This is a genomic window from Stutzerimonas stutzeri, assembly GCF_024448935.1.
GTDB lineage: Bacteria > Pseudomonadota > Gammaproteobacteria > Pseudomonadales > Pseudomonadaceae > Stutzerimonas > Stutzerimonas stutzeri_AO.
The window spans coordinates 1-55,320 of the sequence record NZ_JAMOIE010000004.1; the positions used below are offsets into that span (position 1 = coordinate 1).

General features: G+C 63.1%; 53 protein-coding genes and 2 pseudogenes (1 of these 55 only partly in view). 26 read left to right on the top strand and 29 right to left on the bottom strand.

Going from position 1 to position 55,320, the window contains the following annotated elements; genetic code table 11:
• Nucleotides 1–44 precede the first annotated feature (44 nt).
• The 4 genes from NA637_RS01755 to glyQ are packed head-to-tail and all read right to left on the bottom strand — an operon-like array spanning nt 45 to nt 4,324.
• Nucleotides 45–782, bottom strand: coding sequence for a lysophospholipid acyltransferase family protein (locus NA637_RS01755; RefSeq protein WP_256070712.1), 738 nt, complete (start codon nt 780–782; stop codon nt 45–47).
• Nucleotides 779–1,321 carry a D-glycero-beta-D-manno-heptose 1,7-bisphosphate 7-phosphatase gene (gene gmhB / locus NA637_RS01760; protein WP_256070823.1) on the bottom strand — a complete coding sequence of 181 codons (543 nt, stop codon included), beginning with the start codon at nt 1,319–1,321 and terminating at the stop codon, nt 779–781. Before gmhB ends, NA637_RS01755 begins: the two co-directional genes overlap by 4 nt.
• Before the next feature lie 4 nt (nt 1,322–1,325).
• The gene (gene glyS, locus NA637_RS01765; RefSeq protein WP_256070713.1) at nt 1,326–3,380 is read right to left on the bottom strand and encodes a glycine--tRNA ligase subunit beta; all 2,055 of its coding nucleotides are present in this window, start codon (nt 3,378–3,380) and stop codon (nt 1,326–1,328) included.
• Nucleotides 3,377–4,324, bottom strand: coding sequence for a glycine--tRNA ligase subunit alpha (glyQ, locus tag NA637_RS01770; RefSeq protein WP_256070714.1), 948 nt, complete (start codon nt 4,322–4,324; stop codon nt 3,377–3,379). Before glyQ ends, glyS begins: the two co-directional genes overlap by 4 nt.
• Before the next feature lie 138 nt (nt 4,325–4,462).
• Here glyQ and NA637_RS01775 point away from each other — a divergent pair, with 138 nt between their 5' ends.
• Genes NA637_RS01775 through NA637_RS01785 form a run of 3 tightly spaced genes read left to right on the top strand, consistent with a single transcriptional unit; the run spans nt 4,463 to nt 6,288 of the window.
• Nucleotides 4,463–5,077, top strand: coding sequence for a DNA-3-methyladenine glycosylase I (locus NA637_RS01775; RefSeq protein ID WP_256070715.1), 615 nt, complete (start codon nt 4,463–4,465; stop codon nt 5,075–5,077).
• Between the two features lie 25 nt (nt 5,078–5,102).
• Nucleotides 5,103–5,990, top strand: a complete 888-nt coding sequence (locus tag NA637_RS01780; protein WP_256070716.1) for a lysophospholipid acyltransferase — start codon at nt 5,103–5,105, stop codon at nt 5,988–5,990.
• A gap of 31 nt (nt 5,991–6,021) precedes the next feature.
• On the top strand, nt 6,022–6,288 hold the full coding sequence (locus tag NA637_RS01785; RefSeq protein WP_256070717.1) for a PilZ domain-containing protein: 267 nt from the start codon (nt 6,022–6,024) through the stop codon (nt 6,286–6,288).
• A gap of 70 nt (nt 6,289–6,358) precedes the next feature.
• Here NA637_RS01785 and NA637_RS01790 read toward each other — a convergent pair whose 3' ends face one another.
• From NA637_RS01790 to ehuB, 5 genes are all read right to left on the bottom strand, one after another.
• On the bottom strand, nt 6,359–6,676 hold the full coding sequence (locus NA637_RS01790; RefSeq protein WP_256070719.1) for a tetratricopeptide repeat protein: 318 nt from the start codon (nt 6,674–6,676) through the stop codon (nt 6,359–6,361).
• A 49-nt stretch (nt 6,677–6,725) separates the two neighbouring features.
• Nucleotides 6,726–7,505: an ectoine/hydroxyectoine ABC transporter ATP-binding protein EhuA gene (gene ehuA, locus NA637_RS01795; RefSeq protein ID WP_256070825.1), complete on the bottom strand. Its 780-nt coding sequence runs from the start codon at nt 7,503–7,505 to the stop codon at nt 6,726–6,728.
• Between the two features lie 56 nt (nt 7,506–7,561).
• Nucleotides 7,562–8,221, bottom strand: a complete 660-nt coding sequence (gene ehuD, locus NA637_RS01800) for an ectoine/hydroxyectoine ABC transporter permease subunit EhuD (protein WP_256070720.1) — start codon at nt 8,219–8,221, stop codon at nt 7,562–7,564.
• On the bottom strand, nt 8,218–8,877 hold the full coding sequence (gene ehuC, locus NA637_RS01805; RefSeq protein WP_256070721.1) for an ectoine/hydroxyectoine ABC transporter permease subunit EhuC: 660 nt from the start codon (nt 8,875–8,877) through the stop codon (nt 8,218–8,220). Before ehuC ends, ehuD begins: the two co-directional genes overlap by 4 nt.
• An 84-nt stretch (nt 8,878–8,961) precedes the next feature.
• The gene (gene ehuB, locus NA637_RS01810) at nt 8,962–9,813 is read right to left on the bottom strand and encodes an ectoine/hydroxyectoine ABC transporter substrate-binding protein EhuB (RefSeq protein WP_256070722.1); all 852 of its coding nucleotides are present in this window, start codon (nt 9,811–9,813) and stop codon (nt 8,962–8,964) included.
• Between the two features lie 243 nt (nt 9,814–10,056).
• Here ehuB and NA637_RS01815 point away from each other — a divergent pair, with 243 nt between their 5' ends.
• From NA637_RS01815 to NA637_RS01855, 9 genes are all read left to right on the top strand, one after another.
• Nucleotides 10,057–11,466: a PLP-dependent aminotransferase family protein gene (locus NA637_RS01815; protein ID WP_256070723.1), complete on the top strand. Its 1,410-nt coding sequence runs from the start codon at nt 10,057–10,059 to the stop codon at nt 11,464–11,466.
• A 174-nt stretch (nt 11,467–11,640) separates the two neighbouring features.
• Complete coding sequence (eutB, locus tag NA637_RS01820) at nt 11,641–12,612, top strand: hydroxyectoine utilization dehydratase EutB (RefSeq protein ID WP_256070724.1); 972 nt, start codon at nt 11,641–11,643, stop codon at nt 12,610–12,612.
• A gap of 62 nt (nt 12,613–12,674) precedes the next feature.
• Nucleotides 12,675–13,658: a cyclodeaminase gene (locus NA637_RS01825; protein WP_256070827.1), complete on the top strand. Its 984-nt coding sequence runs from the start codon at nt 12,675–12,677 to the stop codon at nt 13,656–13,658.
• Between the two features lie 101 nt (nt 13,659–13,759).
• Complete coding sequence (doeA, locus tag NA637_RS01830; protein WP_256070725.1) at nt 13,760–14,950, top strand: ectoine hydrolase DoeA; 1,191 nt, start codon at nt 13,760–13,762, stop codon at nt 14,948–14,950.
• Nucleotides 14,951–14,953: 3 nt separating this feature from the next.
• Complete coding sequence (gene doeB / locus NA637_RS01835) at nt 14,954–15,958, top strand: N(2)-acetyl-L-2,4-diaminobutanoate deacetylase DoeB (RefSeq protein WP_256070726.1); 1,005 nt, start codon at nt 14,954–14,956, stop codon at nt 15,956–15,958.
• 46 nt (nt 15,959–16,004) lie between these two features.
• Nucleotides 16,005–16,499: an Lrp/AsnC family transcriptional regulator gene (locus tag NA637_RS01840; RefSeq protein WP_256070727.1), complete on the top strand. Its 495-nt coding sequence runs from the start codon at nt 16,005–16,007 to the stop codon at nt 16,497–16,499.
• 129 nt (nt 16,500–16,628) lie between these two features.
• Entirely contained in the window at nt 16,629–17,282 is a 654-nt protein-coding gene (locus tag NA637_RS01845; RefSeq protein WP_256070728.1) for a 7-cyano-7-deazaguanine/7-aminomethyl-7-deazaguanine transporter, read from the top strand.
• Between the two features lie 269 nt (nt 17,283–17,551).
• The gene (locus tag NA637_RS01850; protein WP_256070729.1) at nt 17,552–19,021 is read left to right on the top strand and encodes an NAD-dependent succinate-semialdehyde dehydrogenase; all 1,470 of its coding nucleotides are present in this window, start codon (nt 17,552–17,554) and stop codon (nt 19,019–19,021) included.
• A gap of 124 nt (nt 19,022–19,145) precedes the next feature.
• Complete coding sequence (locus NA637_RS01855) at nt 19,146–20,525, top strand: aspartate aminotransferase family protein (protein ID WP_256070731.1); 1,380 nt, start codon at nt 19,146–19,148, stop codon at nt 20,523–20,525.
• A 16-nt stretch (nt 20,526–20,541) separates the two neighbouring features.
• Here NA637_RS01855 and trkA read toward each other — a convergent pair whose 3' ends face one another.
• The 5 genes from trkA to NA637_RS01875 all read right to left on the bottom strand — a co-directional run bounded on the left by trkA (nt 20,542) and on the right by NA637_RS01875 (nt 26,265).
• Nucleotides 20,542–21,915 (bottom strand): Trk system potassium transporter TrkA, encoded by a 1,374-nt coding sequence (trkA, locus tag NA637_RS01860; RefSeq protein ID WP_256070732.1) that lies wholly within the window; start codon nt 21,913–21,915, stop codon nt 20,542–20,544.
• A gap of 67 nt (nt 21,916–21,982) precedes the next feature.
• Nucleotides 21,983–23,305, bottom strand: coding sequence for a 16S rRNA (cytosine(967)-C(5))-methyltransferase RsmB (gene rsmB, locus NA637_RS01865; RefSeq protein ID WP_256070828.1), 1,323 nt, complete (start codon nt 23,303–23,305; stop codon nt 21,983–21,985).
• 5 nt (nt 23,306–23,310) lie between these two features.
• Nucleotides 23,311–24,240, bottom strand: a complete 930-nt coding sequence (gene fmt / locus NA637_RS01870; RefSeq protein ID WP_272888889.1) for a methionyl-tRNA formyltransferase — start codon at nt 24,238–24,240, stop codon at nt 23,311–23,313.
• 266 nt (nt 24,241–24,506) lie between these two features.
• Nucleotides 24,507–24,653, bottom strand: coding sequence for a group II intron maturase-specific domain-containing protein (locus NA637_RS25605; RefSeq protein ID WP_423836695.1), 147 nt, complete (start codon nt 24,651–24,653; stop codon nt 24,507–24,509).
• 292 nt (nt 24,654–24,945) lie between these two features.
• Complete coding sequence (locus tag NA637_RS01875) at nt 24,946–26,265, bottom strand: aspartate aminotransferase family protein (RefSeq protein WP_256070734.1); 1,320 nt, start codon at nt 26,263–26,265, stop codon at nt 24,946–24,948.
• Nucleotides 26,266–26,468: 203 nt separating this feature from the next.
• Here NA637_RS01875 and NA637_RS01880 point away from each other — a divergent pair, with 203 nt between their 5' ends.
• Nucleotides 26,469–27,962, top strand: a complete 1,494-nt coding sequence (locus NA637_RS01880; RefSeq protein ID WP_256070735.1) for an aldehyde dehydrogenase — start codon at nt 26,469–26,471, stop codon at nt 27,960–27,962.
• A 191-nt stretch (nt 27,963–28,153) separates the two neighbouring features.
• Here NA637_RS01880 and NA637_RS01885 read toward each other — a convergent pair.
• Nucleotides 28,154–28,549 (bottom strand): annotated as a pseudogene (locus tag NA637_RS01885) (response regulator).
• Between the two features lie 323 nt (nt 28,550–28,872).
• Between NA637_RS01885 and desA the strand changes: the two are divergent.
• Together desA and NA637_RS01895 are read left to right on the top strand one after the other, a co-directional pair.
• Complete coding sequence (desA, locus tag NA637_RS01890; RefSeq protein WP_256070736.1) at nt 28,873–30,063, top strand: delta-9 fatty acid desaturase DesA; 1,191 nt, start codon at nt 28,873–28,875, stop codon at nt 30,061–30,063.
• Nucleotides 30,064–30,205: 142 nt separating this feature from the next.
• The gene (locus NA637_RS01895) at nt 30,206–31,204 is read left to right on the top strand and encodes a GGDEF domain-containing protein (protein WP_256070737.1); all 999 of its coding nucleotides are present in this window, start codon (nt 30,206–30,208) and stop codon (nt 31,202–31,204) included.
• Nucleotides 31,205–31,274: 70 nt separating this feature from the next.
• On the opposite strand, the gene aguA is transcribed toward NA637_RS01895, so the two are convergent.
• The 4 genes from aguA to NA637_RS01915 all read right to left on the bottom strand — a co-directional run bounded on the left by aguA (nt 31,275) and on the right by NA637_RS01915 (nt 35,117).
• Nucleotides 31,275–32,390 (bottom strand): agmatine deiminase, encoded by a 1,116-nt coding sequence (aguA, locus tag NA637_RS01900; protein ID WP_256070738.1) that lies wholly within the window; start codon nt 32,388–32,390, stop codon nt 31,275–31,277.
• Nucleotides 32,391–32,534: 144 nt separating this feature from the next.
• On the bottom strand, nt 32,535–33,413 hold the full coding sequence (aguB, locus tag NA637_RS01905) for an N-carbamoylputrescine amidase (RefSeq protein ID WP_256070739.1): 879 nt from the start codon (nt 33,411–33,413) through the stop codon (nt 32,535–32,537).
• Between the two features lie 135 nt (nt 33,414–33,548).
• Nucleotides 33,549–34,199 (bottom strand): TetR/AcrR family transcriptional regulator, encoded by a 651-nt coding sequence (locus NA637_RS01910; RefSeq protein ID WP_256070740.1) that lies wholly within the window; start codon nt 34,197–34,199, stop codon nt 33,549–33,551.
• Nucleotides 34,200–34,337: 138 nt separating this feature from the next.
• On the bottom strand, nt 34,338–35,117 hold the full coding sequence (locus NA637_RS01915) for an exodeoxyribonuclease III (RefSeq protein WP_256070741.1): 780 nt from the start codon (nt 35,115–35,117) through the stop codon (nt 34,338–34,340).
• Nucleotides 35,118–35,203: 86 nt separating this feature from the next.
• Between NA637_RS01915 and pyrE the strand changes: the two genes are divergently transcribed.
• Both pyrE and NA637_RS01925 read left to right on the top strand, forming a co-directional pair.
• Nucleotides 35,204–35,845 carry an orotate phosphoribosyltransferase gene (pyrE, locus tag NA637_RS01920; protein WP_256070743.1) on the top strand — a complete coding sequence of 214 codons (642 nt, stop codon included), beginning with the start codon at nt 35,204–35,206 and terminating at the stop codon, nt 35,843–35,845.
• Between the two features lie 398 nt (nt 35,846–36,243).
• The gene (locus NA637_RS01925; RefSeq protein ID WP_256070744.1) at nt 36,244–36,828 is read left to right on the top strand and encodes a DUF4124 domain-containing protein; all 585 of its coding nucleotides are present in this window, start codon (nt 36,244–36,246) and stop codon (nt 36,826–36,828) included.
• A gap of 65 nt (nt 36,829–36,893) precedes the next feature.
• Here the strand turns inward: NA637_RS01925 and argB are convergent, their stop codons facing one another.
• The 4 genes from argB to coaBC all read right to left on the bottom strand — a co-directional run bounded on the left by argB (nt 36,894) and on the right by coaBC (nt 42,114).
• Entirely contained in the window at nt 36,894–37,808 is a 915-nt protein-coding gene (gene argB / locus NA637_RS01930; protein WP_256070746.1) for an acetylglutamate kinase, read from the bottom strand.
• 15 nt (nt 37,809–37,823) lie between these two features.
• Nucleotides 37,824–39,215: a phosphomannomutase/phosphoglucomutase gene (gene algC / locus NA637_RS01935; protein ID WP_256070829.1), complete on the bottom strand. Its 1,392-nt coding sequence runs from the start codon at nt 39,213–39,215 to the stop codon at nt 37,824–37,826.
• Between the two features lie 1,232 nt (nt 39,216–40,447).
• Nucleotides 40,448–40,903 (bottom strand): dUTP diphosphatase, encoded by a 456-nt coding sequence (gene dut, locus NA637_RS01940; protein ID WP_256070747.1) that lies wholly within the window; start codon nt 40,901–40,903, stop codon nt 40,448–40,450.
• 2 nt (nt 40,904–40,905) lie between these two features.
• Entirely contained in the window at nt 40,906–42,114 is a 1,209-nt protein-coding gene (gene coaBC / locus NA637_RS01945) for a bifunctional phosphopantothenoylcysteine decarboxylase/phosphopantothenate--cysteine ligase CoaBC (protein WP_256070749.1), read from the bottom strand.
• A gap of 121 nt (nt 42,115–42,235) precedes the next feature.
• Here coaBC and radC point away from each other — a divergent pair, with 121 nt between their 5' ends.
• Complete coding sequence (radC, locus tag NA637_RS01950) at nt 42,236–42,910, top strand: RadC family protein (RefSeq protein ID WP_256070750.1); 675 nt, start codon at nt 42,236–42,238, stop codon at nt 42,908–42,910.
• Between the two features lie 11 nt (nt 42,911–42,921).
• On the opposite strand, the gene NA637_RS01955 is transcribed toward radC, so the two are convergent.
• On the bottom strand, nt 42,922–43,317 hold the full coding sequence (locus tag NA637_RS01955; protein WP_256070751.1) for a hypothetical protein: 396 nt from the start codon (nt 43,315–43,317) through the stop codon (nt 42,922–42,924).
• Between the two features lie 140 nt (nt 43,318–43,457).
• Between NA637_RS01955 and NA637_RS01960 the strand changes: the two genes are divergently transcribed.
• The 3 genes from NA637_RS01960 to NA637_RS25610 all read left to right on the top strand — a co-directional run bounded on the left by NA637_RS01960 (nt 43,458) and on the right by NA637_RS25610 (nt 47,002).
• Nucleotides 43,458–44,975: a 3-hydroxyacyl-CoA dehydrogenase gene (locus NA637_RS01960; RefSeq protein WP_256070752.1), complete on the top strand. Its 1,518-nt coding sequence runs from the start codon at nt 43,458–43,460 to the stop codon at nt 44,973–44,975.
• Between the two features lie 207 nt (nt 44,976–45,182).
• Complete coding sequence (locus tag NA637_RS01965) at nt 45,183–46,751, top strand: methyl-accepting chemotaxis protein (RefSeq protein WP_256070753.1); 1,569 nt, start codon at nt 45,183–45,185, stop codon at nt 46,749–46,751.
• Between the two features lie 26 nt (nt 46,752–46,777).
• Entirely contained in the window at nt 46,778–47,002 is a 225-nt protein-coding gene (locus NA637_RS25610) for a hypothetical protein (RefSeq protein WP_423836696.1), read from the top strand.
• Between the two features lie 245 nt (nt 47,003–47,247).
• Here NA637_RS25610 and NA637_RS01975 read toward each other — a convergent pair whose 3' ends face one another.
• The 3 genes from NA637_RS01975 to NA637_RS01985 form a co-directional block, all read right to left on the bottom strand.
• Nucleotides 47,248–48,798 (bottom strand): phospholipase D family protein, encoded by a 1,551-nt coding sequence (locus tag NA637_RS01975; RefSeq protein ID WP_256070754.1) that lies wholly within the window; start codon nt 48,796–48,798, stop codon nt 47,248–47,250.
• A 60-nt stretch (nt 48,799–48,858) separates the two neighbouring features.
• The gene (locus NA637_RS01980; RefSeq protein WP_256070830.1) at nt 48,859–50,169 is read right to left on the bottom strand and encodes an NAD(P)/FAD-dependent oxidoreductase; all 1,311 of its coding nucleotides are present in this window, start codon (nt 50,167–50,169) and stop codon (nt 48,859–48,861) included.
• 191 nt (nt 50,170–50,360) lie between these two features.
• Nucleotides 50,361–50,849 (bottom strand): Lrp/AsnC ligand binding domain-containing protein, encoded by a 489-nt coding sequence (locus tag NA637_RS01985; RefSeq protein ID WP_256070756.1) that lies wholly within the window; start codon nt 50,847–50,849, stop codon nt 50,361–50,363.
• A gap of 147 nt (nt 50,850–50,996) precedes the next feature.
• On the opposite strand from NA637_RS01985, the gene NA637_RS01990 reads away from it, so the two are divergent.
• The 5 genes and pseudogenes from NA637_RS01990 to NA637_RS02010 all read left to right on the top strand — a co-directional run bounded on the left by NA637_RS01990 (nt 50,997) and on the right by NA637_RS02010 (nt 54,518).
• The gene (locus NA637_RS01990) at nt 50,997–52,295 is read left to right on the top strand and encodes a D-amino acid dehydrogenase (protein WP_256070758.1); all 1,299 of its coding nucleotides are present in this window, start codon (nt 50,997–50,999) and stop codon (nt 52,293–52,295) included.
• Nucleotides 52,270–52,623 (top strand): annotated as a pseudogene (locus NA637_RS01995) (RidA family protein). The gene NA637_RS01990 and the pseudogene NA637_RS01995 overlap by 26 nt, the downstream one beginning before the upstream one ends.
• A gap of 110 nt (nt 52,624–52,733) precedes the next feature.
• Nucleotides 52,734–53,282, top strand: a complete 549-nt coding sequence (locus NA637_RS02000) for a cupin domain-containing protein (protein ID WP_256070760.1) — start codon at nt 52,734–52,736, stop codon at nt 53,280–53,282.
• A 153-nt stretch (nt 53,283–53,435) separates the two neighbouring features.
• The gene (locus tag NA637_RS02005) at nt 53,436–53,858 is read left to right on the top strand and encodes a c-type cytochrome (protein WP_256070761.1); all 423 of its coding nucleotides are present in this window, start codon (nt 53,436–53,438) and stop codon (nt 53,856–53,858) included.
• 141 nt (nt 53,859–53,999) lie between these two features.
• Nucleotides 54,000–54,518: a cupin domain-containing protein gene (locus NA637_RS02010; protein WP_256070762.1), complete on the top strand. Its 519-nt coding sequence runs from the start codon at nt 54,000–54,002 to the stop codon at nt 54,516–54,518.
• Between the two features lie 24 nt (nt 54,519–54,542).
• Here the strand turns inward: NA637_RS02010 and NA637_RS02015 are convergent, their stop codons facing one another.
• Nucleotides 54,543–55,115 (bottom strand): xanthine phosphoribosyltransferase, encoded by a 573-nt coding sequence (locus NA637_RS02015; protein ID WP_256070763.1) that lies wholly within the window; start codon nt 55,113–55,115, stop codon nt 54,543–54,545.
• A 190-nt stretch (nt 55,116–55,305) separates the two neighbouring features.
• On the bottom strand, nt 55,306–55,320 hold the 3' end of the coding sequence (locus tag NA637_RS02020) for a 3-keto-disaccharide hydrolase (RefSeq protein ID WP_256070764.1). The gene runs 576 nt beyond the window's last position; the window shows 15 of its 591 coding nt (coding positions 577–591); the start codon falls outside the window, past its right edge — the gene reads right to left on this strand; it ends in the stop codon at nt 55,306–55,308.

The window sequence follows — 55,320 nt, forward strand, 5'->3', positions numbered from 1 at the left end:
GGCAGGCCAAGGTCTGTTCCCCTTTTTATTTGCACGTGTGTGAATCAGACGTTGCGCTCGAGGTCTGCCACGGTCGTATTGATCCAGTCTTCGGCGCGCTGACTGAGCTCAGCTGCTGCACGAGGACCTTCGCTCTCAGCGTGCATGGCTGGGCCGATGACAACCTGGATGGTTCCTGGTCGTTTACCCCACCCCGACTTCGGCCAGAACGTACCGGCATTGTGTGCTACCGGCAAGATCGGCAGTCTGGCGTTGACTGCCAAGGCAGCACCGCTGCGCGAGAACTTGCCAACCTGCCCGACAGGAACGCGCGTCCCCTCTGGAAAAATCAGCACCCAGGCGCCTTGCTCTAGCCGCTCCAATCCCTGTCTAGCAACCTGGCGCAATGCCTCTTTGGGGTTTTCGCGGTCAATTGCTATCGGCTTGAGCAGCCGAATCGCCCATCCAAAAAACGGGACGTTGAGCAATTCACGTTTGAGCACCTGGCTCAACGGCTCGAAGTAGGCCGAAAGAAAAAACGTTTCCCAGGTGCTCTGGTGTTTGGAAAGAATCACGCAGGGCTTTTGCGGAATGTTCTCCGCGCCGCTCACTTCATAGCGCAACCCGATGATGGTCTTGGCCAACCATACGGCGCTGCGACACCAGGTCTGAACCACGAACCGGTAGCGCGTGCGGAACGACATGAAGGGTGCGAAAACCAGACTGACCAAACACCAGGCGAAGGCCGTGAAGGACAGCAGCAAGTAGAACACCAGGATGCGTATCGGCAGCAAGACGTTCATCGTTTGGCTCCCAACAGATGATCGACCACGGCTGCCAAGTCATCGAACACCTGGGTGCCGGTTGGGAGCGGACCTTTTGCCGTCTTCGAGCCCTTTCCGGTGCGAACCAGGTAAGGAATGCCGCCGAGGCGCATCCCTGCATGCAGATCGCGCTGGCTGTCGCCCACCACCGGGACACCTGCGAGGCTTTCAAGATGAAAGTGCTCGGCGATCTGCTCGAACAACCCCGGCAGTGGCTTGCGGCAATCACAGCCATCGTCGGGGCCATGCGGGCAATGCACGATCAGATCGACGCGACCGCCCTCTTCCATCACCAGCTGCTGCAGTTTGAAATGCATGTCGCCCAGTGTGCTGGCGTCGAACAGGCCGCGGGCCAGGCCGGACTGGTTGGTGGCGACCGCCACCGTCCAGCCAGCCTTGCATAGCCGTGCGATCGCCCTGATCGAGCCCGGGATCGGAATCCATTCTTCCAGGCTCTTCACGTAGGTGTCGGAGTCCTCGTTGATCACGCCGTCGCGATCCAGCACGATCAGCTTCACCGGCTTAGCCAAGGGCGGAAATATCGGCAACGCCAAGGAACAATCCTCTCAACCGGGCAAGCAAGGCATAGCGGTTGGCGCGGACCGAAGCGTCTTCGGCGTTGACCAGTACCGCCTCGAAAAAGGCATCCACCGGACCGCGCAGGTGCGCCAGCCGCTCCAGCGCCTCGCGATACTGACGATCCGCAGCCAGGGGCTGCACGGCGTGTTCGGCCTGTTGCAACGCAGAATACAAAGAGAACTCGGTGGCATTGTCGAAGTAACGAGGCTCGACGGTTTCCGGCAGCGTTGCGTCGAACTTGCTCAGCAGATTGGAGACGCGCTTGTTCGCCGCTGCCAGCGCTTCGGCTTCCGGCAGATCGCGGAACGCCTGTACGGCTTGCACGCGCTGATCGAAGTCCAACGCTGAGCTCGGCTGTACGGCACGAACCGATAGATAGGACGCCACCTCGACACCCTCGTCTTCGTACCGCGCACGCAAGCGATCAAAAATGAAATCGAGGACCTGATCGGCCAGGCCTTCAGTCTTGACCTGACCTCCGAACTGGTTGATGGAGAAGCGCACGGCGGCCACCAGATCCAGATCCAGACGCTTTTCGATCAGGATGCGCAGAATGCCCAGGGCCGCGCGGCGAAGCGCGTAAGGGTCCTTGCTACCGGTGGGAAGCATGCCAATGCCGAAGATGCCCACCAGCGTATCCAGCTTGTCGGCCACCGCCAGGATGGCACCTGTGTGGGTCACCGGCAGCGCTGCGCCCGCACCGCGGGGCATGTACTGCTCATTCAATGCCAGGGCGACGTCGGTGGGTTCACCATCGTTGACGGCGTAGTAATAACCCGCAATCCCCTGCATCTCCGGAAATTCGCCGACCATCTCGGTGGCCAGGTCGCATTTGCTCAGCAGGCCCGCGCGCGCCGCCCACTGGGCATTGCCTTCGGTGCGTTCGGCGATGAATGCGGCCAGCCTGGAGACTCGCACCGCCTTGTCGTACACAGTCCCAAGCTGAGCCTGGAAGACCACGTTCTTCAGGCGCTCATTGAAGCTGTCGAGCTTCTGTTTCTTGTCCTGCTTGAAGAAGAACTCGGCGTCGGTGAGGCGCGGACGCACCACTTTCTCGTTGCCCGCAACGATCTGCGCCGGGTCCTTTGATTCAATGTTGGCAACTGTGATGAAGCGCGGAAGCAGCTTGCCGTTGGCGTCCAGCAGGCAGAAGTACTTCTGGTTGTCCTGCATGGTGGTGATCAACGCTTCCTGTGGTACTTCCAGGAAGCGTTCTTCGAACGAACACACCAGCGGCACAGGCCATTCGACCAGCGCGGTCACTTCGTCCAACAACGCTGGCGGCACGATAGCGCTGCCGTTCTGCTCGCTGGCCAGCTGCTCGACACGCTTGGCGATCAGCTCGCGGCGTTCGGCAAAATCGGCAATGACATGAGCGCCGCGCAGGTCTTCCAGATAGCTTGTCGGCTTGGAAATGCGGACTGGGCTCGGGCTGTGAAAACGATGGCCGCGCGACTCGCGACCGGCGCGTTGAGTCAGGATGGTGCAGTCAACGACCTGATCACCGAACAGCATGACCAGCCATTGGGTGGGTCGGACGAATTCTTCCTTGCGCGCGGCCCAGCGCATGCGCTTGGGAATCGGCAGCTCGTTAAGCGACGTCTCGACAATGCCGGGCAACAGCTCGGCGGTTGGCTGACCGGGAATCGAGCGGCTGTACCGGAGTTTGGGGCCGCTGCGGTCGACTTCGGCAAGGTCCACGCCGCACTTGCGCGCAAAGCCCAGGGCGGCCTGGGTCGGTTCGCCTTCGGCATCGAAGGCCGCCTGCAGCGGCGGGCCGTCGAGGTTGATGCTGCGATCAGGCTGCTCGCTGTCGAGCTGCTCGATCAGCACGGCGAGGCGTCGGGGTGCGGCAAACGCCTGTACCCGACCGTGGCTTAGGCCGGCTTCTTTCAAGCCCTTCTCGATACCCGAACGGAATGCGTCGGACAACTTGCCCAAGGCCTTGGGCGGCAGCTCTTCGGTGCCGAGCTCGACCAGGAAATCCAGTGCACTCATTCTGCAGCCTCCAGCTTGGCCAGTATTTCGTCACGCAGGTCCGGGGTGGCCATGGGGAAGCCGAGTTTGGCGCGTGCCTGCAAATAGCTCTGCGCCACCGAGCGAGCCAGTGCCCGCACGCGCAAGATGTACTGCTGCCGCGCAGTCACCGAGATGGCACGGCGAGCATCCAGCAGGTTGAAGGTATGCGAGGCCTTCAGCACCATTTCATAGGTGGGCAACGGCAGCTCCAGTTCGATCAACCGGTTGGCTTCCGATTCATAGAAGTCGAAGAGTTCGAACAGCTTGTCGACGTTGGCGTGTTCGAAGTTGTAGGTGGACTGTTCCACCTCGTTCTGATGGAACACATCGCCATAGGTGACGGTGCCGAACGGGCCGTCCGTCCAGATCAGGTCGTAGACCGAGTCGACGCCCTGCAGATACATCGCGAGTCGCTCGAGACCGTAGGTGATTTCGCCAGTAACGGGATAGCACTCGATGCCGCCGACCTGCTGGAAGTAGGTGAACTGGGTGACTTCCATACCGTTGAGCCAGACCTCCCAGCCGAGCCCCCAGGCGCCCAGCGTCGGTGATTCCCAGTTGTCTTCGACGAAGCGCACGTCGTGTACCGAGGTGTCGATGCCGATGCGACGCAGCGACTCCAGATACAGGTCCTGGATGTTGTCCGGGTTGGGCTTGAGCACCACCTGAAACTGGTAGTAGTGCTGCAGACGGTTGGGGTTCTCGCCATAACGACCATCGGCCGGGCGACGCGAAGGCTGGACATAGGCCGCGTTCCAGGTTTCAGGACCGACAGCACGAAGGAATGTGGCGGTGTGGAAGGTACCGGCGCCCATTTCCATATCGTAGGGTTGCAAAACGACGCAACCCTGCTCTGCCCAATAGCTTTGCAGGGCGAGGATCAGGTCTTGGAAGGTGCGCACGGCAGGCGTAGGCTGGGTCAAAATTTCACCTGTGCTGGCTTCGACAGAAAGCCTCGGAGTATACCCGATAACGGCTCCGACCCGTGGTGGCCCGTGCCTTGCGCTCGCACGTCACGGTGGCTGCGCAATCGGCTCGTTGCCTCTTTCAAGGACTGGAACATGCCACGTTGCGCCTGGTGCAGTGATGATCCGCTGTACGCCGAGTACCACGACAGCGAATGGGGAGTGCCCACGCGTGATCCGCAGGTGCTTTTCGAGTTCCTCATCCTCGAGACCTTCCAGGCCGGGCTGTCCTGGATCACCGTGCTGCGTAAGCGTGAGCGCTATCGCCAGGTACTGTTCGGTTTCGATCCACGGCGCCTGGCGCAGATGAGTGACGCGGAGATCGACGAGCGCATGCTCGACCCCGGTATCATCCGCAACCGTCGAAAGCTCGAAGCGGCACGGCGCAACGCCCGGCTGTGGCTCGAACGGGAAGACCCGGTCGGTTGGCTGTGGTCATTCGTCGGTGGCCAGCCTAAGATCAATCATTTCGAGTCGATCCGAGAGGTCCCTGCGGTGACCGCCGAAGCCGAGGCCATGAGCCGCGCGCTGAAGAAAGCCGGTTTCAGCTTTGTCGGGCCAACCATCTGCTACGCCTATATGCAGGCCTGCGGCATGGTCATGGACCACACCATTGATTGTGATCGTTACGCGGTATTGAGCGGTGCGTCGACCAGCGCCTGGCCTGAGACCGCTTCGCGGTTAGTCCAGCGCTCGAAGCAGTTACACTAGCGGCTTTGGTTTTCGGGAGAAATCCTTGGACACGTTCAAAGGTGCGCTGCTGGTTGGCTTCCTGCGCCTGTTTGCCCTGCTGCCCTGGCGCGCGGTGCAAGGCATGGGAGCCGTTATCGGCTGGTTGATGTGGAAACTGCCCAATCGCTCCCGCGAGGTCGCCCGGACCAACCTGGGGAAATGCTTTCCCGAACTCGATGCCGCCCAGCGGGAACGGCTGCTGGGGCAGAGCCTGCAGCAGATCGGCAAGACCTTCACCGAAAGCGCCTGTGCCTGGATCTGGCCAGCGGACAAGACGTTGCGTCTGGTCAAGGAAGTCGAGGGGCTGGAAGTGCTGGAGCACGCCCTGGCCTCGGGCAAAGGGGTCGTCGGCATCACCAGCCATCTGGGCAACTGGGAAGTGCTCAATCACTTCTATTGCGCGCAATGCAAACCGATCATTTTCTACCGCCCGCCGAAGCTCAAGGCGGTCGATGATCTGCTGCAGCGTCAGCGCGTGCAGCTGGGCAACAAGGTCGCGCCCTCGACTCGCGAAGGCATCATCAGCGTGATCAAGGAAGTCCGCAAAGGAGGCGCCGTTGGGATTCCGGCCGACCCGGAACCCAGTGAGAGCGCCGGCGTGTTCGTGCCCTTCCTCGGTACCCAGGCACTGACCGGCAAGTTCGTACCCGGCATGCTCGCTGGAGGCAAAGCGGTCGGGGTATTCCTCCACGCGTTGCGTCTGGAAGACGGATCAGGCTACAAGGTCATTCTCGAGGCGGCGCCGCCGGGAATGTATGACCAGGACATCGAGGTCGCGGTTGCAGCCATGAGTGGTGTCATCGAACGCTACGTGCGCACCTGGCCGACCCAGTACATGTGGACCATGAAACGCTTCAAGAAGCGCCCGGCCGGCGAGCCCCGCTGGTACTGAAAACCGCTAAAGAAGACAACAGGAACGTCGAATGGCAAATCAGCGACAGCATCCGCGCGCACCCATGAAGTGCCGTATACGCATCACTCATGAATCGTTTGGTGAAGTATTCGCCCACACCCGCGATCTGTCCGATGGCGGCGTCTACGTCAAGCATCCGCAGCTGACCGAGCTGCAGCCGGGGATGGTTGTCAGTGGCCAGGTTCAGGATCTGCCGATTCCTGCGCCTGTGTTGCAGATGGAGGTGATGCGCGTTGATAGTGAGGGTGTCGGGTTGCGCTTCGTTGAGGATCGTTAAACGGCCATAAGCGGCTTTGAAGCGTCGCGCGTTAAGCTGTGTTGTGTTGTGTTGTGCGGCCTAGCCTAGCCTAGGCGCTGGCCTGCTTGTTCAGCTTGCGCAGAAATATGCTCATTTCCTTCTCGGCCTGCTTGTCGCCGTGCGCTTGCGCCGCGACCAGGCCCTGCTCCCAGGCGCGACGGGCTCCGTCATTATCGCCGCTGGCCTGCAATGCCTTACCGAGTAGCTTCCAGGCCGCCGAATACCTGGGATCCTGTTCGACGCAGCGTTGCAGGTGTGTAGCGGCAAGGGCTGCCTCGCCTGCGTCCAGGTAGCCCTTGCCGAGGCCGAAGCGCAGCATGGGATTGTCCGTGCCCTTGGCCAGCATGATTTCCAGCGATTCGAGCATTGCCCTGCCCTCGTGAGATTTGCCGCCAAATGCGCCCCATTTTGCCCGACTAGCTTGCCTGAGTCACCGCGCTGAGGAATTCCTGCGTGCGCGTCTCCTTGGGGTTGCCGAACAGCTCATCCGGCGTACCCATTTCATGGATGCGCCCCTCATGGAAGAAGCAGACGCGATCGGCGAACTCGCGGGCGAAGCCCATCTGATGGGTGACCATCAGCATGGTCAGGCTGTGCTCCTCTCCCAGGCGCCGGATCACATTGAGCACCTCGCCGCAGAGCTCCGGATCCAGTGCCGAGGTCACCTCGTCGAACAGCATCACTCGGGGCCGCATGGCCATCGCACGGGCGATGGCTACCCGTTGCTGCTGGCCCCCGGAGAGCTGGGCCGGGTAATGCTCGAGCTTGTCCTCCAGCCCGACCATCGCCAGCAGCTCGTCAGCGCGTTCCCGAGCTTCTTTTTTCGACAGTCCCAGCACCTGTACAGGCGCTTCCATCACATTTTGCCGAGCGTCCATATGCGGGAACAGGTTGAAGCTCTGGAACACCATGCCGACCTTGCCGCGCACGTGGCGCTGGTAACGGCCACTGGCCGGGACCAGATGCCCGTCGGATGCGGGCATGTGGGTGAGCGGCTCGCCATCGACCTCGATAATCCCTTCGTCTATGGTTTCCAAGGTCATCAACGCGCGCAGCAGGGTCGATTTACCCGAGCCACTGGGGCCGATGATCGCGACCTTCTCACCCTTGGCGACTTCCAGATCGAGATGGTCGAGGACGGTGAGGCTGCCGTAGCGCTTGGTCACCTGATTGAAGCGCACCAGGGGCTCGGCCATGTCGTTGCCGGTCAGGGAATTGGTATTCGGCGTGGCATCGAGATGCGGGGGTGTATTCATCGGGCGAGCTCCAAGCGATTTTCAAGGCGGCGGACGCACCAGGCCAGGCCCAGGCTGAGAATCAGGAAGAACAAACCGACCAGGGTGATCGGCTCCAGGTAGCGAAAGCTCTCGGAGCCGATGTTCTTGGCCTGCTGCATGATTTCGACCACGGTGATCGCCGAAAGCACCGGCGTGTCCTTCAACATGGCTACGAGATAATTACCAAGTGCGGGCAATATCGGGCGCAGGGCCTGGGGCAGGATGACATCGCGGTAAGCGGTCAGTGGCTTCATGTTCAGCGCCGTCACCGCCTCCCATTGGGCACGCGGAACCGCATCGAGCCCGGCCCGATAGACCTCCGCCGTATAGCAGGCATAGTGGACGGCGATGGCGAGGATGCCGGCCTGCAGGGCGCTTAGGTTGATCCCGTAGTTGGGGAATACGTAAAACAGGAAATAGGCCTGGATCAGCAGTGGCGTACTGCGGATGAATTCGATCAGGCCGGTAGCCGGCCAGGATAACCAGGCGCGCCTGCTGCGGCGGGCGACGGCTAGCAGCAGGCCGAGTACCACGGCGATGGCGAAGCCGCTAACGGTGATGCCGATCGTCTTCAGCGAGGCCTGCAGCAGTTGGGGCAGGATCTCCCAGGCAAACTGCCAATCGAAGAAATTCATGCCAGGCCCCCTTTGATCCGACCGCGGCTGAGACGCCTTTCGACCAGGCGCATGGCGAGATTGATCCCCTGGGCCATGATGAAGTACATCAAGAGCGCCATGCCGAAGATCTCCAGGGTCATGAAGGTCGCCTGGTCCAGCTGTCGGGCGCGGAAGGCGAGGTCCGAAATGGTGATCAGCGACACCAGCGACGTGTTCTTCAGCAGCTCAATCAGTAGATTGGTCCCGGGTGGTATTGCAGCCAGCAGCGCCTGCGGCAGGATGATCCGAGTGAACCGCTTAAACGGCGACATGTTCAGCGCCACGCAGGCCTCGTGCTGCCCACGCGCCACCGAGCGAATGGTGCCGCGCATGACTTCCGCTCCGTAGGCCCCGATGTGCAGGCCCAGGCCGAGCACGGCGACGGCGAACGCGGAGAGCTCCACGTAGAACGGTGGCATTGGCAATACGAAATACAGCCAGAACAACTGAACCAGCAGGGAGGTGCCACGAAACACCTCGATATAAGCGATCGAAAACCAGCGCAGCGGGGCGAACGGCGACAAACGACCGAGGGCACCGAGCACGGCACAGGCGATTGCCAGTAGCGAGGCCCAGAAGGTGATCTGGAGTGTCACCCAGGCACCCTGAAACATGAGGGGAAGGAGTTCGCCCATAGGTTCGATACCTCTATCGCAGGAACGAAACCACACGAACGGATAACGCCGCGTCGATGAAGGCCGCGGCGCTCCGCTCGTGGATTACTGGGCGCAGAGCTGCGCGGCGGTCTTGTCAGTGATGTTGGACTCGTCGAAACCGAACGGCTCGACGGTCTTCAGATGCTCTTCGCTACCGAGCCACTGTTTCAGTTCGGCATTCACTGCATCGCGCAAGGCGGTATCTTCGGGGCGGAACGCCAGGGCGCCGTAGCCGGTATGTGCCGGATCGTCCTTGAATTCGCTGATCGCCTCGAGGGAATCACCCCCCTTCTCGGCCAGGCCCTTCATGGTCAGCTGGGTGCCTACTGCGGCGTCTGCGCGGCCGCTGCGCACCGCCTGCCACTGGGCAGTGGTGTCGGGTACCTGCAGGATCTGGTCGTCGCTGATACCGCCGTCGCGGGCATAAGCCAGGTTCACCGTGCCGGACATGATCGCCAGTTTGGCACCGCTCTTGGCGATGTCCTCGTAGCTGTGCAGGTTCTTCGGGTTACCCGCTTTGACCAACAGGGTGTCGGGTAGCTGATATTGCGGGTCGGTGAAAATCACCTGCTTGCAGCGCTCGGGCGTGATGTACATGCCGGCCGCGATCAGATCGAAGCGCCCGGCCCGTAATCCGGGAATCAGCGAACCCCACTCGGTAAGGACCGGTTTGATGGTTTCGATACCCATCCGCTGGAAAATCTTTTCGACGATCTCGGGCGATTCGCCTGTGACGCTGCCATCGGTGGCGGTGTAGGCGAAAGGCGTTTCGTTGGCATAGCCGATGCGGACGCTGTTGCTTTCCTTGATCTCATCGAGGGTGTCGGCCTGGGCCAGGCTTCCAAGCGAGAGGCCGGCCAGTGCGGCGGAGGCGAGCAGCAGCTTGCCGAAACGGAAAGGACGTGCGCGATTCATCGTGATTCTCCTGTGCTTTTATGGTTCGCAGGCGGACCTGCTATGTAGGAGGGCAGTTTCAAGAGCATCAGGTCAGGGCATTCCCAGCCTCAGCGCGGCGTTGGACTTCTTTTTGTGGAGACGTGCGCCGCGTTTCGCCAGGCGAGGATAACAAAAGCCGTTTTGAACAATGGATTGTACTAGGACAATTGCATGACACTGCGCTTCGGCCGATCCTGTCGGCTCGACTGAAGGTGGATCGTCATGCGCAACTGGAAACAGGCGTTGCTCGCTGCCCGTAGCGGCGCGTCGAAATACAAGCTGCTGGTTACCGCCATCGCAACCGACATCGAGCAGGGCAACCTGCAGGATGGCCAACGCCTGCCGCCGCAGCGGCTGCTGGCCGAACAGCTCGAAATCAGCGTGCAGACGGTGACCAATGCTTATAAGGAGCTGGAACGCCAGGGCTGGGTGCGCTGCGAAGTCGGGCGTGGCAGCTTTGTCAGCCGGCGTATCAGCGAGCGCGTCGCCAGCTCGATGCTTGACCGGGGTGAACATTCGCTGCTGGACTTCTCTACGGCACGCATCATCCGTACCGATACCCACGACCGTTACTGGAGACAGACCTGCGAGGAATTGGCCGCCGAGCATGAACAGCCGTGGATTCATGCCTGCCGTCCGATCGCCGGCTTCGAGCACCACCGCGAGGTCGGCGTGCAATGGCTCGCCGGGCTGGGATTGACGGTAGAGCTGCAGGATCTGCTGTTGACCAATGGTACCTCCCACTCGATCTTTCTCGCCCTCGCCTCGCTGGCGGGACCGGACGATCTGGTTCTCTGCGAAAACTGTACCGACCACGGGGTGATCGGCACTGCCCAGGTCCTTGGCTTCACGCTCCAGGGCGTGGAGACCGATCGCTATGGCCTCGATCCGGAGCATTTCGAGGATATCTGTGGCAATGAACGGGTCACCGCGCTGGTCTGTACGCCGAACCTGAACAACCCCACCAACACCATAATGCCGGACATGCGCCGCCGCGAGATCGCCGAGATCGCGCGCCGCTACGGTGTCTATGTGGTCGAGGACGACGTTTACGGCCCGCTGCTCGGCGAGCAGCGCGACGCCTTGCCGATCAGCCACTACCTGCCAGAGTTGTCCTTCTACTGCACCAGCCTGACCAAGTCGGTACTCACCGGCCTGCGCATCGGCTATCTGGCCATGCCGCGGCGGCTGGCGCTGCGCACCGAAAGCATCCTGCGAGTGAACAGCTGGATGGCCGCGCCCCTGCTCGGCGAAATTGCCACGCGCTGGATCGAGCGCGGCCAGGCTGATGAACTGGTGCATCTGCAGCGCGAGCTGATCGCTGGGCGTCAGGCTGCGGTGACTGCCGAACTGGGCGATTATCTGCGCGGCAGTCACCCGTTTTCCCTCAGCGCCTGGCTGAACGTGCCCGACCACTGGGATCTGGAGGCGCTGCAGCACGAACTGCGCCGGCGCGGGATCGCGCTGACCCTGCCCGACCCTTTCCTGCCACCGGGGACCCGGCGTCCCAGGGCGATGCGCCTGTGCGTCGGCGCCGAATGCGATGAGGAGCGCTTGCATGAAGGGTTGTCCAGCATCCGTGAGGTCTTTGAACAGTTTCCGGAAATCCATGAGTTTCGTGGCGCGCGCTAAAACGGGTCAATGTGCACCAAGTGGTATCGAGCGAATAGCTGCAGGCCCCGAAACAGGGCGTATTGGGTCTGCCGAGCGGCACAATTACGGGGCGAAAATAAAGAGTCCTAGTACATTGTGCTGCTGAAATCGGCGCTCCTACACTCGGCGCCATTCACCAGCGGAATGTTCGCCATGCAGCCGATTCTTCTTGACCAGCTCTTCGAGGCACGTGAGCGCATCCGCGGTCTCGTTCGGCACACGCCGCTGGAGCGTTCGGCGTCGCTCAGTCGACTGCTCGGGGTGCCGGTTTGGTTGAAGCTGGAATCGCAGCAGGCCACCGGCAGCTTCAAGCTGCGCGGGGCGAGCCACGCAGTAGCGCAGTTGTCGGATGCGCAGAAACGCCTCGGCGTGGTTACTGCCTCCACCGGCAATCACGGCCGTGCGCTCGCCTTCGCTGCGCGGCAGCAAGGGGTCAGGGCCATCGTCTGCCTGTCGCAGTTGGTGCCGTCGAACAAGGTGCAGGCGATCCGCGACCTCGGCGCCGAGGTGGTCATCGTCGGCCACAGCCAGGATGCCGCGCAGATCGAGGCCGAACGTATCGCCCGCGAGCAGGGCGCTGCCTTCATTCCGCCTTTTGACCATCCCCACATCATCGCCGGCCAGGGCACGCTCGGTCTGGAGCTTCTCGATCAGTGCCCGGACGTCGCCGAGGTTTTGCTGCCGCTGTCCGGTGGCGGCCTGTTCGCGGGTGTCGCGCTGGCGCTCAAGCATCAGCGCCCAACGATCCGCGTTCATGGCATCAGCATGCGTCGTGGTGCGGCGATGCACGCCAGTCTCGAGGCTGGCCATCCGGTCGAAGTGCAAGAGTGCGCCAGCCTGGCCGATTCACTCGGCGGCGGCATCGGCCTGAACAATCGCTACACCTTCGCTCTTGTCCGCGAGCTGGCCGACAGCGTCCAGCTGCTTGACGAGCCGGCGATCGCCGCCGGCATGCGTCATGCCTACCACCAGGAGCGACTGGTGCTCGAAGGGGCCGCCGCGGTGGGCATCGCCGCCCTGCTGGAGCGATCGATCGAACCGCGTGGGCCGGTGGTCGTGGTGATCAGCGGCCGTAACGTGGATACCGGTCAGCATCTGCGCGTACTCAACGGCGCCAACGAATAACTCAACCCAACCCAATCAACCTTGCTACCGGTCCGTCCGGAGCATCCTCGATGGAGATCAACATGGCCGAGACCATCCTGCTCAGCGAAACCGATCTCCGCGCCTGCCTGGCCCTCGATCCGGCCAGCCTCGACGCGGTCGAACAGGCATTCCGCCTGCTCGCCACCGCGGCGGTGGCGATGCCGCCGATCCTGCGCCTGGACATTCCCGAGCACAACGGCGAGGTCGACGTGAAGACCGCCTACCTGCCCGGTCTGCCGCGTTTTGCCATCAAGGTCAGCCCCGGGTTCTTCGACAACCCGACGCTCGGCCTGCCCAGCCTCAACGGGCTGATGATGCTGTTCTCGGCGCGCACCGGGCTGCTCGATGCCCTGCTGCTGGACAATGGCTATCTCACCGCGGTGCGCACGGCCGCCGCCGGGGCGGTGGCGGCGAAATGGCTGAGCCGGGCGGATGCCAGCCGCGTCGCCATTCTCGGCGCCGGCGAGCAGGCGCGTCTGCAGCTGGCGGCCTTGCGGCTGGTGCGCGACATTCGCCAGGTGCGCATCTGGGCCCGCGACCCGGCGAAGGCGGCGGTATTCGCCGGCGAGTTGGAGGGGCTCGACGTTCGGGCCATGGATAGCCTGGACGCCACTCTGGACGGCGTCGACATCGCCGTGACCGCTACCCCCAGCCGTACGCCCTTGATCCAGACGCACCATTTGCAGACAGGCCTGCACATCACCGCCATGGGCTCGGATGCCGGGCACAAGAACGAGATCGCTGCCGCCGCGCTGGCTGCATGTGATCTCTATGTCGCCGACCGGCTCAGCCAGACCCGGGTGCTCGGTGAACTGCACCACGCGCTAGAAGCGGGCGTGGTGGACGACTCATCGTCCTTTGCCGAACTCGGCCAGGTGATCGCCGGGCAACACCCCGGACGCACCTCGGCCGGCCAGGTCACCCTGTGCGACCTGACCGGTACCGGCGCGCAAGACACTGCCATCGCCAGCTTCGCCTTCGACCGGGCGCGCGCAGCGGGCAGGGGTTTCATCTTCAACCCCTGATCTTCAGACGCGAGCCTACTCGCGCTCGGGCCACACGCCCCGGCTCGCGAGCCAGCTCGCCCCTGCAGAGCAAGCGCGGTCCACCCACGAGGGCAAAGAAGATGTCCGAAATCGTCGTCAATCTCCCGTTCAGCCGGGAGGAATATGCGTTGCGTATCGCCAAGGTTCGCCAGGCCATGGCCGCCCGTGGTATCGAGTTGCTGATCGTTACCGACCCGTCGAACATGGCCTGGCTGACCGGCTATGACGGCTGGTCGTTCTACGTGCATCAGTGCGTGCTACTGACGCTCGAGGGCGATCCGCTGTGGTTCGGCCGTGACCAGGACGCCAATGGCGCACGCCGCACGGTGTTCATGGGCGACGACGATATCGTCGGCTACCCGGACCACTACGTGCAGTCCAGCGTGCGTCATCCGATGGACTACCTGTCCCGCGAGGTGATCGCCGCGCGCGGCTGGGAGCACCTGGCCATTGGCGTGGAGATGGACAACTACTACTTCAGCGCGGCGGCCTTCCGCTCGCTGCAGCAGCACCTGCCGCATACGCGCTTTCTCGATGCCACCGCGCTGGTCAACTGGCGGCGGGCGGTGAAATCGCCACAGGAGATCGAGTACATGCGCGTCGCCGCGCGCATCGTCCAACGCATGCACGAGGCGATCTTTGAGCGCATCGAGCCGGGGCTGCGCAAGAACGAACTGGTTGCGGACATCTACCGCGCCGGCATTCTCGGCGTTGACGGGCACGGTGGCGACTACCCGGCCATCGTGCCGTTGCTGCCGACCGGCGCCGACGCCAGCGCGCCGCATCTGACCTGGAACGACAGCCCGTTCCGGCTGGGCACCGGCACCTACTTCGAGGTTGCTGGCTGCTACAAGCGTTACCACTGCCCGCTGTCGCGCACCATCTACCTGGGCAAGCCGCCGGCACACTTTCTCGAAGCCGAGCAGGCCGTGGTCGAGGGCATCTCCGCGGGTCTTGCGGTGGCGCGCCCGGGCAACACCACCGGCGACATCGCCCGCGCCTTCCTCAGGGTGCTCGACAAGTTCGACCTGCAGAAGGACAGCCGCTGTGGCTACCCCATCGGCATCAGCTACCCGCCGGACTGGGGCGAGCGGACCATGAGTCTGCGCCCGAGCGATGAAAGCGTGCTCGAGCCGGGCATGACCTTCCATTTCATCCCCGGGTTGTGGATGGATGATTGGGGCCTGGAAATCACCGAAAGCATCCTGATCACCGAGACCGGGATGGAAACCTTCTGCGACTTGCCACGCAAGCTTTACGTCAAGGACTGAGCCATGACCGACACTCCGCAGCGCAATCCCATCAGCCCCACCGTCGAGTTCGAGCAAGACGGGGTGCAGCACGGCTATCTGCGCCTGCCCTATTCGCGCGACGATTCGGCCTGGGGCGCGGTGATGATTCCGATCAGCGTGGTGAGGAACGGCGCGGGGCCCACCGCGCTGTTCACCGGCGGCAACCACGGTGACGAATACGAGGGCCCGCTGGCGCTGAGCAAGTTGGCCTGCAGCCTCGATCCGGCGCGCGTGCATGGGCGGGTGATCATCGTCCCGTTCATGAACGCCCCGGCGGTGTGGTCCGGCACCCGAACCTCGCCGATCGACCGGGGCAACCTGAACCGCAGCTTCCCTGGTCGCCCCGATGGCAGCGTGACGCAGAAGATCGCCGACTACTTCCAGCGCAGCCTGCTGCCGCTGGCGGACCTGGTGCTGGATATCCATTCCGGCGGCAAAACCCTCGACTTCCTGCCGTTCGCCGCCTGCCACGTATTACCCGACAAGGCCCAGCAGGCGCGCTGCGAGGCCGGCATGCGAGCGTTCGCGGCGCCTTACTGCATGCGCATGCTGGAGCAGGACGCGCTGGGCATGTACGACACCGCGGCAGAAGCGCAGGGCAAGGTGTTCGTCACCACCGAGCTCGGCGGTGGCGGCTCCATCAGCGCCAGGACGTTGGCCATCGCCGAGCGTGGCGTGCGCAATCTGCTGATTCATTTCGACATGCTCGACGGCGAAATCGAACCGGCCGATTCGGTGTTGCTGGACATGCCGGATGCCGATTGCTACGTATGCAGCGAGAGCGATGGCCTGCTCGAGCTGTGCAAGGAGCTGGGCGAGGCCGTTCAGGCCGGCGAACTGGTGGCGCGGGTACATGACGCGCGTCGTACCGGTGTGGCGCCGGTGGAGTACCGGGCTCGGCGGGGCGGCCTGCTCAGCGCTCGGCACTTTCCGGGGCGGGTGCAGAGTGGCGACACGCTGGCGGTGATTGCCGAGGTGGTGCGGTGACCAGGCTGACTGCGCGCCGGAGCGTGCCGGCTCGCGGGGAGGAATCATGCACAAGCTCGATCGCTATGACCTGAAGATCCTGCGCATCCTCTCCGAGGACGGGCGGATCACCAAGTCGGCGCTGGCCGAGGCGATCAACCTGTCGGTGACCCCGGCCTGGGAGCGGGTACGCAAGCTCGAGGCTGCTGGGTTGGTGCGCGGATATCATGCGCTGATCGATTGGGGCGCGCTGTTTCGCACCCAGCAGGTGCTGGTGGAGATCAGCCTGGCGCGGCACACCGCGCAGAACATGCGCCGTTTCGAACAGCGTCTGGCCGAGGCCCCGGAGGTCGCCTTCTGTTATGCCACGGGCGGCGGCGTCGACTACATCGCGATGATCCGCGCGCGCGACATCGATCACTACCAGCGCTTCATCGACACGTTGCTGTTGGAAGATCTGGGCATCGAGCGCTACTACACTTATATCGTCACCAAGAACGTCAAGCGCGACGAGAGCGGTGTCCCGGCGGGGCTTGATGATGAGCGCCTTTCGGCCTCGTGAAGCGAGGCGTTCTGACCGGCGCGGCTGTACCCTGGCCCGGTTTATCACTAGAATGCGCGCCGCCTTGGCCCTGTCGGCCCGGCAAATGGGTTCCCTCACCCCATCACTTCCAAAAAAGGACAAGGCAACATGCTGCAGATTTCGTCGTCGGTCCGTCGTGCCACCCTGGCCGGCCTGATCGCTTTTCACATCCTGATCATCATCGCCAGCAATTATCTCGTGCAACTGCCGATCACCCTGTTCGGCTGGCACACCACCTGGGGGGCGTTCAGCTTTCCGTTCATCTTCCTGGCTACCGACCTGACCGTGCGCCTGCTCGGCAAGGGCCCGGCGCGGCGTGTAATCGCCCAGGTCATGGTGCCTGCGCTGGTGGCGTCCTACGTGGTCTCTGTGCTGTTCCATCAGGGCGCGTTCAGTGGTTTCGCGGCGTTGGGCGAGTTCAACCTGTTCGTGTTCCGCATTGCCATTGCCAGCTTCCTCGCCTACGTCTTGGGTCAGATTCTCGACATCCAGGTGTTCGACCGGCTGCGGCGGCTGCGCCAGTGGTGGGTCGCGCCGACGACCTCCACGATATTCGGCAATCTGCTGGATACCTTCGTATTCTTCTCCATCGCCTTCTGGCACAGCGACGACGCCTTCATGGCGGCCAACTGGGTGGAGATCGCCAGCGTCGATTACGTGATCAAGCTGGCCATCAGCCTGGCGCTGTTCGTGCCGCTCTACGGCATGCTGCTCAACGCCATCGTGCGCATGTTGCCGCAGCAGAAGAGCGTCACGGTGTAAGCGGGAAATCCGGTAAGAGCCGATAAGAGCCGATAAGAGCGCTGGAGGCTGGAAGGCTGGACGAAGGGCGCCCACCATCCCGTTTCTTCTCCGGGTGGAAAACGGCGCAGCCTTTTCCACGCTGCCTGTAGCCTTCCAGCCTTCCAGCCTTTTCCCGTTTCACCCCCGGCAAACAGAAAGAACCCCCAGCGCCCCGCCGCGCTACGGAAAAAACACCAAGCCGCCTTTCCCTAGCATGTCTCCCATGCCACTCGGCCGGAGACGTTGCCATGTCGCTCAAGCATCCTCTGCTGTTCAAATCCCTTTGCTACATAGATGGGCAGTGGGTTCACAGTCGCAGCGGCGCCAGCATCGCCGTGCAGAATCCCGCCAACCAGGCCGAGATTGCTCACGTGCCGATGCTCGAACGCGAGCAGATCGTCGCCACGGTGGACGCTGCCGAGCGTGCCTTCGCGAACTGGCGCAGGCAAAGCCTGGGCGAACGCGCGGTGCTGTTGCAGCGCTGGGCCGAGCTGATCCTGCAGCATCAGCAGGACCTGGCGGTCATCCTCAGCGAAGAACAGGGCAAGCCCCTGGCGGAAGCGCGTGGCGAGATTCGCTATGCCGCCAGTTTCATCCCCTGGTTCGCCGAGGAGGCCCGGCGCCTCTATGGCCGGACCATCCCAAGCCATATCGTCGATGCCGAGTTGAGCACCTTGAGGGAGCCGGTCGGCGTTTGCGCCCTGCTCACCCCGTGGAATTTCCCCAGCGCGATGATCACCCGCAAGGCTGCGGCAGCGCTTGCGGCCGGCTGCACCGTGGTGGTCAAGCCGGCGCACGAGACCCCCTATTCCGCCTTCGCCCTGGCCCAGCTCGCCGAAGAAGCCGGCCTGCCGCCTGGGGTCTTCAATGTGGTGCTGGGCGAGCCGCAGATGGTCATGGAGACCCTGATGGCGGATCCGCGCGTGCGTTCGGTGAGCTTCACCGGCTCGACCCGGGTCGGTCGCCTGATACTGGCCGCTGCTGCGCCCGGGGTGAAGAAGGTGGCGCTGGAGCTGGGCGGCAATGCACCGGTGATCGTCTGCGAAGACGCCGACCTCGATCATGCGGTGCAGGTGGCCATGGCCGCCAAGTTCCAGACCTCCGGCCAGGATTGCTGCGCGGCCAACCGCATCCTCGTCCAGCGCCCGCTCTACGAAGCCTTCCTGACGCGCTTCGCCCTTGCAGTGCGTGCGTTGCGCGTCGGCCCCGGCCTCGATGAGCGCAGTCAGATCGGTCCGCTGATGCACCAGGCGGCGTTCGACGCCACCGCTGCGCGGGTCGCCGATGCGCTGGAAAAAGGCGCTCGGCTGCTGGCCGGCGGCGAGCCCCACGCGCTCGGCGGCTGGTTCTGGCAGCCGACGCTACTGGCCGACGTCAGGCCCGACATGCGCATCTATCGCGAGGAGAACTTTGCACCGATCGCCGGCGTGCTGCCGTTCGACAGCCTGGACGAGGCAGTCACCCTGGCCAACGACACCGAATACGGGCTGGCGGCCTATATCTGCTCGAATCGGCTGGACGTGGTCCACCCGCTCATCCGTGGGCTCGATCACGCAATGGTCGCGGTCAACGGCACCCGGTTCACCGGCCACCCGATCCCCTTCGGCGGCATGAAAGCCTCCGGCCTCGGCCGTGAAGGCGGCAGCGAAGGCTTCGAGCCCTTCGTCGAGACCAAGTACGTCTGCATCCATCACCAGGGCCAGCGATACGAACGCTGAACCTCGCTACGAGCATGCCGGCTGAGCGCAGCCTGCATGGCCAAACCGGATCATCCCTTTCCCGCCGGGACAGGGTCGGGATGGGGCCACACGGCCCCTCTCAACACCGCAAAAGGAGAAGCCCATGAGCCACGACTACGACGCGCTGTTCGCCCAGGACCGGGCCCACTTCATGCACCCGTCCACCCATGCCCATGACCATGCCAGCGGGGCGCTCAAAGGCCGCATCGTCACCGGCGCGTCGGGTATCCGCATCCGTGACCACGAAGGTCGCGAGTTCATCGACGCCTTCGCCGGCCTGTATTGCGTGAACATCGGCTACGGCCGCACCGAAGTCGCCGAGGCCATCTACCAGCAGGCCAAGGAGCTGGCCTACTACCACACCTACGTCGGCCACTCGACCGAGGCCATCATCGAGTTGTCGCGGCGCATCATCGACTGGGCGCCCGAGGGCATGAAGAAGGTCTACTACGGGCTGTCCGGCTCGGATGCCAACGAGACCCAGATCAAGCTGGTGCGCTATTACAACAACGTGCTGGGCCGCCCGCAGAAGAAAAAGATCATTTCCCGCCAGCGTGGTTATCACGGCTCGGGAATCATGACCGGCAGCCTGACCGGCCTGGCCAGCTTTCATCAGCATTTCGATCTGCCGCATGCGGACATCAAGCACGCCGCCTGCCCGCACTTCTACAAGGCGCCGGCGGGCATGGACGAAGCCGCTTTCGTGCGTCATTGCGTCGAGGACCTGGAGCAACTGATCCAGCGCGAAGGGCCGGACACCGTCGCTGCCTTCATCGGCGAACCGGTGATGGGCACCGGCGGCATCATCGTCCCGCCCAAGGGTTACTGGGCGGCGATCCAGGCGGTGCTGGCGAAATACGACATCCTCCTGATCGCCGATGAGGTGGTCTGCGCCTTCGGCCGTCTGGGCACCCCGATGGGCAGCCAACTGTTCGGCATCAAGCCGGACCTGATCACCACCGCCAAGGGGCTGACCAGCGCCTACGCGCCGCTATCGGCGGTGATCGTCGGGGAACAGGTTTGGGATGTCATCGAGGAAGCCTCCACTCGCGACGGTGCCATGGGGCATGGCTGGACCTATTCCGGGCATCCGATCTGCGCCGCCGCGGCGCTGGCGAATCTGGATATTCTCGAACGTGAGAACATCCCCGGCAACGCCGCCGAGGTGGGCGCCTACCTCAATGCGCAGCTGCGCCAGACGTTCGACGATCATCCGCTGGTCGGCGAGGTACGCGGCATCGGCATGCTCGCAGCGCTCGAGTTCATGGCTGACCGCAAGGCCCGTACGCCCTTCGATGCCGCATTGAAGGTGGGCCCGCGCGTTTCGGCTGCCTGTCTGGAGCGCGGGATGATTGCCCGTGCGATGCCGCATGGCGACATCCTCGGCTTCGCCCCGCCACTGGTATTGACTCAGGCGGAGGCGGATCAGGTCATCGAGATCGCCAAGAGCGCGGTGGACGCGGTGGCGGCCGAGGTGCTCTGAGCACACCTGGTCGCCCTCAGAAGAAGGTCAGGCCGGCCTGGAACAGCCGTTCCACGTCGCGGATATGCTTCTTGTCGACCAGGAACAGGATCACGTGATCGCCCGATTCGATGACCGTGTTGTCGTGGGCGATCAGCACCTCCTCGTCGCGAATCACCGCGCCGATGCTGGTGCCGGGCGGCAGGGCGATCTTGCCGATGGCGCGGCCGACCACCTTGCTCGAGCGCGAATCGCCGTGGGCGATCACTTCGATGGCTTCCGCCGCGCCCCGGCGCAGCGAGTGGGCGCTGACGATGTCGCCACGGCGCACGTGGGTCAGCAGCGTGCCGATGGTGGCCAGCTGCGGGCTGATGGCGATATCGATCTCGCCGCCCTGGACCAGATCGACATAGGCCGGGTTGTTGATGATGCACATCACCTTGCGCGCGCCGAGGCGCTTGGCCAGCAACGACGACATGATGTTGGCCTCGTCGTCGTTGGTCAGCGCGAGGAAGACGTCGGCGTCGTTGATGTTCTCTTCCACCAGCAGGTCGCGATCCGAGGCGCTGCCCTGCAGGATGATGGTGCTGTCGAGGGTATCCGAGAGGTAGCGGCAGCGTGCCGGGTTCATCTCGATGATCTTCACCTGGTAGCGACTTTCGATGGCTTCGGCCAGACGCTCGCCGATGTGCCCGCCACCGGCAATGACGATCCGCCGGTAGGAATCGTCGAGGCGGCGCATCTCGCTCATCACCGCGCGAATATGCCCGCGGGCGGCGATGAAGAACACCTCGTCGTCGGCCTCGATCAGCGTATCGCCCTGGGGCAGGATCGCCTGGTTGCGACGGAAGATCGCTGCCACACGGGTGTCCACATTGGGCATGTGCTTGCGCAGCTGGCGCAACTCCTGGCCCACCAGCGGCCCACCGTAGTAAGCCCGCACCGCCACCAATTGCGCCTTGCCTTCGGCGAAGTCGATCACCTGCAGCGAGCCGGGATACTCGATCAGGCGCTTGATGTAGTTGGTCACCACCTGCTCCGGGCTGATCAGTACGTCGACCGGAATCGCCTCGTTGCTGAACAGGCCTGAGCGGGTCAGGTACGCCGACTCGCGCACCCGCGCAATCTTGGTCGGGGTGTGGAACAGGGTATAGGCCACCTGACAGGCGACCATGTTGGTCTCGTCGCTGTTGGTCACCGCCACCAGCATGTCGGCGTCGTCCGCACCGGCTTGGCGCAGCACGGTGGGAAACGAGCCGCGGCCGACCACGGTGCGGATGTCCAGGCGATCACCGAGATCGCGCAGGCGATCGGCATCGGTGTCGACCACGGTGATGTCGTTGGCTTCGCTGGCGAGGTTTTCGGCAAGCGTGCCGCCTACCTGCCCTGCACCGAGAATGATGATCTTCACGCGATCACTCCTGAAAGGCGGCAGGCCGCCGCGTCCATGATTGGCCGAAGCGTTCCGCCTGGCTCATTTACCGATTCTGGCCGCTGGGTTGGGCCGCGATTTTGATCAGTTTGGCGTAATAGAAACCGTCGTGGCCGTTTTCCTGTGGCAGTAACTGGCGCCCATGGGATTGTCCGATACCGAAACTGCTCGGCAAATCCAGCTCACGGGCGCCGGGCATGCGCGCCAGGAAGGCTTCGATCACCTCGCGGTTTTCGGTCGGCAGCACCGAGCAGGTGGCGTACAGCAGCACGCCACCGACCGCCAGCGTCGGCCAGAGCGCATCGAGCATTTCGCCTTGCAGGGCCGCCAGCGGTGCGATGTCGTCGGCCTGACGGGCCAGCTTGATGTCCGGATGACGACGGATGACGCCGGTCGCCGAACAGGGTGCATCGAGCAGGATCCGCTGGAACGGTTGGCCATCCCACCAGACCGCGGTCGCGCGGGCATCGGCCGCGACCAATTTGGCCTGCAACTGCAGGCGGTCGAGATTTTCCTGAACGCGCTGCAGGCGCTTCGGCTCCAGATCCAGCGCGACGACCTCCGCCAGCCCCGGCTCGCGCTCGAGGATGTGGCAGGTCTTGCCGCCGGGCGCGCAACAGGCGTCCAGCACGCGCTGCCCCGGGGCGAGATCGAGCAGCCCGGCCGCCAGCTGCGCGGCTTCGTCCTGCACACTGACGCGCCCTTCGGCAAAACCCGGCAATTGGGTGACGTCGCAGGCCGTGGCCAGGCGGATGCCGTCCTCGCTGTGGGCGCAGGGAAAGGCTTCGAGGTTGGCGGCCTGCAGTTCGCCGAGATAGGCGTCGCGATCGACTTGGCGACGGTTGACCCGCAGCATCATCGGCGGATGGATGTTGTTCGCCGTGCAGATCGCCTGCCAGTGCTCGGGCCAGTGCGCCTTCAAGGATTTCTGCAACCAGCGCGGATGGGCGAAGCGAATCACCGGGTCGCGCTCCAGTTCTGCGAACAGCGCCTCGCCGTCACGCTGGGCATTGCGCAGCACCGCGTTGAGCAGGCCCTTGGCCCACGGCTTCCTCAGCTTTTCCACGCAGCCGACGGTTTCGCCGATGGCGGCATGCGGCGGGATGCGGGTGTAGAACAACTGGTAGAGACCGACCAGCAGCAGGGCTTCGACATCGCGGTCGGCGGACTTGAATGGCTTTTGCAGCAGACGTTCGGCGAGGCCGGCCAGGCGCGGTTGCCAGCGTGCGGCGCCGAACGCCAGTTCCTGGGTCAGGCCGCGGTCACGCGCGTCGACCTTACCCAATACATCCGGCAGGCTGCTGTTCAGCGAGGCCTTGCCGGACAGCACGACGGCTAGCGCGCGTGCTGCGGCGAGACGCGGATTCATCGACATTATTCGAACGCCTTGCCAACGGCAAACTGTTCGCGGCGGCTATTGAACAGGTCGCTGACGGCCAGTGCCTTGCCGCCAGGGAGCTGCAGACGAGTGAGCGTCAGCGAACCCTCGCCACAGGCAACCTCCAGGCCGTCCTTGCTTGCTTCGATGATCCGGCCTGGCGCGCCCTGACCGGTGGATAGATGCGCGGCGTGAATTTTCACCGGGGCGCCGTCGAGGCTGCTATGGCAAATCGGCCAGGGATTGAACGCCCGCACCAGGCGCTCAAGCTCAACTGCGGGGCGCTGCCAGTCGAGGCGAGCTTCGTCCTTGTTCAGCTTGTGCGCATAGGTAGCCAGGCTGTCGTCCTGGACTTCGCCTCTCAGTGTGCCGGCTTCCAGCGCCGCTGCCGCCTCGATCACGGCGCGCGAGCCGAGTTCGGCCAGGCGATCATGCAGGGTGCCGCCCGTATCCTCACGGGTAATCGGCGTGCTGACCTTGAGCAGCATCGGCCCGGTATCCAGCCCTGCTTCCATTTGCATGACGGTGACACCTGATTCGGTATCGCCTGCTTCAATGGCACGCTGAATCGGCGCTGCGCCACGCCAACGTGGCAACAACGAGGCATGGCTGTTGATACAGCCCAGGCGCGGCATGTCCAGAACGGCCTGCGGCAGGATCAAGCCATAGGCGACCACGACCATCAGGTCCGCCTGCAAACCATCCAGCTCTGCCTGGGCAGCCGGGTCGCGCAGGGTCTGGGGTTGATACACAGGTATGGCGTGCTGCAGCGCCAACTGCTTGACCGGGCTGGGCATCAGTTTCTGGCCACGACCTGCCGGGCGATCCGGCTGCGTATACACCGCCACGACCTGACGCTTGGCGGCGAGCAGGGCTCGCAAATGCTGAGCGGCGAATTCCGGCGTGCCGGCGAAAACGATGCGCATAGGCATAGATAGAAGGACTCATATGGGGTAGGGGACGGGGTCACCCCCGTCACCCTCTCACACCACCGGACATGCGGTTGCGCATCCGGCGGTTCATTGCACACACTGGAGTCGTCGCAGCGTATCGAGCAGCGACACCAGACCTGATCGATCAAGGAAGGACTTCGGGAACGCGTGGTTCAGGTGGCTTGCGCCACGGTTCCACCACGGCCCGTGTTGGTTGCAGGCCGAGGGAAATGCCCGCTCCTCCGTCAGTCCTGCCTTCATCACGTTCTCGGCGCGAGTATAGGGGTGTTTCCACTGCCGCCACAGGATGCAGCGCAGTTTGCGCCTGATCCAGTCTCCAACTCTTCCAGCGCCTGCTTGGTTTCGGCCAGCTTGAAATACGCTATCCAGCCACGCAAGACCGGCACGCAAGACCGGGTTGAGTTCGGCGATGACTTTTTTCAGGCTGCGCCCTAGCGCCCTTGGGCACCTTGGCGCACTTCCCGGATCTTGTCGTCCAGCCGTTCCAGGCTGGCCGGCGCAACCTTCAGCTTCGGGGCCTTGTGCCACGTCAGGCTGTAGCCCAGACGTCCTCTTCCACGGTTCGGCGACCGCGCTCCTGGCCGCATTGACCCTAAGCTTGAGCGCGTCCGCCCGAAACCGGGTAATGCTCGCCATCGGCCGCTCACCGGCACGGTCGCCCCTGCGGTCAGCGCTCTGTCAGGCTGCCTTGCGGATGGCGTCGGCCAGGCGCTCGATCATCGCGTCGATATGCTCACGCTCGACGATCAGCGCCGGTGACAAGGCAATGGTGTCGCCGCTGGCGCGCGCCAGCAGACCGTCCTCGAAGCATTGACGGAACACCTCGTAGCCACGCTTGCCGACGCCGTCCGCATGGGCTGCGAACTGGATGCCGGCCACCAGCCCAACCGTACGGATATCGGTCACGTTGGGCAGTCCCTGGAGGCTGAACAGGGCATCCTGCCAGTAATCTTCGATCTCGATGGCTTTCTGGAACAGGTTCTCCCGCTGATAGATCTCCTGGGTCGCGAGGGCCGCTGCGCAGGCCACCGGGTGGCCGGAATAGGTGTAGCCGTGGAAGAACTCGATGGTGGCTTCCGGGCCTTGCATGAAGGCCTGGTGAATCTGCTCGTCGACCAGCACCGCGCCCATGGGAATCGCACCGTTGGTCAGCCCCTTGGCGCAGGTGAGAATATCCGGCGTGACGCCCCAGCGCTGGGCGGCGAAGGCCTCGCCGACCCGCCCGAAGCCGGTAATCACTTCATCGAAGATCAGCAGGATGCCATGCTTGCGGGTGATCTCGCGCAAGCGCTGCAGATAACCCTGCGGCGGCAGAATGACCCCAGCGGAGCCGGACATCGGCTCGACGATCACGGCGGCAATATTTTCCGCCCCATGCAAGGTGACCAGTCGTTCCAGTTCGTCGGCTCTTTCCGCGCCGTGCTCAGGCAGGCCGCGGCTGAATGCGTTGCGTTGCAGGTCGAGCGTGTGCGGCAGGTGGTCGACGCCTGGTAATAGCGCGCCAAAGGCCCTGCGGTTGTTGGCCATGCCGCCGACCGAAATGCCGCCAAAGCCGACGCCGTGATAGGCCAGTTCGCGGCCGATCAGGCGGGTTCGGCTGCCTTGGCCGATCGCCCGCTGATAGGCCAGGGCGATCTTCAATGCGGTGTCGACCGACTCCGACCCGGAGTTGGTGAAGAATACCCGGTTCAGCCCGGCCGGGCTGATCTGCGCCAGCCGCTCGGCCAGTTCGAAGGGCAGCGGGTGTCCCATCTGGAAGGTCGGTGCGAAATCCAGCTGGGCGATCTGCCGACTCACCGCAGCGGTGATCTCGCGGCGGCCGTGGCCGGCGTTGCAGCACCAGAGCCCGGCGGTGCCATCGATCACCTGACGGCCATCGGTGTCTGTGTAATACATGCCCTCGGCGCGCTCCAGCAGGCGCGGACTGCCCTTGAACTGACGGTTGGCGGTGAAGGGCATCCAGAAATGTTCGGCAGATGTGGCGTGATCGAGGGCCATGACTAGCTCCGGCAGGGCGACGGGTTCGACGGCTATGCTGGAGCGCGACATCACCCGAGCGCCCAGCGGTTTTGCCGAGTCTATGTTTAATAAAACGAACAAAACAAGGTAGAAAGCCGCTGCTGCGTAAAAAATATTGATAGGCCTGGTGCCGCTGGTTTAGGCTGCCTTTGTGATATTCGACAGACTAGCGAGGACACCCCATGCCCCCCCTGACTCTAGCCGATTGGCAGCAGCGTGCCCGCGACCTGCGCATCGAAGGCCGCGCCTTCATCCAGGGCGAATACACCGAGCCCACCGCCGGCGCCCGCTTCGACTGCATCAGCCCGGTCGATGGGCGGGTGCTGGCGCAGGTGGCGAGCTGTGACGAGGCCGATGCGGATCGCGCCGTGATCAGTGCCCGTATGGCTTTCGAATCTGGCGTCTGGTCCCGCCTGGCGCCAGCCAAGCGCAAGGCGACCATGATTCGCTTCGCCAATCTGATCCAGGCCAACGCCGAGGAGTTGGCCTTGTTGGAAACCCTGGACATGGGCAAGCCGATCAGCGATTCGCTGAATGTCGACATGCCCGGCTCGGCCAATGCGCTGCGCTGGTCGGGCGAGGCGATCGACAAGATTTACGACGAAGTGGCCGCGACGCCGCACGATCAGTTGGGCCTGGTGACTCGCGGGCCGGTGGGTGTGGTGGCAGCGATCGTGCCGTGGAATTTCCCGCTGATGATGGCCTGCTGGAAGCTCGGCCCGGCGCTGGCCACAGGTAACTCGGTGGTCCTCAAGCCGTCGGAAAAATCCCCGCTCACCGCCATCCGCGTGGCGCAACTGGCGATCGAGGCGGGCATTGCGCCGGGCGTGCTCAACGTGCTGCCGGGCTACGGCCACACCGTGGGCAAGGCGCTGGCGCTGCACATGGACGTCGACACGCTGGTCTTCACCGGCTCCACACGGGTTGCCAAGCAGCTGATGATCTACGCGGGCGAGTCGAACATGAAGCGCGTCTGGCTGGAGGCGGGCGGCAAGAGCCCGAACATCGTCTTTGCCGACGCCCCGGACCTGGAGGCCGCAGCGAAGTCTGCGGCGAGCGCCATCGCCTTCAACCAGGGCGAAGTCTGCACCGCTGGCTCGCGGCTGTTGGTCGAAAGTTCGGTCAAGGAGCGCTTCCTGCCGATGGTGGTCGAGGCGCTCAAGGGCTGGAAGCCCGGTAACCCGTTGGATCCGGCCACCAATGTCGGCGCGCTGGTCGATAACCAGCAGCTCGACACCGTGCTCGGCTACATCGAAGCCGGTCGCAACGACGGTGCGAAGGTGCTGATCGGCGGGCAACGGACGATGCAGGACACTGGCGGGCTGTACGTCGAGCCGACTATTTTCGACGGCGTCAGCAATGCCATGAAGATCGCCCGCGAAGAAATCTTCGGACCGGTACTGTCGGTGATCACCTTCGACACCGCAACCGAGGCGGTGAGCATTGCCAACGACACACCGTACGGCCTCGCCGCGGCAGTGTGGACGGCTGATCTGTCCAAGGCGCACCTGACCGCCAAGGCGTTACGGGCTGGCAGTGTCTGGGTCAACCAGTACGATGGCGGCGACATGACTGCACCGTTCGGCGGCTTCAAGCAGTCCGGCAACGGTCGCGACAAGTCGCTGCATGCCTTCGACAAGTACACCGAGCTGAAGGCCACCTGGATCAAGCTCTGACGACATCCGCAGGGTGGATGTCGCTTCTTGCATCCACCTCGTTGCGCAGCCAGGGTGGATCGATAAAGCGTGATCCACCGTTTTCAGCGTTCAGCTAGCGTTGCCCCACCGCCCACCGCCCACTGCGGCGCATCGCACCCCATTGATGCTGGCGACGCGAGAACCGCTGTTGCAGCGCTTCGTTAGCGCCCTCATCCATGCTCGGCATTCCCTATTTCGTTCAGTCGTGTTGCCAGTTGGAGGGGGTCGAAGGGTTTGGTCAGCAGTTTACGCAGGCCCAGACGCTGCAGTTCTCCGGGGTCCGCCGGGTCTCCGGCTGGCCGGTCAGGAGCACCACGGGGGTTTGCCGCAGATCGATCCGCTCGCTGAGCCTGGTGAGGGTCTCGGGGCCGCCCATTCCGGGCATCATCACATCCAGCAGGACGAACAGGGCGACGGCTTGCACCTCTTCGAGCGCCTGGTGGCGCCTGGTGGCCGGACGAGCAGGGCTGCACCTGATAGCCGCCGATCGCCTCCAGCGAGACCTTGACGACAGCCTGGATGGACCGATCGTCCTCGACATGCAGAATCCGTTTCAGCTCGCTCATGGGGAACCTCCAGCGAAGCGTGCCTGGAGCGCTTGGAAATGAACAGCTTGCCAGCTTGCCCGTCGGCTGACTCGGCAGGCTAGAAACATCGCCGAGTTCGGTCAGATCCGGAACGACGTCGAACCCCACCTCAGGGCGCCGATCACTTCGCTTTCGAGGCTGCTGGCGCGTATCGGTATGAGTGAAGGCTGTTGCTGTCAGACCCTGAAACGAAAAAGACCCACCGAACGGACAGGCGGCGGCTCAGCCAACCGGGCTGGGTGGATAATGCAACCAGGTCCGCGCCCGCGGATCGGCTTTCTACACCGCGAGGCAGCGACACTATGTGGTACACCGGTATTCTCGACCTTTCCGCCTGGCAGGTGGTTGCGGCAATCCTGATTCTGACCCATGTCACCATCGTTGCGGTCACCGTCTATCTGCACCGCTATTCGGCTCACCGCTCGCTCGAGCTGAATGCGGTGCTCAAGCATTTCTTCCGCTTCTGGTTGTGGCTGACCACGGCGATGAACACCCGAGAATGGACAGCGATCCATCGCAAGCATCACGCCAAGTGTGAAACCCCGGATGATCCGCACAGTCCTGTGCAGAAGGGCCTGGGCACCGTGTTGCGTCGCGGCGCCGAGTTGTACATGGACGAGGCGAAGAATGAGGAAACCTTGCGGGTCTACGGCAAAAACTGCCCGGACGACCGGGTCGAGCGCAACCTGTATTCCCGCTTCCCCAACCTCGGCATCGTCGTGATGCTAGGCCTCGATCTGGCGCTGTTCGGTGTGATCGGCCTGACCGTCTGGGCGGTGCAGATGATCTGGATACCGGTGTGGGCCGCCGGTGTGGTCAATGGTTTGGGCCATGCGGTGGGTTACCGCAACTTCGAATGCCGGGATGCCGCCACCAATCTGGTGCCCTGGGGCATCCTCATCGGCGGCGAGGAGCTGCATAACAATCATCACACCTACCCGAACTCGGCCAAACTCTCGGTGCGCAGGTGGGAGTTCGACATGGGCTGGGCCTGGATCAAGCTGTTCGGCCTGTTTGGCCTGGCCAGGGTGAACCGCACCGCGCCCATCGCGCATCGCGTCAAGGCCAAGCATCAGCTGGACATGGACAGCGCCATGGCCATCCTCAACAACCGTTTCCAGATCATGGCGCAGTACCGCAAGCTGGTGATCAAGCCGCTGGTACAGCTGGAACTGCAGTGCGCCGATGCCTCTGTGCGCCATCAGTTCCGCCGCGCCAAGCGGTTGCTGTCGCGCGAGCCGAGCCTGCTGCAGCGCGATCAGCAGGCGCACGTCGAGGTGATCCTGGAGCAGAGCCAGTCGTTGCGGGTGATCTACGAACAGCGCCTGGCACTGCAGCAGATCTGGATCCGCACCAGTGCCAACGGGCACGATATGCTGGCTGCGATCAAGCAGTGGGTGCAGGACGCCGAAGCCAGCGGGATCCAGTCATTGCGTGAGTTTGCCGAGCACCTGAGAACCTATTCGCTGAGGCCGGCTGTCGCCCATGCCTGACCTCTGATCGGCGCGACCTGCGGCACGCGCGGCGGCCCGGAACTTTGCTTGCTCGCCGCTCTCTGAACTGCATTCTGGTGCTCTTGCGACAGTTATCCAGCGGGTCTCCGCCGGTGCCTGACGCGATGTTATGGAAGCAGGTATGAATCTGGTGAAGCAGCGAAGCGAAACGGGTGTCGGGATTCTTCCGCCGACCGAGGCGCAAACCCTATTGGCATTGATGCATGCGCGTGCCGAAGTCGAGCGCCTGAGTGAGCGCGAGCATGTGTTCAGCACCCTGATGGGCGCGGTCAATGCGGTGCTCTGGGCGTTCGATTGGCAGGCCCAGCAGATGATCTACGTCAGCCCGGCCTACGAGCAGATTTTCGGCCGCTCCGCCGCCTTGCTGCTCTCTGACTTCGGCGAGTGGCGCAACAGCATCTACCCGGACGATCTGGAGTACGCCCAGCAGAGCATGCTCGATGTGCTCGAAAAAGGCGCAGTGGAAGAGCGTGAGTACCGCATCATCCGCACGGATGGGCAGCTGCGCTGGCTCAGCGACAAATGCTTCATTGCGCGCAGTGCGGACAGCCTGCACGGGCCGATCATCGTCGGGATCGCAGAAGACATCACCGAAAAGAAGCAGCTCGAGGGCGAGCTGCAGCGTCTGGCCACGATCGACGTCCTGACCCAGAGCAGCAACCGGCGTTACTTTTTCGAATGTGCCCAGCGCGAGTTCGATCTCGCTCGGCAATATGCCACGCCGATGGCCTTCCAGCTGCTGGACATCGATGATTTCAAGCGCATCAACGATACCCACGGGCACCAGATGGGCGATCAGGTGCTGCAGCGCGTGGCTCAGTGCGGATCGTCGGTACTGCGCCGTGGTGATCTGTTCGGCCGAATCGGCGGCGAGGAATTCGCCTTGCTACTGCCAGGTTGCCAACCCGATCTGGCCAAGCAGATCGCCGAGCGCCTGCAGCGCGAGATCCAGCGGCTGGTGTTCACCAGCCCGGACGGACAGCGCTTTGGCGTCACCATCAGCCTGGGCGTGACCTGTCTGACTGCCAGCGATCCGGACCTCAGCGCGATGTTCGCCCGTGCCGATGCCGCCATGTATACCGCCAAGCGTCTGGGCAAGAATCAGGTGATCGTCGCCTGAGGCCAGTCGTGACACAAAAAACCGCTGCCAGCCCTCGGCTACGCCGCGGTTTTTTTGTTTCCCCCGGACCTCAGCCTTTATGCGTCAACGTCGCGATCGGCTGTTGCTGGGTGATGCAGTGAATGTTGCCGCCGCCCAGCAGGATTTCGCGGCCGGGCACCATGACCACCTGATGCTGCGGGAACAGTCGGGTCAGGATCGCTTCGGCTTCGGCGTCCAGCGGATCGTCAAAGGAGGGCGCGATGATTGCGCCATTGACGATCAGGAAGTTCACATAGCTGCCGGCCAGGCGAATCGACGGATCGCGCGGCTGGCTGCCAAGCAGCGGGACTACGCCGGCACACTCCTCTTCGGTGGCATGCAGGGGCCCCGGTATCGGCATCTTGTGCACGATCAGCTGACGATCCCAGGCGTCCGTCGCCGCCTCCAGCACCTGCATCGCGGCTTGGCAGCGTTCGTAGTTGGGGTTGTCGCGGTCGTCCGTCCAGGCCAGTAGCACCTCGCCTGGACGGACGAAGCAGCAGACGTTATCCACGTGTCCGTCGGTTTCATCGTTGCACAGGCCGTGCGGCAGCCAGATGACCTTGTCGATCGCCAGAGAGTCGGCCAGCACCGCTGCGATGTCTTCGCGTGACAGGTGCGGGTTGCGGTTGCGATTGAGCAGGCATTCCTCGGTGGTGATCAGCGTGCCTTCACCATCGACGTGGATCGAGCCCCCTTCCAGCACAAAGCCTTCGGTGCGGTAGCGATCGCAGCGCTCGATCTCGAGGATCTTCTGCGCCACCTCATCGTCGCGCTGCCATTCGCTGTACAGCCCGCCGTCGAGGCCGCCCCAGGCGTTGAAGGTCCAGTCGACGCCGCGCAGCCCACCTTTGCCATTGATCAGAAAGGTCGGCCCGGTGTCGCGCACCCAGGCGTCGTCCGTGCTCATCTCCACCAGCCGGATGCGCGGGTCGTCCAGCTGCTCCCGCGCGGCCACGTACTGCGCGGCAGTGGCGCAGACGGTGACGGGCTCGAAACGCGCGATGGCCTTGGCCACCGCGGTAAAGGCCGCTTGCGCCGGTGTGCCCTGGTCGCGCCAGTTGTCCGGGCGCTGCGGCCAGACCATCCAGGTCTGGCTGTGCGGCGCCCACTCGGCAGGCATGTGGAAATCGTCGGCACGCGGTGTGGTGGTCAGAGTGGTCATCGGTCTACCTGAAGCTGAAGGGCGGCAGTCTGTGTGGCCGGATGTGAATGGCCGTTCATTGGAGGCGATAGATCTGACCACGGCGCAGGGCATTCAGCCGCAACGAGTCGCGCAACTGGAACCTTTACCGATCAGCCGCCAGGCTCAGGACGCCAGCGAACCGTCCAGCGTCTTGATCGGGCTGTACAGGTCCGGCCGGCGATCGCGGAACACGCCCCAGGCGCTGCGGATGTGTTCGAGCTGATCGAGATCGAACTGGTGCACCAGCACGCCTTCGCTGGTTTCGTCCATTTCCTCGACCTTGGCGCCGAACTGGTCGGCAATGAACGAGGAGCCGTAGAAGGTGATGTCGTAGCCGTCCTGCTCCTCGCGGCCGATGCGGTTGCTGGCGATCAGCGGCATCAGGTTGGCACCGGCATGGCCCTGTTGTACGCGCTGCCAGTGGTCGCGCGAGGTGATGCTTGCATCGTGCGGCTCGCTGCCGATAGCGGTCGGGTAGAGCAGCAGTTCGGCACCCATCAGCGCCATGCTGCGCGCGGTTTCGGGGAACCACTGGTCCCAGCAGATGGCCACGCCGATCCTGGCGTAGCGGGTGTTCCAGACCTTGAAACCGGTATCGCCCGGGTTGAAGTAATACTTCTCGTGGTAGCCGGGGCCGTCCGGGATATGACTCTTGCGGTAGACGCCGAGCAGCTTGCCGTCAGCATCGATGATGGCGATCGAGTTGAAGCGCGCCCGCCCCGACAGCTCGAAGAAGCTCACCGGCAGGACCACCTGCAGCTCGGCGGCGACCTTCTGGAAATGCTGGATGGCCGGGTTGTCTTCCACCGAAGTGGCCAGTTGCAGATATTCCGGGTTCGGCTTCTGGCAGAAATACGGGGTCTCGAACAGCTCCTGAATGAGGATGACGTGTGCGCCCTTGGCGGCTGCCTCGCGGACCAGCTTCTCGGCATTGGCAATGTTCGCCTGGCGGTCCCAGGAGCAGGCCATCTGGGTGGCGGCGACGGAAACGATACGGGACATGGAAAACCTCGCGGATGCTGGCGTAAGGGCAGCCTTGTGGAGCGCCGCGCAATTTAGTCGATAATTATCGGGATTGAAAGCGAATTCGGTCAGCTTCTGCCGTTGTTGCTTGGAGTAAAAACCGATATCTATCGGCTAGGTCAGGGTGCGCTTTGGCAGATAGGGTGGCAGATAAAGGGCCAGATAGGCATCGAACACCCGCATCCCTTCCTCTGCCATGCGCGGCGTGATGCTGCCGTGCAGATGCACCGAGCGCGCGTAGACCCGGTCGCCCAGCTCCAGTGCCAAGGCAAACACATCGACATCACCGGGCAATCTCGGGAGTTCGAAATGCCTTTCAAAAAGGACCTGCATCAACCCGGCGAGTTCGATGTCGTGCTGGTGGTCGGCTTGGGTCACTTCGCTTAGCCCGTGCTGCGCGAGAATCAGCTGCCGGGCGGCTGCGTCGTGCCGATAGATGGCCAGCATGCGCTGTTCGACCAGCCGGGACAGGTCGCGCCAACAGCCCAGGCGTTGGTGATCCACCGGCTCGGCGAGGCTTGCCCGGAAGGCGGCATGCACCTCAGCGGTCAAGGCATTGAGCAGTGCCGGCACGCTGGCGAAAAAGTGATAGACGGAGGAAGGGGGAATCCCGGCGTGTTCCGCCACGCTGTAGATTGAAAGGCCGGCCACCCCCTGTCCGGCCAGCAGTTCGCGTGCGGCGGCAAGAATCTCGGCGATGCGCGCCTGGCTGCTGGCGCGTGCTCGCCGTCCGGGGACAGGCTTGGGATCATCGGGCTTGGTCATGGCCGGCATTGGAAACCATGACAGGGTATGAAGCAATCGTCAGTTTCGCTTCGTCGGCTGGCACGATGCACAGGTGGCTCGCCAAGCCAGGTTAACGCAGCAAGAACGCACCCGTATTGGGCGTGTTCTTCTGGGTTGTTAGAGGCTCAGCGTCCAGTCGTAATCCACGACCAGAGGGGCGTGCTGGGAGAAGCGCGGCTGGCGTGGCAGGCGCGCGTTGCGGACAAAGCGGCGCATGCCGGACGTGAGGATCTGATAGTCGAATCGCCAGCCCAGATTGAGCATCTGGGCCTGTTCGGTATCGGGCCACCAGCTGTACAAATCGCCCTCGCGGGTGACTTCGCGCAGGGCATCGATGTAACCCATGTTGCCGAAGATCTCATCGAGCCAAGCGCGCTCCGGGGCCAGAAAGCCGGTCGCCTGCTGGCAATCGCGCCAGTTCTTGACGTCCAGTTTCTGATGAGCCACGTACAGCGAGCCGCAGTAGATGTACTCGCGACGCTTGCGGCGCTGCTTGTCGAGGTAATGGGCGAAATCGTCCATGAACTTGAATTTCTGGTTCAGGTCTTCGTCCCCGCCGCGACCGCTTGGCAGCAGCAGCGTGGCGATGCTGACCTTGTCGAAATCGGCTTGAAGATAACGGCCGTAGCGGTCGGCGGTTTCGAAGCCAAGGCCCATGATGACAGCCTTTGGCTGCAGCCTGGAGTACAGGGCAACACCGCCTTGTTCGGGTAGTTCGGCATCAACACTGTAGAGAAAGTAGCCGTCTAGCTGGTAGGCCGGATCGTCCAGTTCTGCTACTGAGGCGCGCGTATCCTGCAGGCAGATGGCATCGGCATTCTGCGCCTGCAGCCAGCTGAGCAAACCCCGCTGCGCCGCCGCTTGAATGCCATTCACGTTGACGCTGATGATCCGCATAAATGGCCCCTGAAAACACGTGCGTGTATGATAACCCAAGCTCTCCGCAATTAGCCAAGTCAGTGTCTTCCGGGAATATATCCTTCATGCAGGCGTACCAGCGCGAGTTCATTCGCTTCGCCATCGAGCGCGGGGTTTTGCGCTTCGGTGAGTTCACTCTGAAGTCCGGGCGCACCAGCCCCTATTTCTTCAACGCCGGGTTGTTCAATACCGGTTCGGCGCTGGCTCAACTGGGTCGCTTTTACGCGGCCGCCGTGGCCGATAGCGGCATCGATTTCGACGTGATCTTCGGGCCCGCCTACAAGGGCATTCCGCTCGCTGCTGCGACGGCGATCGCGCTGGCCGAACACCATCAGCGTGACCTGCCCTGGTGCTTCAACCGCAAGGAAGCGAAGGACCATGGCGAAGGCGGTACCTTGGTCGGTGCGCCGCTCGGCGGTCGCGTGCTGATTGTCGATGACGTGATCACTGCCGGCACTGCGATCCGCGAAGTCATGCAGATCATCCGGGCACAGGGCGCGCAAGCTGCCGGTGTGCTGATTGCGCTGAACAGGCAGGAGCGGGGTCAGGGGCAGCTGTCCGCCATTCAAGAAGTGGAACAGGACTACGGCATGCCCGTGGTGAGTATCGTTTCCCTGGCTCAGGTAGTGGCGTTCCTTGGCCAGGATGAGCAGCTCAAGCGCCACTTGCCCGCGGTCGAGGCCTACCGGGATCAGTATGGCATCTGAGACCATGCTGGCCTGGCGAGTCGTCGCCGGTGCAGCTCTCGGGATAATTCACCGCTGATTATGGCTGCACCAGCTGTTGTGCGTTTCGTCAGCAACTGACGAATTGTGACGGTTTCAGCGTTAGGTGGGGCGTCGGCGGCCTGCTGCTGCCGGCAGCCGTGCGGTTCTTCTGAACGCCGCGATCCGGGTTGTTTCGCTCGGGCACTGCCAATCTAAATCCTTGCGAGTCGCGGCGTGTCGCTTGATTCCGTCATGTCACGCGGCTCATTCGCGCAGTTGGTGTGCTTGTTGCTGCACAACTGTGATGGGGTTTGTATAAGCTGAAGCCCCTTCGGCAAGAACGATCAGGCATTTCGATGGGCAGTGCCGCAAGCACCGAATACGGAAGAGGCTGAAGTATGCGAATAGGGAGCAGCCTGCTGTTGCTGTTGGGTTTACAGGGCGCGACGGTAGCGCAAGCTGAGCTGTATCGCTATGTCGATGACCAGGGTGTAGTGGTTCTCGATCGGCACGGTGTGCCGCCGCAATTCATTGGCCGCGGTTATGAGGTCCTCAACGACCAGGGCCGTGTGACGCAAGTAGTGCCGCCTGCGCCAACTGCCCAAGAGCGCCAACTTCTGCTGGAAGCCAAGGCCCGAGCTGAGAGCGATGCTCAACTGCTGCGACTGTATGCCAGTGTTGCTGATGTCGAACGCGCCAAGGCACGCAGGCTGTCAGAGCTCGACAGTCTCATCGGTATCACTCGCGGCAACCTGCAATCGTTGCGGACACAGCAGGCGAACCTTCAGAGTCAGGCGGCAAGCCATGAGCGCGCCGGACGGGAGGTGCCTGAGCAGCTGCTGGTACAGATCGACAATCTGGTCCAGGAGCAGGCCAGCCTGAAACGGGACGTCGAGCGCTACAGGCAGACCCGCAAGCAGGCCGAAGTCAGCTATGGCCGAGAGCGTGAGCGAGTGGCCGAGTTGCTTGGTCAGTCCGAATAGCGCTTTGAACAAGGCGAAAAAAAGCCCGGCTCTCATAAAAGAGGCCGGGCTTTTTCATGACCGTATCAGTGAGGAACCGACGTTTTGCGATTGGTGATCAGGGTGCCGACGCCGATGTCGGTAAAGATTTCCAGCAACACGGCATTCGGCACACGACCGTCAATGATATGCGCGCTGTGCACGCCGCCCTGGACGGCTTCGAGGGCGCAGCGGATCTTCGGCAGCATGCCGCCGTAGATGGTGCCATCGGCAATCAGTTCGTTGACCTGTGAGGTGGTCAGCCCGGTCAGTACCTGGCCCTGCTTGTCCATGAGGCCGGCGATGTTGGTCAGCAGCATCAACTTTTCCGACTTCAGCGCCTCGGCGACCTTGCCAGCGACCAGGTCGGCATTGATGTTGAAGGACTCGCCGTCCGGGCCTACGCCGATTGGCGCGATGACCGGAATGAAGTTGCCGCGAACGAGCATTTCCAGCAGCTCGGTGTTGACGCCGGTGACCTCGCCAACCTGGCCGATGTCGATGATTTCAGGGGATGTCATCTCTGGCGTCTGGCGTGTGGCCTTGAGCTTTTTCGCACGGATCAGACTGGCGTCTTTGCCGGTCAGGCCAATGGCCGCGCCGCCGTGCTGGTTGATCAGGCTCACGATGCTTTTGTTGACCTGGCCGCCCAGGACCATTTCCACCACGTCCATTGTCTGGCTGTCGGTGACCCGCATGCCATCGATGAATCGGCTTTCGATGTTCAGGCGCTTGAGCAGATCGCCAATCTGCGGGCCGCCACCGTGGACCACCACCGGATTGATGCCCACTGCCTTCATCAGCACGATGTCGCGCGCGAAGCCGGTTTTCAGCTCCTCGCTTTCCATCGCATTACCGCCGTATTTGATGACCAGCGTCTTGCCGACGAACCGGCGGATATAGGGCAGTGCCTCGGACAGGACCTGGGCGAATTGGGTGGCAGCTTCACGGCTGAGGGTCATGCAGGGCTCCGCAAGTCAGAACGGCAGGGTGAGATCAGGCGCGACAGTATAAAGCTGCGCGCGGAATACTTCCTGTATGCGCATGAGCTCTTCCTCGGTTTCGGCCTCGAAACGCAGCACCAGCACCGGTGTGGTATTCGAGGCGCGTACCAGGCCCCAGCCTTTCGGGTAATCGACCCGCACACCATCGAGGGTGGTGATGTTGGCGACGCCCCAATGGGCGTCGCGATGCAGCGACTCGATGATGGTGAACTTGCTTTCCTCGGTGACCTGAATATTGATTTCGGGTGTCGAGATGTCGTTAGGGAAAGCCGAGAAGACCTGTTCCGCGTTGCGCTTGTCCTGGCTGAGAATTTCCAGCAGGCGCACGGCGCTGTAGATGCCGTCGTCGAAGCCGTACCAGCGCTCCTTGAAAAAGATGTGGCCACTCATCTCGCCTGCGAGCAGCGCCCCGGTCTCTTTCATTTTTTTCTTGATCAGTGAATGGCCGGTCTTCCACATCACCGGACGGCCACCGTAGCCACTGATCAACGGCGTCAGGCGTCGGGTACATTTGACGTCGAAAATGATGTCGGCGCCCGGGTTGCGCGAAACTACGTCCTTCGCGAACAGCATGAGCAGACGGTCTGGATAGACCACTGTTCCCGCATTGGTCACCACCCCGACGCGGTCGCCGTCGCCGTCGAACGCCAGGCCCAGGTCGGCATTTTCGGATTTGACCTTGGCAATCAGATCCTCGAGATTTTCCAGCTTGCCCGGGTCGGGGTGATGGTTGGGGAAGTTCCCATCAACCTCGCAGAACAACGGTATGACCTGGCAGCCCAGTGCTTCGATCAGTTGCGGCGCGATCACGCCAGCGACGCCGTTGCCGCAGTCCACCACCACCTTCATCGGCCTGGCCACGGCGATATCGTCACGGATGCGCTTGAAGTAACTCTCCAGCACGTCGACCTGCTCCGCTTGGCCAACGCCTTCGCTGAGATTGCCGGTTTCGATGCGCTGGCGTAGCGCCTGGATCTGCTCGTTGGCGAGGGTGTCGCCCGCGATCACGATCTTGAAACCGTTGTAGTCCGGCGGGTTGTGGCTGCCGGTGAGCATCACCCCGGATGTGCCTGCCAGGACGTTGGCGGCGTAGTAGAGCACCGGGGTCGGCACCATGCCGACGTCGCTGACGCTGCAACCGCTGTCCACCAATCCCTGGATCAGATGCTGGACCAGTTCAGGTCCGGACAGTCGGCCATCGCGGCCGACCGACACGTTCGGCTCACCTTGGGCCAGGCTTTCGGAGCCTACTGCTCGGCCTATCCAGTAAGCGGTTTCGGTGGTCAGGCTGTCGCCGACAACGCCGCGGATGTCATAGGCGCGGAAGATGCTCGCGGGCAGTTGCGGGGCTTTAGGGGCGCTCATTGCGGTTTTTCGCTCCTTGCTATCGAGGCCAAGCCAATCCTGGTCCTCGTCGAGAATGTCGATGTCGAGAATGTCGGTGTCCTGGAAAAGAAGGTCGACATAGTCGGTAGATGGGGCTTGCCGAACCGCGGGCTGCTCTGCAGTCGGGGTTTGGGTCGCTGCCATCCCGGCGGTGCGGAGCGGCAGTCGAGCCAGACTCTTGGCCAGTGCGTCGAGCGCCGGCAGGCTCAAGGTCGGTGTTTTGATGGTCTTGCCGTTGCAGAGTTCCTGAACCATCTGGCCCAGATTCAAGACGTCTTCACGGAGCCTCCTTTGCTGTGCGCCGAGCACTGCCTGCAGGCCGAGCAGCAGCCCGCAGAGGGCCGCCAGGGCCGCCCCCAGTATCGGTATTGGCGAGTGGCCCGCAGTGCCAAGCGCCGATGCAGGCAAGAAACTGATCTGCCAGTTCGGGTTGTTGCTTGGCAGTTCTATTGCGGCCGCGTCCAGCCCCGCTCCGCCACGCTGGGCCAGCAACTGTGCCGGCGCGCCGCTGAATTGTTGCACCAGTCGCAATTGACCGGCCTGGCGCGGCAGCTGCGGCAGGGGGGCCAGGAAGCGCTCCAGGCTGGTTACCAACAGCAAGGTGCCCTGAATCGGCTGCTCGGGACTCGGGCGCAACGGCGCCGCGCTGTAGAGCAACCAGCGGTCGCCGACCTTGAACGCTTCGGTTGCAGGCGTTTGCCCGTTCTCGGCGCGCTGCAGCATATCCAGTGCGGAAAAATTCAGCGGTCCGGGCCGGTTGGCGTCCGTTCGTGCCTGGCCACGCAGGCTGAGGTGCGCATCGATGACGCCGTCCCGGTAGCCGAGCGCACGTTCGACCGCACGTATCTGCTGCGGCCGCTCGCTACGCAGTGCTTCAAGCAGTTGCGGATCGCTGGCGGCGGCGCGCGTGTCTTCGGCCAGTTGGCGGAGCGCCTGATTGATCGCCGAAGCCTGGCTCTGGCCCCAGGCCTGGGCGAGTGCGCTGGCTTGCTGCTGTCGACTGCTCTGCTGGGCGGTCCAGAGCAGCGCAGCAGCGACCAAAAGCCCCAGCAGCCCGGGGATCAATCCGGGGCCGAGTGTTTTCAGGCCGACGCTACGGCGGGGGCGGGAGGGGGCGGTATCGGCGGGGTTGAGAGCGCCGTCGTCCTTGGCGGTGCGCTTGAAGAGTTTCATGGAGCTCCCCGGTTCGTCCTGAAAAGGATCAGAAATGCTCAGTGCCTGCCAGAATGGCCGAAGCCGCCGGCGCCACGCTCACTGCTGTCGAACTCGTTCACCAGTTCGAACTGCGCTTGGATCACCGGGACCAGCATCAGCTGGGCGATGCGCTCCCCTATGGCGATGTTGAAGCGGGTCTGGCCGCGGTTCCAGCAGGACACCATCAGCTCGCCCTGATAATCCGAATCGATCAGCCCGACCAGGTTGCCCAGCACGATGCCGTGCTTGTGCCCCAAGCCAGAGCGCGGCAGGACTAGCGCCGCCAGGTTCGGGTCGGCGATATGGATGGACAGGCCGGTGGGGATCAACAGGGTCTGTCCCGGTTCCAGCGTCGTATCGGTGTGCAGCATGGCGCGCAGGTCGAACCCGGCGGAGCCGCTGGTGGCGTACGCGGGCAGCGGGAAATCCGAGCCAAGACGGGGGTCGAGAATTTTTGCTTGTAGCTTGTGCATGGTCAGGCCTGATGAAAGCGGTCGGCGATGAAGGCGATCAGCTGGCGGGCAATGTGCCCCTTGCTGGCCTGGCTGAAACGGGTTTCGTGCTGCTGTCGGTCGATCACCGTGACGGCATTTTCTTCGCTGTTGAAACCGATGCTGGGGTTGGCCACGTCATTGGCCACGATCAGGTCGAGGTTCTTGTCACGCAGTTTGCGCGTCGCGTATTCCAGCAGGTTCTCGGTTTCGGCGGCGAAGCCGACGCTGAACGGCCGATCCGGCCGTCCGGCCAGCGTGGCGAGGATGTCGGGGTTGCGAACCATCTGCAGCAACAGGCCGTCGCCCTTGGCGGGGTCTTTCTTCAGTTTATGCGGCGCTACGACTTCCGGGCGATAGTCGGCAACCGCCGCGGCAGCAATGAACAGGTCGCAAGGCATCGCTGCTTCACACGCAGCGAGCATGTCGCGGGCGCTGACCACGTCGATGCGCTGAAGGCGGTCGGGCGTAGGCAGGAACACCGGCCCGGCGACCAGGGTCACGCGCGCACCGGCCTCGGCGGCGGCTTCGGCAAGGGCAAATCCCATCTTCCCGGAACTGTGGTTGGTGATGTACCGCACCGGATCGATGTTTTCCTGGGTCGGCCCCGCGGTGATCAACAGGTGCTTTCCGGTTAGCAGGCTGCGTTCGAAACAGTCGGCAGCGGCCTGAGCCAGGTCATCCGCTTCGAGCATACGGCCAAGACCCACATCGCCGCAGGCCTGGCTACCGGAAGCCGGGCCGAACAGGCGGATCCCTCGTTGCTCCAGTAGCGCGCGGTTGGCTTGGGTGGCAGGATCTGCCCACATGGCCTGATTCATGGCTGGAGCCAGGGCAACCGGTGCGTTGGTCGCCAGTACGAGCGTGGTCAACAGGTCGTTGGCGACGCCCTGGGCCAGGCGTGCCATCAAATCGGCCGTAGCTGGCGCGACCAGTACCAAGTCGGCCCAGCGTGCCAGCTCGATATGGCCCATCGCGGCTTCTGCCGCAGGGTCCAGCAGGTCGAGGTGAACCGGATGGCCGGACAGGGCCTGGAGGGTTAACGGCGTGATGAATTCACGGCCGCCGCTGGTCATCACGACGCGCACTTCGGCGCCCTGATCGCGTAGCCGGCGCACCAGCTCCGCGCTCTTGTAAGCGGCGATGCCGCCGCCGACGCCCAGGACGATGCGTTTACGATAAAGCCGCTGCATAGGCCTGCCTTGTTACAGGGTGAGAACTGGTTCCGATGAAAACCGGTTGCCATGGATAAAAGGCCGCTAAGATAGCACAGCGCCCTCAGAGGACGAGGGGCACGCTCGACATGGAGGTGGCATGAGCATTCGTGACTGGCCAGCGGCGGAACGGCCGCGGGAAAAGCTGTTGGAGCAGGGCGCATCGGCGCTGTCCGATGCGGAGCTGCTGGCGATTTTCTTGCGCACCGGCGTGGCCGGGAAAAGCGCGGTGGATCTGGCGCGACACCTGCTCAACGAGTTCGGCAGCCTGCGTGCGCTGCTGGAAAGCGACCGCGAACAATTCAGCGCACACCTGGGGCTAGGGCCGGCCAAGTTCGCGCAACTGCAGGCCGTGTTGGAAATGGCAAGACGGCATCTGGCAGAGCGCATCCGTCGTGATTCGGCGCTGGAAAGCCCGCAGGCAGTGCGTGACTATCTCAAGGCGCGTCTGCGGCACGAGCCGCACGAACTCTTTGCCTGCCTCTTCCTTGACTCCAAACACCGGGTGTTGGCGTTCGAGGTGCTGTTCCACGGCACCATCGACGGAGCCAGCGTCTACCCTCGCCAGGTGGTCAAGCGCGCACTGGCGCAGAATGCCGCAGCCGTCATCCTGACCCACAACCATCCATCCGGTGTCGCCGAGCCGAGTCAGGCAGACCGCCAGCTGACCCGCAAGCTCAGCGATGCACTGGCGCTGATCGATGTGCGGGTGCTCGATCATTTCATCGTCGGGGATGGCGAACCATTGTCGATGGCTGAATACGGCTGGATGTGAGCCAAGGTTGCTCATGCCAGCAGGGGCATCAGCAGCAGTGGAAACAATACGCTGAGGACGAAACGGCCATTCCAGCCGACAGCGATGCGCCAGGGTGACCGCTGGGCGTGGTCCGCTGCCAGAGCAGGGTCACGATCACGGCGGTCGGCACCATCAGCATCGCGGCCTGGGTGGCGGATAGCCAGGTCAGGGCGGCCGGCAGGGCCCATCGCAACAACCCTCAAGGTCGCCATGACGCCGCCGTGCATGGTGCTAACATTGTTCAGATGGCGCGGCAGCAGGGTCAGGGCGAGCGTGGCGTGCGGCGGACCGTAGGCGAGCAACGCGCAGCCGATGTCTGGAAAGAAACCGGTAGCGCAGGCGCGGGCGTGCTGGCGTTGGGCGGGCGAATAGTCGCAAGCGGACATGGCGCTCGATCACGGATGGCTTGCCAAGGAGTCTGGCAGTCTTTAGGCTCGGGCTCACATCGATGGAACAGGGTTCCGCACTGCGGAATATCAGTGGGTCAACATTTAGCATCGCTACGCCATCCACACAGGAGGTTCCCATGTTTTCCCGTATCGGCATTATCGGCGCCGGCGCCATGGGGCGCGGCATCGCGCAGCTATTTGCCAGCGCCGGCCAGCAGGTCTGGTTATATGACGCTCGGCCCGACACCATCGATCAAGCCCTGCAGTTCAACCGTGAGCTACTTGAGCGCAGTGTGGCCAAGGGCCGGTTGGCCGCCGATGAGCTGCCGGCGATTCTGCAGCGCATGCAGCCAGCCCATCAGCTGGCCGAGCTGTCCGGCTGCGATCTGCTGATCGAAGCCATCGTTGAAAACCTGGAAGCCAAGCAGAGCCTGTTTGTCGAGCTTGAAGGTCTGGTTGCGGCCGACGCCGTCCTGGCGACCAATACCTCCTCGTTGTCCGTGACCCGCATTGCCAGTGCCTGCGAGCGGCCCGAGCGGGTGGCTGGGTATCACTTCTTCAATCCCGTGACGCTGATGAAACTTGTCGAAGTGGTGCGCGGCGAGCGCACCGACCCGAGGGTCATTGAGCGGCTGGTGCAACTGGCCGAGCATGCCGGGCATTTCCCTGCGATTACGCCGGATACTCCCGGATTCCTGGTCAATCACGCCGGTCGTGCCTATGGCACCGAGGCGCTGCGCATCCTTAGCGAGGGCATCGCCACGCCGGAACAGATCGACCGTATTTTGCGGGACGGCCCCGGGTTTCGAATGGGCCCGTTCGAATTGTTCGATCTGACCGGGTTGGATATTTCCCACGCGGTGATGGAGTCGCTGCATGACCAGTTCTACTATGACCCGCGCTACACACCGTCTTACCTCGCCGCGCAGCGGGTGGCGGCCGGATTGCTCGGTCGCAAAACCGGCCAGGGCTTCTATCGCTACGAAGACGGCCAGCAGATCCGCACGCCTGAGCCCCGCTTCGAGCCGGTAGGCATCGATCAGCCGTTCTGGCTCGACAGTATCGAACCCGACCTGCGCAGCTACATCGGATCGGTATTGCAGCAGGCCGGGGCGATCCTCGAAGAGGGGGCCGAGCCTTCGGCCCAGGCGATCTGTCTGATCACGCCGCTGGGAGAAGATGCGAGTAGCTGTATCGAGCGCCTGGCGCTGCCCGGCGTGCGTACCATGGCGCTGGACCTCTTCAGTGACCTTGAAAAACGCCGCGTGCTGATGCGTCAACCTGCGCTCGACCCGGCATTGGAGGCTCAGGCACGCCAGGCGTTGGGCGCCGACGGCGTGCCGGTCGAGGTGATCAACGACTCGCCGGGGTTCGTCAGCCAGCGCATCGTGGCCAGCATCGTCAACCTTGGCTGTGAGATCGCCCAGAAGGGCATCGCTTCTCCAGAGACGCTCGACCGCGCGGTGATGGCGGCCCTTGGCTATCCAACGGGACCGCTGGGGTTCGCCGCGCATTACAACCCGGCCCGAATCCTGACTATCCTGGAGGGCATGCAGCGCTGCTATGGTCACGAACCACGCTATCGTCCGAGCCCTTGGCTACGCCGCCGGGTACAGCTCGGTCTGCCGCTGACGGCTCCGGATCAGGCTCGCTAAAAAGCGCAGGCCTGACCTGCGTTCAGGTTCGAGGCTGCTCAAGGTTGGCCGCATCCAGCCGTTAACCCGGTAACTCGGCCGTGCTGGCTGACAACGGTTGTGTAATCGTTGCCAGCCAGGCAAGGCCATGTGCCACCAAGGAATAATGTTCTTTGCTGGCAGAGGTGGTACAACGCTTTTTTACCGGATGAAAACAAGAGGCCACCGATGCGCCCTACCTTTCGCCTTCACCCCAAGGCCTGTCTGTTTCACGCGGCGGCCCTGCTGGGGCTGCTGTTGTTCCAGGGCTGGATGGAATTGCCGTTCTATCTGACCTCTATCACCATCTTGTTGTTTGCCCTGTGGCCCTGGTTCGGCCCCTGGCGCAGCGAGACGGGCATCCCGGTTGCAGCGGACGCCGGCGAGCCGAGTTCCGCTGCGCTGAGCAAGAGCCTCTCCCGGCATACCTGTCATAACGCCCTGTCGGCTGCTCAGGTGTCGTTCAGCGCGGAGCAACTGGCGGCACGGTTGCAGTCACAGCTGGTTGCGGTCAGCGAGATCGCCAATGGCGCCGAGGCGATGACGGCGACCGAACAGGACAGCGCTGCCCGAGCACGGCAGGCGTTGGAAGCGGCCGAAGCCGTGCGGCGTAGCAGTGATAGTGGGCGTGTCGAACTGCAACACGCCATCGAACGCATGCAGCAGCTCAGCGCACAGACCCAGGCCAGCCGCGAACTGCTCGACGGACTCTCGGCGCGCACCGAAGAAATCCGCCAGATCACCGATGTGATTCAGTCCATTGCCAGCCAGACCAACCTGCTCGCACTCAACGCGGCGATCGAGGCGGCGCGCGCCGGTGAGGCCGGGCGTGGCTTTGCCGTGGTGGCTGATGAGGTGCGAAACCTGGCCGGTCGCACCAGCAGTGCTACCGGAGAGGTGGGTCGGATGGTTAGCGATATCCGTGAGCAAAGTGGCGCGGTGGTCAGCCATATCCAGAAGCAGGCCAGCGAGCTGGACGAAGCCGCCGCACAGATCGCCGGGACGGGAGCTCAGCTCAGTGGAATTGCCGAGTTGGCTGGCAATGTCGAAACCCAGGTGGCGCAAATCGCTGCCGGCACGGCGAGCAATCACGAGCGACTCGCGCAGTTGTTCGTCGCGGTAGAGCAGTTGCGTGGAGACGCTCTGGAGAGCGAGACCCAGACCCGCCAATTGGAGCAGGCCGCAGACAAGCTGGTAGGCCAGGCGGAAACCGTCAGCGAACAGCTCGCCGAGGTACAACTCGATGCCTACCACCAGGATGTTTACGATCTCGCGCGCGAAGCGGCGGCTGCCATCGGAGCGCGTTTCGAGGCGGACGTGCAAGCCGGGCGCCTGAGTGTCGACGATCTGTTTGATCGCGATTACCGGGCGCAGCCGGGGACTGATCCGATCCGCTATAACACCCGTTTCGACCGTTACGCCGACGAGGTGCTGCCGGCGATCCAGGAACCCCTGCTCGCGCGCAACGATGCGTTGATCTATGCCATCGCGACTACGCCGGACGGCTACGTACCGACCCACAACCGTGCCTTCAGCCAGCCCCCGGTCGGCGACCCGGAGATCGACAAGGTCAACAGCCGCAGCAAGCGTTTGTTCAATGACCGCACCGGCGCGCGCTGTGGCAGCCACGAACGCAAGGTGCTGTTGCAGACCTACAGCCGCGATACCGGCGAGCTGATGCATGACCTGTCGGTGCCGATCATGGTCAACGGCCGTCACTGGGGTGGCCTGCGATTGGGCTACCGTCCGGAGCCCTAGCTGAGCCGCGGATTGGCGCAAGCGCCATGACCTTTGGCGCTCAACCATCACTCGACACCGCGTGGCACCTTGCCGAGCTGGCTAAGCTTGCCAGCCAGGCTATTCGGAGCTCGTCCCGATGCAAACACTGGCCGATCACCTCGGCCAATACGCGGCCATCACCGGGACCGCGCAATCTGCTCAGCCATTTCATCGGCATTCCGATGATCGTGCTGGCTGTCGCAGCGCTGCTGTCGCGTCCAGGTGTTTGAGGTGTTCGGGCTATGGCTGAGTCCGGTTGCGCTGGTCGCCTTGATCTCGACGCTGCTCCGGTTGTTCGCGGGGCGGTTTCGAATGAGCCTACATGGGCGAGGTTGAGGTACTGCACAGCGAGTATTCCACCTTGGCCGCTCGGTGCGAACGTTGGCGCCTTGCTGGCCCATCTTGGATGGGCGGCCCGTTTGCACGGCAAGATTGGCCGAAGTGGCACGAACCCCCTTGCGCGCGTTGAAGCCGCTCAGAGCATCCGCTCGAGCCCAATCACCCGGCTGAACCAGGCATTGAACCGTCGCCAAGCACCGCCCGGTTCGTGCAGCAATACCGTTCGCCGCCCGTCATTCTCAGCGATCCAGATCAGCCGTCGCTCGCCGTTGCGCTCGATCAGTCGCACTTCATAGCTGACGGCGGGCGATGTGCCCTCTTGCGAGAGTGTGTGCACCTGGCGAGCCAATGTCGGACTGTCGACAAGGATGCCGACTTCGGTGTTCCACAGGACTGAGCGAGGGTCGAAGTTCAGCGAGCCGAGAAAGACCCGCTCCTGGTCGAACACCGCTGCCTTGCTGTGCAGGCTGGATTCGGAATCGCCACTGATGCTGAAGCGGGTCTCCTGGTCCGGTTGCCGACGCAACTCGAACAACCGCACTCCCGCTTTCAGCAGATCGGCCCGATAGGGCACATAGCCGCCATGCACGGCGGGCACGTCGGTGGCCTCCAGAGAATTGGTCAAAATCTGTACCGCAACGCCGTTTCTGGCCTGTCCGGCGAGGTATTCAACACCTTGTTCGGTTGGCACGAAGTAAGCGGAGATCAGCGTCAGAGATCGCCGCACGCCGTCCATGCTCGGCTGCAGCTGGGTGGACAGCAGCAGACTGTCATTGGGGATGCCGGGCGCTTCGATCTTGTCGGGGTGATCCCAAAGCGCTTCGCCAGGCGCCCAGATCAGGTCGGTCAGCCAGTCGTGCGGAGAAGGCTCCTGCAGCCCGCCCATCAACTGCTGATAGCGGCGCTCGTCCTTTTGCCGTTCGGCCTGCAGATGTCGGGTGATCTCGCGACGCGCCAGTTCAAGCGCGTCCCTGCTGGGCGGATGGCGCAGAAACTGCTGGATCGGCACGCTCAGCGTGTGGTTCCAGTACTGGTCGAAGCTGACCGCCAATTGCCCGGCGACCGGGCCGGCGGCGAGCAGATCGATGTCGGTGAAGTTGAAACTCTGATCGGCATCGAAGTATTCATCGCCCAGGTTGCGCCCGCCGACGATGGCCAGGCTGCTGTCAGCCAGCATCAGCTTGTTGTGCATGCGGCGGTGTTGTTGGGATAGGTTGAGCAACCGCCCGAGCGAACGGGTAATTACAGTGCTGCGGCCGCTATGCAGGGGGTTGAAGACGCGGATCAGGATGTTCGGGTGCGCCGCCAGCGTGGCGATCTGGTAGTCGCTACCGTCACTCGTGGTGTCATCAAGCAGCAGCCGTACCCTGACGCCGCGGTCAGCGGCACGCACCACCTCTTCTATGAGCGCGCGGGTACTCAAGCCATCGTGGACGATGTAGTACTGCACGTCGAGGCTCGTCCTGGCCTGGCGAATCATCTGCATGCGCGCCGAAAAGGCTTCGGCACTGTCGGACAGCAGGCGAAACCCGGAGCTGCCCGCAGGCTGCTGTGCCGCCAGCGCCTCGACTTGCTGGGTCAGCGCCGAGTTCCGGTTGGGCAGCGCGTAGGACGTTGGGGTGGGTGTAATCTGGTCGACACAGCCAACCAGAAAGAGCACTGCCACAAGGAGCAGGTGCAGGCGCAAGGTCACTCCTGTCTATTGTTATGTTCCTCGACGGTTTGGACGCCAGCGCAACGGCGAAATTCAGAGCTGGTCTTTAAGCCGGTGCCAGAGCATGCCCAGGGCCAGCAGCGGTGAGCGCAGACGCTGACCGCCAGGGAAGGTCGGGTGTGGCACGCGGGAGAACAGGTCGAAGCGTCCCTCGAGCTGCCCACTGATGGCTTCGCCGAGCAGGCGCCCAGCCAGGTGCGTAGCGTTCAGGCCGTGCCCGGCATAGGCCTGGGCGTAATAGACGTTGGGCTGGTCTGGCAGTCGCCCGATTTGTGGCAGCCGGTTGGCGCCAATGCCAATCATGCCGCCCCATTGGTAATCGATTCGGGTGTTGCGTAGCTGGGGGAACACTTCCAGCATCTTCGGTTGCATGTAGGCGGCGATGTCCTTCGGGTCGCGCCCGGAATAGTGGCAGGCGCCGCCAAACAGCAGCCGGCCATCGGCCGACAGGCGGAAGTAGTCCAGCGCTACCCGCTGATCGCAGACCGCCATGTTCTGCGGCAGCAATTGCTGTCTGACGCCTTCGGGAAGCGGCTCGGTGGCAATGATGTAACTGCCGGCCGGTAGCACCTTGCCCGCCAGTGATTTGTTCAGGGAACCCAGGTAGGCATTGCCGGCCAGCACGAGCTGACGGGCGCGCACGCTGCCCTGCGCCGTGTGAACCCGAACCTGCTGACCGTAATCGATCCGTTCGACAGCGGATCGCTGGTACAGCCGCACGCCTAGGGATAGGGCTGCGGCTGCTTCGCCCAACGCCAGGTTGAGTGGGTGAAGATGGCCCGAGCCCCAGTCGATCAGACCGCCCACATAGCGATCGGAACCGATGACTTCGCCCATCGCGTTTCTTGGCAGGAGCCTCAATGGATGCGGATAGCCCAGACGCTGGAGATCGGCGTAGTCCGCTTCGAAGCCTTCGACGTGCCGTTGTTTCGTTGCCAGATCGCAGTAGCCCCAGGTCAGGTCGCAATCGATGGCGTAGCGCTCGATGCGCTCGCGCACGATGTCCACCGCTTCGAAACCCATACGTTTGAGGCTGTCCACGCCCTCGTCACCCAGCACCGGCTGAAACTGCTCGACGTCATGCCCCACTCCACGGATCAGCTGTCCGCCGTTGCGCCCGCTCGCACCCCAACCGATCAGGTGGGCTTCCAGCAGCACTACGGACAGGCCGCGCTCGGCCAGTTCGATCGCCGTGTTGAGACCGCTGAAGCCGCCCCCGACGATGCAGACGTCCGCCTCCAGCTCGCCTTGCAAGTGCGTGAGATCAAGGGTGCGATTGGTGGTGGCCGCATAGTAGGACGGCGCGTGGTGCTGCGCGCGAGCAGCTGATGGCGCGGTGGTCATGGTCGAGCCTTGGACGGTTTGCATGGGCAACAGCTTCAAGCTTCCAGCTTCCAGCTTCAAGTAGCAGCGGCGGCTAGCTGAAAAGTGCTGAAAATTTGAAGAAGGACGAGGACATTTTCACCTTGGGCACATCACTCGGGCTGACGCTGATTGCTTGCAGCTTGCAGCTTGCAGCTTGCAGCTTGCAGCTGTTAATCCGGTACCGGCAGTTCCAGCGATTCCTTGACCTCTTCCATCACGATGTAGCTCTTCGACTCGCGCACATGCGGCAACTTGAGCAGGATGTCGCCGAGCAACTTGCGGTAGGAGGCCATTTCCGAGATCCGCGCCTTGATCAGGTAGTCAAAGTCCCCCGAAACCAGATGGCACTCCAGCACATGAGGCAGCTTGAGCACGGCACGACGAAACTCTTCGAAGATGTCGCCTGACTTGTAGGCCAGGCTGATCTCGACGAATACCAGCAGTCCGCCTTTCAGATGCTGCGGGTTCAGCCTCGCCGTGTAACCCATGATGATGCCTTCGCGCTCCAGACGTCGAACGCGCTCCGTACACGGCGTGGTCGACAGGCCGATACGCTCGCCCAGTTCGGTAAACGGCAGGCGTCCTTCGGCCTGCAGCAGGCGAAGGATCTGGCGGTCGATCTTGTCCAGCTCGCGGCGGGTCTGATGCTGGGTGCGCATAGGCGTATCGCCTCTATAAATGCGGTTACAGGCGTGAATAAATCGCAAATATAGCCTGTTATATAGCGAAAACCACTACATGGCGCTTTCTATACTCCGCATCAACAGTGGCTCGAAAAAGCCCGGTAGCACGGGTGGGAGACGGCGATGCGTGTTCTGGTAATGGGAAGCGGCGTGATCGGTACCACCAGTGCCTACTATCTGGCGCGGGCTGGCTTCGAGGTGGTGGTGGTTGACCGCCAGCCAGCCGTGGCGATGGAGACGAGCTTCGCCAATGCCGGCCAGGTTTCCCCCGGTTACGCGTCGCCCTGGGCTGCGCCTGGCGTCCCGATGAAAGCCATGAAGTGGCTGATGCAACGCCATGCCCCGCTTGCCATCAAGCTCACCGGCGACATTCAGCAATACCTGTGGATGGCGCAGATGCTGCGCAACTGCACGGCGGCGCGCTATGCGGTGAACAAGGAACGCATGGTGCGGCTGTCGGAATACAGCCGCGACTGCCTGGACGAGCTGCGCGCCGAAACAGGCATCGACTACGAAGGCCGGCAATGCGGCACGACCCAACTGTTCCGCACCCAGGCACAGCTGGATAACGCCGCCAAGGACATCGCCGTGCTGGATGTGTCCGGCGTGCCCTATGAGCTGCTCGATCGGGCCGGCATCGCGCGCGTCGAACCGGCGCTGGCGAAGGTATCGGACAAGCTCAGTGGCGCGCTGCGCCTGCCCAACGACCAGACCGGCGACTGTCACATGTTTACCACCAAGCTGGCGGAGATGGCGCGAGCGCTCGGTGTTGAGTTTCGCTTCGAGCAGGATATCCAGCGCCTGGCGTGTTCCGGCGATCGCCTCGATGGCGCCTGGATCGATGGCCAGCTGGAGAAGGCCGATCGCTACGTGCTGGCGCTGGGCAGCTACAGCCCGCAGATGCTCAAGCCGCTCGGCATCCGCGCGCCGGTGTATCCACTCAAGGGCTATTCATTGACCGTCCCGATCAGCGACCCTGCCATGGCGCCGGTGTCGACCGTGCTCGACGAGACCTACAAGGTCGCCATCACCCGTTTCGATCAGCGCATCCGGGTGGGCGGCATGGCCGAAATTGCCGGCCATGACCTTTCGCTCAATCCGCGTCGGCGAGAAACGCTGGAAATGGTCGTCGGCGATCTGTTCCCGCAGGCTGGCGATCCGAGCACGGCCGAACTCTGGAGCGGCCTGCGCCCGGCCACACCGGATGGAACGCCGATCATCGGCGGCACACGCTACCGCAACCTGTATCTGAACACCGGGCACGGTACCCTGGGCTGGACCATGGCCTGTGGCTCTGGTCGCTTGCTGGCGGACATGCTGGCGAAAAAGTGCACGCAGATCAGTACCGGAGGCCTCGATATTTCCCGCTATGGCCCCCACAAACAATCGCACAGACATGCCCATACAGCGCCTGCCCATTAACGCTCGCCTGAGCCAGATCGTCATCCACCGTGGCACGGTTTACCGGGCCGGTCAGGTGGCTGAAGACATGAGAGCCGGCATCGAGCAACAGACTCGCGAAACCCTCGATAATTCGAGCGGCTGCTGCGTCAGGCCGGCACCGACAAGCCGCACATTCTTTCGGTGACCATCTACCTGAAGGACATCGATGCCGATTTCGCCGGGCATGACTGCGGTCTGGGATCATTGCCGGAAGGCATCGCGCCGGCGCGTGGCCACGGTAGAGGCCAAGCTTTGCGAGCCCGAGATCCGCATTGAACTGTCGGTCGTGGCCGCATTACCGGTGTAGCCCGATCGCCATCCGGGGCGATCTGTCATTTCGTCCCGTTGTGTTGAAAATACTGAACGCCCTCGCCATCATAGCGACCTCAACAATCGCTCTTATTGGGGGCTCCCGTATTGGACGTTGGTGTTCGACTGCAAACCATCCGCAAACTCAAGGGCCTGTCCCAACGCGAACTCGCCAAACGTGCGGGCGTCACCAACAGCACCATCTCCATGATTGAGAAAAACAGCGTCAGCCCGTCGATCAGTTCGCTGAAGAAGGTGCTGAGCGGCATTCCAATCTCATTGGTCGAGTTTTTCTCGCCTGATTTCGAGCAGGACAGCGATACTCAGGTGGTCTACAAGGCCGGCGAGCTGATCGATATTTCCGACGGCGCGGTGAGCATGAAGCTCGTCGGCAAGGCGCACCCGGGTCGCGCCATCGCCTTTCTCGCCGAAACCTATCCGCCTGGCTCCGATACCGGCATCGACATGCTGGCGCACCAGGGCGAAGAGGCTGGCATGCTGGTCGAGGGGCGTCTGGAGCTGACGGTGAGCGGCCAGACCTATCTATTGGAAACAGGCGACAGTTACTACTTCGAGAGCAGCAAGCCGCATCGCTTTCGTAATCCGTTCGACGCGCCGGCCAAGCTGATCAGCGCGACCACGCCGGCGAATTTCTGATCCTGACCAATGGTCCCCGAGCGCGGTGCGACAAAGCGTCGCGGGGGATGACAGGGTCTTTCGTATTGTTTCGGCGGGCATGGCTTGCCGTTATACTGACCGCCGCTCGCGATACCGTGGCCGCGGGCGTGTCTAGCCACATGAGGGTATAAGGTGAACCTGATTAAGAAGATCCTGGTAGCACAGACTGCCGTATTGGCCCTGTGGGCAGTGAGCGCTCAGGCTGCGACCAACGACGACATCGCCGAGCGCCTCAAGCCGGTGGGCGACGTTTGTATTCAAGGTGAAGAATGCGCAGCGGCCGGTCCGGCAGCTGCTGCCGCTGGTGGCGGCGCGCTGAGCGGTGAAGAAGTGGTCGGCAAGTTCTGCAACGCCTGCCACGGCACCGGTCTGCTGGACTCGCCGAAGGTCGGCGATACGGCTGCCTGGCAAGCGCGTGCTGATGAGAAGGGCGGGCTTGACGTTTTGCTGCAGCATGCCATCACCGGCATCAACGCCATGCCGCCGAAAGGCACCTGCGCCAGCTGTTCGGATGACGAGCTGATGGCTGCCATCAAACACATGTCCGGCCTTTAAGTTCAGCCGGTCAGACAATGCCGCCTCCGGGCGGCTTTGTCGTGTCTGGCGGGGATAAAAGCCGCGCGGTATCGGGTCGAAACTTCAAACCCATTCCGGGCCTGCACCGACATCAGGCCTCCGCACGAAGATGAGGTGCCCATGCCCAGTTCCGCCCCGCATCCCGAGCAGTTGCACTTTTCCAGCGACGGCCGTACGCCGAACAGCTCGCATCCGGTACTGGTGTACCGGCAGTTGCCGCTGGCTGAGGGGGACTATGCCAGTGCGTTCGAGAATCTGTTCAGCAGCCACCTGTGGCCGACCCAGTGGCGTGCGGGTGTGTACGACTATCACCACTATCATTCGACCGCTCATGAGGTGCTCGGCGTTTCGCGGGGTTCGGCGCGGCTGATGCTCGGTGGCGAACAGGGGCAGGAAGTCGAGGTGCGCGCTGGCGACGCGCTGGTACTGCCGGCCGGCACCGGTCATTGCCAGCTCAGCGCCAGCAGTGATTTCGAAGTGGTGGGCGGCTATCCGGTCGAGCAGCAATACGATCTGCTGCGCCCGGATGAAGCCAGCCATGATGAGGCACAGGCGCGCGCTCAGCGGGTCAGCATACCGCTGAGCGATCCGGTGGCCGGCACGCAGGGCGCGCTGGTTGACCTGTGGCGTAAGGAATAAGCCGCAGGGAGTGGCGCGGGATGGTTACTCGACGAACACCACCTGGCCGTCGCTGAGGGCGGCCACGCGAGCCAGGGACTCGACGCGGAAGCCCGCTTCCTCCAGTTCCTGCCGGCCTGCCTGGAAGGACTTCTCGATGACGATGCCAAGCCCGGCGATGCTCGCGCCTGCCTGCTGAATGATCGAAATCAATCCCTTGGCCGCCTTGCCGTTGGCCAGGAAGTCGTCGATGACCAGCACCCGGTCGCTTGGCGACAGATGAGTGGTGGAAATCGCGATGGTGCTCTCGACCTGCTTGGTGAAGGAGTACACCGAGGCCGTCAGCAGGTGATCGGTCAGGGTCAGCGATTGATGCTTGCGGGCGAAAATCACCGGTACGCCCAGCTCCAGGCCAGCCATGATCGCTGGCGCGATGCCCGAGGCTTCGATGGTGACGATCTTGGTGATCTTCTCGTCGCGGAACCGGCTCGCGAATTCCTCGCCGATCTGCTGCATCAGCACAGGGTCGATCTGATGATTCAGGAAAGCATCGACCTTGAGTACGCGGTCGGAGAGCACGATGCCTTCATTGCGGATCTTTTGTTTCAGCTGTTCCACGAACGCGCTACCTCAAGCGTGGGCGGCCGGGTTTGCCTGGCGAATCATGGTGCTGAAAACCAGTTGGGCGCTGCGCCATGAAGGCGAGCGCCCAGCTCGTATCGATCCAGCTTCCGTTCGTCACTGCTTTCCGCAGCCTGGAAAGCCGCGCATTCTCGCTCAAATCCGTGCGCGGGTCCAAGCGGAGCGTTCAGTCGGGCGTTTC

Excerpts from the sequence above, each read along its gene's own strand:
- NA637_RS01755 (WP_256070712.1), bottom strand. The coding sequence starts at position 782 with ATGAACGTCTTGCTGCCGATACGCATCCTGGTGTTCTACTTGCTGCTG.
- glyS (WP_256070713.1), bottom strand. The coding sequence starts at position 3,380 with ATGAGTGCACTGGATTTCCTGGTCGAGCTCGGCACCGAAGAGCTGCCG.
- NA637_RS01775 (WP_256070715.1), top strand. The coding sequence starts at position 4,463 with ATGCCACGTTGCGCCTGGTGCAGTGATGATCCGCTGTACGCCGAGTAC.
- NA637_RS01785 (WP_256070717.1), top strand. The coding sequence starts at position 6,022 with ATGGCAAATCAGCGACAGCATCCGCGCGCACCCATGAAGTGCCGTATA.
- NA637_RS01790 (WP_256070719.1), bottom strand. The coding sequence starts at position 6,676 with ATGCTCGAATCGCTGGAAATCATGCTGGCCAAGGGCACGGACAATCCC.
- ehuA (WP_256070825.1), bottom strand. The coding sequence starts at position 7,505 with ATGGCCGAGCCCCTGGTGCGCTTCAATCAGGTGACCAAGCGCTACGGC.
- ehuD (WP_256070720.1), bottom strand. The coding sequence starts at position 8,221 with ATGAATTTCTTCGATTGGCAGTTTGCCTGGGAGATCCTGCCCCAACTG.
- ehuC (WP_256070721.1), bottom strand. The coding sequence starts at position 8,877 with ATGGGCGAACTCCTTCCCCTCATGTTTCAGGGTGCCTGGGTGACACTC.
- ehuB (WP_256070722.1), bottom strand. The coding sequence starts at position 9,813 with ATGAATCGCGCACGTCCTTTCCGTTTCGGCAAGCTGCTGCTCGCCTCC.
- NA637_RS01815 (WP_256070723.1), top strand. The coding sequence starts at position 10,057 with ATGCGCAACTGGAAACAGGCGTTGCTCGCTGCCCGTAGCGGCGCGTCG.
- eutB (WP_256070724.1), top strand. The coding sequence starts at position 11,641 with ATGCAGCCGATTCTTCTTGACCAGCTCTTCGAGGCACGTGAGCGCATC.
- NA637_RS01825 (WP_256070827.1), top strand. The coding sequence starts at position 12,675 with ATGGCCGAGACCATCCTGCTCAGCGAAACCGATCTCCGCGCCTGCCTG.
- doeA (WP_256070725.1), top strand. The coding sequence starts at position 13,760 with ATGTCCGAAATCGTCGTCAATCTCCCGTTCAGCCGGGAGGAATATGCG.
- doeB (WP_256070726.1), top strand. The coding sequence starts at position 14,954 with ATGACCGACACTCCGCAGCGCAATCCCATCAGCCCCACCGTCGAGTTC.
- NA637_RS01840 (WP_256070727.1), top strand. The coding sequence starts at position 16,005 with ATGCACAAGCTCGATCGCTATGACCTGAAGATCCTGCGCATCCTCTCC.
- NA637_RS01845 (WP_256070728.1), top strand. The coding sequence starts at position 16,629 with ATGCTGCAGATTTCGTCGTCGGTCCGTCGTGCCACCCTGGCCGGCCTG.
- NA637_RS01850 (WP_256070729.1), top strand. The coding sequence starts at position 17,552 with ATGTCGCTCAAGCATCCTCTGCTGTTCAAATCCCTTTGCTACATAGAT.
- NA637_RS01855 (WP_256070731.1), top strand. The coding sequence starts at position 19,146 with ATGAGCCACGACTACGACGCGCTGTTCGCCCAGGACCGGGCCCACTTC.
- rsmB (WP_256070828.1), bottom strand. The coding sequence starts at position 23,305 with ATGAATCCGCGTCTCGCCGCAGCACGCGCGCTAGCCGTCGTGCTGTCC.
- fmt (WP_272888889.1), bottom strand. The coding sequence starts at position 24,240 with ATGCGCATCGTTTTCGCCGGCACGCCGGAATTCGCCGCTCAGCATTTG.
- NA637_RS01875 (WP_256070734.1), bottom strand. The coding sequence starts at position 26,265 with ATGGCCCTCGATCACGCCACATCTGCCGAACATTTCTGGATGCCCTTC.
- NA637_RS01880 (WP_256070735.1), top strand. The coding sequence starts at position 26,469 with ATGCCCCCCCTGACTCTAGCCGATTGGCAGCAGCGTGCCCGCGACCTG.
- desA (WP_256070736.1), top strand. The coding sequence starts at position 28,873 with ATGTGGTACACCGGTATTCTCGACCTTTCCGCCTGGCAGGTGGTTGCG.
- NA637_RS01895 (WP_256070737.1), top strand. The coding sequence starts at position 30,206 with ATGAATCTGGTGAAGCAGCGAAGCGAAACGGGTGTCGGGATTCTTCCG.
- aguA (WP_256070738.1), bottom strand. The coding sequence starts at position 32,390 with ATGACCACTCTGACCACCACACCGCGTGCCGACGATTTCCACATGCCT.
- aguB (WP_256070739.1), bottom strand. The coding sequence starts at position 33,413 with ATGTCCCGTATCGTTTCCGTCGCCGCCACCCAGATGGCCTGCTCCTGG.
- NA637_RS01910 (WP_256070740.1), bottom strand. The coding sequence starts at position 34,199 with ATGACCAAGCCCGATGATCCCAAGCCTGTCCCCGGACGGCGAGCACGC.
- NA637_RS01915 (WP_256070741.1), bottom strand. The coding sequence starts at position 35,117 with ATGCGGATCATCAGCGTCAACGTGAATGGCATTCAAGCGGCGGCGCAG.
- pyrE (WP_256070743.1), top strand. The coding sequence starts at position 35,204 with ATGCAGGCGTACCAGCGCGAGTTCATTCGCTTCGCCATCGAGCGCGGG.
- NA637_RS01925 (WP_256070744.1), top strand. The coding sequence starts at position 36,244 with ATGCGAATAGGGAGCAGCCTGCTGTTGCTGTTGGGTTTACAGGGCGCG.
- argB (WP_256070746.1), bottom strand. The coding sequence starts at position 37,808 with ATGACCCTCAGCCGTGAAGCTGCCACCCAATTCGCCCAGGTCCTGTCC.
- algC (WP_256070829.1), bottom strand. The coding sequence starts at position 39,215 with ATGAGCGCCCCTAAAGCCCCGCAACTGCCCGCGAGCATCTTCCGCGCC.
- dut (WP_256070747.1), bottom strand. The coding sequence starts at position 40,903 with ATGCACAAGCTACAAGCAAAAATTCTCGACCCCCGTCTTGGCTCGGAT.
- coaBC (WP_256070749.1), bottom strand. The coding sequence starts at position 42,114 with ATGCAGCGGCTTTATCGTAAACGCATCGTCCTGGGCGTCGGCGGCGGC.
- radC (WP_256070750.1), top strand. The coding sequence starts at position 42,236 with ATGAGCATTCGTGACTGGCCAGCGGCGGAACGGCCGCGGGAAAAGCTG.
- NA637_RS01955 (WP_256070751.1), bottom strand. The coding sequence starts at position 43,317 with ATGTCCGCTTGCGACTATTCGCCCGCCCAACGCCAGCACGCCCGCGCC.
- NA637_RS01960 (WP_256070752.1), top strand. The coding sequence starts at position 43,458 with ATGTTTTCCCGTATCGGCATTATCGGCGCCGGCGCCATGGGGCGCGGC.
- NA637_RS01965 (WP_256070753.1), top strand. The coding sequence starts at position 45,183 with ATGCGCCCTACCTTTCGCCTTCACCCCAAGGCCTGTCTGTTTCACGCG.
- NA637_RS25610 (WP_423836696.1), top strand. The coding sequence starts at position 46,778 with ATGACCTTTGGCGCTCAACCATCACTCGACACCGCGTGGCACCTTGCC.
- NA637_RS01980 (WP_256070830.1), bottom strand. The coding sequence starts at position 50,169 with ATGACCACCGCGCCATCAGCTGCTCGCGCGCAGCACCACGCGCCGTCC.
- NA637_RS01985 (WP_256070756.1), bottom strand. The coding sequence starts at position 50,849 with ATGCGCACCCAGCATCAGACCCGCCGCGAGCTGGACAAGATCGACCGC.
- NA637_RS01990 (WP_256070758.1), top strand. The coding sequence starts at position 50,997 with ATGCGTGTTCTGGTAATGGGAAGCGGCGTGATCGGTACCACCAGTGCC.
- NA637_RS02010 (WP_256070762.1), top strand. The coding sequence starts at position 54,000 with ATGCCCAGTTCCGCCCCGCATCCCGAGCAGTTGCACTTTTCCAGCGAC.